Raw genomic sequence first — 57671 nt, forward strand, 5'->3', positions numbered from 1 at the left:
GGGCTCCAAGGTGGTACGCAGGGTCAGGGCCTCGGTGAGCAGGGAACTGAAGGGCGTGTTCAGGTACTGGCTGCTGGTCGTGTACCAGTCGTTGTTGTAGGCTTTCTGGTAGAGAGCATCCAAATCGTACTGGCGCCCCAGCAGGAAGGGGATGCCCGGCGCGTCAAAGTCGTTGTTCAGCCCGAAGAAGCGGGTGCCAGGCAGGTAGCCGGGCAGCAGCGTACCGTTGGAGCGGGTGTAGGTGAAGTTGAGGGAGCGGGCCGTCATCAGGGAGCGGAGCACGGCCTTTAGCAGACGCAGCTCCGGACCCTTCGCCGAGTCGGCGGGGGTAGCTGCATCGGTGGCACCCGGCTGCAGTCGGCGGGCCAGCCCGTCGCGGGGGTTGGCCGGAGCCTGGGCCCGGGGCTGGGGCGGCGGGGCGTTGTTGATGATGTTGAGGAAGCGCACCTTGTTGTAGAGCTTCACCAGATCAATGCGGCCATTGGCGCTTAGCTCCCCGTTGTTCTGCACCGTGTTGCCCAGGTTAAGGGGCACAGTTTCGCTGTTGGGGTCGGTGGGGTCCAGGGGCGCAGTCAGGGCCGTAGAGGCCGCCTGCCAGGTATAGTTAGCCGCGTATCGCGCATCGGCCGAAAGCCAGTCGGTGAGCGGAAACTTATCCAGGGGCAGGCGGTAGGTGAAGGCCACCGTCTGGTTGAAATTGGTGGTGCGGCCCCCGCGCAGCAGGTTGCGGCGCAGCAGCTCCCGGTTCTGGCGGGCTACCGGGTCGTCGCCGATGCTGCGGCCGGGGTTTTCGTCCACCACGGCCCGGTTGGTAGCCGTGTAGTCAATGGCCAGGGCCTTGGTCAGGTCCCAGCGCAAGTCATAGATGCGGTTAAAGAAGAAGGCCTTCTGGAAAATGCCCGGGATGCCGGCCGTAACGGGTACCTGGCCGGGCTCCAGGGTGCGCTGCAGAAACCGCTCGTTGTAGCGGCGGTCCAGGTCGGCGCGGAACGAGAAGCGGGAGGGCAGAGGCGTGAAGTTCACTTCCTGCAGCATCTTCAGGTAGGGCGAGTCGAAGGCCTTCACCTTGGCCAGGGGGGTGTAGTTGCGCGGGGTAGCTTGGTACACGTAGGCCAGGGCCCCCGTGTAGGTGCGGGTGTAGTCCCGGTCGGTGCGGATATCGGTGTGCAGGCGCTCGGTGAGCGAGTAGCTCAGGGCGAAGTTCTCCACATCGTAGGGCCGCACTTTTTTGTCGGGGTTGGTGCGCTCCTTGCGCACGTTCAGCACCGAAATGCTCCGCTGGCTGGTCTGGTCCACTACTTCCTTGCGGTAAGCCGCCTTTTCCTCCGAGGTCTTGAATTTCTCCAGCGACTGAGTCAACTTGGTGTCGGGGTCCAGGGGGTCGTACTTGGGAGCGCGGCTTTCCACGCCGGCCTGTACCAGCACCGGCACCCGCAGGCCCAGCTTTTCAGGGAAGAATTTCTCGGCGGCCACGGTGGCATTCACGTCGCCGCGGGCAATGTTGTCGAGGGAGCGTTGCTGGGCGCGGTCCTGCAGGCCTCCGAACCCGGTGGTTACGTAGCTACCCGTAGCCGTGATGTTGGCAATATCGGCCAGCTTGGCGTTGAAGCGGGCGGTAGCGGCCCAGCCATTCTCCGTCTCAAACTCCGATACCCGCAGCTCATCGGCCCACAGCGTGAGGTTCTTGCTGGCGTTGTCGTCGCGCGGGTTCAGAATCCCAATCATCACGCCCTGCACCGCCGACAAATCGGGGTTGCCGACTACGGTAATAGTGGAGTTATCGGGCAGGGTTACTACGAAGGGCTTGCTGTAGTCGGCGCTGGAGCCAGCCTGCTGGTTGCGGCGGGCCTTGGCATCAATAAAGTCCTGCAGCTTCAGGTCGATGCGGTTGGCCTCGGGCCATACTTCCTCCACCTTGCTCTGGCCACGCTTGGTCAGAATCAGCGGCTTGGAGTACTCGTAGTAGTTCTGGGTATAGTCGGTGCCGAGGCGCACAAAGCCGCGCAGCTGCCCGTCGCGGGTAGTACCGTCTTCGTTTTCAGCGTGCAGGAACAGCTTCAGGCGCTTGTAGCGCAGCAGGCTCAGGTTGATGTTCTTGTACGCGGCCTTGGCGAAACCGTCGCGCAGGCCTTCCACCACCAGGCGCAGGCTCTGCTCGTTTTGCTGGCGGTTTACGGTGCTGGAGCCATACTCCCGGTCGCGCCGGATGTTGGGGGGTAGCACGTAGGGAATGGCATCGGTACCCACCACGGCGGCCGGTCCGTTTTCCTCGATGCTGACAGTTGAGATATTGAAGGCGTCGGCGTCGGTATCGGGGCTAACGATAACCTGGGTCGGGTCGGCGATTTTGGTGAGGTAGCGGCGCCACTGGTTGGCCACAAACTGGGGCTGCACCAGGCGCAGCACCACCGGTTGCTGCCACTCGGTGAGGTACATGCGCAGAAACCGGATGGACTTGAAGCCGAAGTCCTGGGTAGTCTGGCCCTGTAGCGGGTCCACGATGCCCGTGGGCTGGCGCACCGGAATCCGGAACTGGTACCAGGTTACTTCCTCGTTGCCGGTATCGGAGTTCTTGTTCGTGACTTTATCCACGATAAAGTTCTGACCCACCTGCATCTGGCCGGGGCGCAGCTGCATGCGGTACTCATAGTAGCGCTCCGTGTCGGTCAGTACGTTGTCGCGGTTCAGGTCTTCCTTGTCGGGGAAGGCCGTAGAGCTAAGCTGGCTGCCCTCGGGCGAGTTGCCCTGCATGCCGTTGAAGTCTTTGTAGCGGGCCAGCACCTTGGCATCCTGCTGGTCGTAGCTGGGGTCGAGGTGGTGGCGGAAGTTGTCGGCGGCGGGGTCGGGCACCGTGCGGTACACCGGGTCCGCCTCGGGCAGGGCCTGCTCTTCCTCGTCGTTTACCCCATCAAGCCCCACATCCTGGCGGGCGCGGGCTCCGGGGGTAGCGTTGAAGGCATCGGTCAGGAAGGGTTGGCGCGACACGCGGCCGTAGGGCGTGGGATTGGTGTCCTGGGTCAGGTTGGCCGGGTCCACGGGCAGGCCGTTCTCAAACTCGTAGCGGTTGTTATCCTTCAGTACGTCCTCGGAAATCGTGCCCAGGTTAATGTACAGGTCCCCGCCGGTGGTGTTGTTGTCATCCTGCCCGTCCTGGTCCTTCACCTTGCCGTTTTCGCCGCCCAGGAAGGGGTCCATCATCCAGAACTCCAGGTACTCCACGTTGGCGTTATCGAAGTCGGTATCGAAGGTGATTTCGCGCGCGATGCCGCCGTAGCGGGACCGGTTGGCTGTGGCATCGGTAGCAGAAAACCGGCGCGGCTGGCTGGGGTTTACGGCCGGGTTGTAGTTGTACTGGCCCCGCTCGTCGGGGAAATAAGCCAGGTCGAAGGTGGTTTCGAACGAGTTGCCGGTGGTGCCTACGTCGCGGTTCGGGAAAACCTCCGTGCGCTTGATGCCGCGCACGTAGTGGTTTTTCAGGTCGTTCACCCCAATGTTCTGGGGTTTGCTCTGGCCGTTGGTGTAGTAGGTCTGGTCGATGGTGTACCAGGCCAGCTTAGCGCGGCGGAAGCCAGCGGCCAGGCCCTGCACGTTGCCGCCCAGCGGAGTGGGGGTAGCCGCCAGCCGCCAGGTAACCGCCGAGTTGATGCCGCCCAGGGTGTAGGGGGTGCGGGCATTCTCAAAGTCATCGAGGTAGGAAACGCCGTTTTCGCCCCCGCTTCCGCCCGAGCCCAGCCGCGACTGGCCCGGCAGCAGCTGAGCAAACTCGCCGCTAAACGCCACCGACGACACCTCCTTGGTGGAAATCAGCGGGAGCATGTCCAGGTACTTAGTCAGGGCCCGCGACTCGCGGCGCATGTTCACGTCGAAGCCGTAGATGGTGTTGTTGCCCGGCTCGTCGCCCACGTTCACGCGGTTGATGCCTGGGGCCTGGTTTTCGCGCAGGTGCAGCACGGTAGCACCAAAGTTCAGGTCCGGCGACACCCGGTAGTCGAAGCGGGCGCCCAGCAGCTTGCGGGGCTGCACCTGCACTAGGGCATTCTTCTCGAACTCCACGCGCAGCTCGTTGGCCGAGTTGAGGTAGCTAGGGTTCAGGATTTTTACCTTAGCCTGGTCGTAGAATACCTGGTAGTCCACCCCTTCCTGCAGCAGGGTGCTACCCGCCCGCACCCGCACCGAGCCCTCAGCAATGCCGATGCCCGGCAGGTTAATCTCGTCGGTGGAAGTAGCCTGGAAGCGGCCGCGCAGGAAAAACTTATCTTTTTCCTGGCGCTGCTGAGCGTCGCTCTGCACTTGGGTGTACAACTCGCGGTACACGTACTTGCGCGCCAGGTCGCGCTCGGTGGTGGAAGTAGCCGTATCGAACTGAGCCGCGAGGTAGCTGCCAAAGGGCTGCACCTCGGGGAAGATGATGCGGCCCTGCTCGGTATCAATGGTGATGCCGGGGAAAAAGTCGAAGTTGCCGTCGGGGTTCCGGTCGTTGTTCGGGTTTACGTTATCGAGGTTGAGCACCTCAATCAGGGGGCGGTTGGCAATGCGCTGGCCTTCCTTCAACGAAATCAGGTCCACCCCCGTCACGTCGTCTTTATAAACGATCTGGAGCTGGAAGTTGTCGCGGTTGAGCTGGGAGGCGTTCAGGGGATAGATGTTTTTCATCATCAGATCCCAGGTCGGCAGGTTGCGCGTCAGCAGGTTCTCATTGCTGGGGTTCTGGCTGGGGTCAGCCAGGCCCACGGCGGGGTTGGTAGCTTTCAGCAGCTTCAGGTAAATAACCTCATCCTGTCCCCTTGAGCCATAATCATTGGTGATTTCGCCCACTTGGTTGGGGCGGTTCTGGCCCCGGCCGCTGGTGTTGCTGATGTACTGATACGACACGGCCAGCACCTGCTCCGGCAGCAGCTGTGTGTTCAGGGAGATGTAGCCCAGTTGCGCGTTGTAGGTGTATTCGCGCGGGTCCAGCTTGCGGGCCCGTACGTGCTCATAGTCCACGTTGCGCTGGAGCTGCAGCGGCCCGGCCAGGTATTCGTCAACTCTCTGCTCGCTGCGGGCGTCGGTGCCACCAGCCAGCACCTGGCTCAGCAGGGTGTTGGCATTGTTGTCGGCCAGGGCGTTGGGGCCGGCGGGCTTCTGAAACCGGCCCCGGTACAGGCGCTGGGGCTCGCCCAAATCCTGGAGGGCCACCACGTTGCGCAGGTTGTCGCTTTGGCGGTTGTCGTTCGTGACGTACACCTCCAGGTTGTTGATTTCAACCCCGCTCTGCACGGTGGGCAGGTTGCGCAGGGCGGCATCATACCGGTCGCGGAAGGCCTGGGACAGGAAGTAGTGCCGGTCCCGCTCGTACTGGCTGGCTTTCAGCTCAAACTGCCGGCTCTGGCCCCCGTTCTGAATCCGCACCTCATCGGCCTGCCCGCGCAAGGTACTGGCGACGGTGGTAATGCCCAGGCGCCCAAACTGAAACTGCGCCTTCACCCCAAACAGGTTCTGGCCACCCTGAATCAGGGAGTTGTTGAGGGGCAAAGACACGTTGCCCAGCTCTATTTTGCGGATGATATCGGTTTCGTAGCCCGTGTAATCGAGCTTCATGTTGTTCTCGAAATCGAAGGCCGCGCGGGTGTCGTAGTTAAAGGTGAGCCGGAGCTTCTCGCCAATCTGTCCGGTCAGGTTCAGGTTGAGGTTCTGGTCGTACTGAAAGTCGCCGACCCGTTGCTGACGCAGCGTGAGGGTAGGGTTTTCGTTGCGGTTGAAGCGGGCACCCAGGCGCAGCGTCACGGCTCCCTGGGGCCGGATATCCACGTAGCTACCCCCAAAAATCCGGTCGGCCATGGGGCCCAGGTAAATCTTCGGAATCAGGCGCTGGGAGGCGGGCGTATTGGGGCTGCCGGCTACCCCCCCGGCCGAGCGCTGCCGGAAATAGTTGCGCACGGCCTGCTGCTGCTGCCAGCGCGAGTACTCCTCAAACGTCATGCGGCTCGGGTCACGGTAGTCGAGGTCCGTGCCCAGCTTCTCGCGCACATCAAAATTTTTCAGGCTGTCGTCGGCCTGTACATCGAGTTCTACGTTAGAGGGGAGGGGCAGCACCAGCGGGGAGCGGCGGCGCTGCGGCGAAAACGGCGTACCCAGCCGGTCCTGCGGGGCCACGCGGGGGCGGCGGCTGGGCCGGTAGCGGGCCGTATCAATGCGCGGCGTATCAGGAGAAAAGCCCAGCGGCAGCCGCAGCTTTGGTGAGCCGGCCGGTAGCCAGTCGGACCAGAGCTGCTGCATGGTAAACGAGGTGCCTGGGCCCCCCACCGGCTTAGCCTGCGACCACCAGGTCACCAACGATACAACGGCCGCCAGGGAGGCGGCCAAGGACTTCTTACCGGTATTCAAGCGTCAATAATCGTCGGGAAGGGCGAAGGAAAGGAAGCAGTAGTCGGTTTCGCCGTTTGCTTTCTGTTTTCCCGAAGGGCCACGTACTCTCTGCCATCAGCCCGTACCAGACCCGGCCGGGCAGCAAAAAGCAGAGAGTGGAAAGCAAAAAACAAACCTGACCTAATGAGACTTAAGAGCGAATTTAATTAATTCCTCCACGCTCAGGTCGTTGCCGTGCTTGTTCTGGATCTGGTCGAGGGTTTTCTCGGCCGCAGCCCGGGCAAAGCCTAGCGTTACCAGAGCCGCTAACGCTTCGCTGCGGTTGGTATTGTGCGCTTTAGCCAGCGGTACGGTATCAATACCGGCTTTAGCCAGCAGCTCGTCTTTACGCAGTTTGTCCTTCAGCTCCAGCACCACGCGCTGGGCCGTTTTGGGCCCTACCCCCTTAATGGCCTGAATGGCCCGGACATCCTCACTGACAATGGCTTGGCGGATTTCGCCTACCGACATAGACGATACCATCACGATGCCCGTGCCCGGCCCAATGCCCGATACCGAAATCAGCTGCATGAACAGGGCTTTCTCGTTGGGGTCCAGGAAGCCGTAGAGCGCCTGCCCGTCTTCCTTAATGTGCTGATACGTATAGAGCTTGGCCTTCTCTCCGTCGGCGGGCAGCTTGGAGTAGGTAGCCAGGGAAATCCGGATTTCGTAGCCAATGCCATTTACATCCAGAATGGCCTGGGTTGGGTCTTTATAAGCGAGTTTACCGTCAACGTAGGCAATCATGCGGGGTGATTAAAGTAGAGGTTGTCAGAACGGGCAGAACAACCCGCGGCAGGGTTTCGTGCCAAATAACTTAGGCGTTCTAATCAGATTAGCCAGCTCAGGGTGCGCCGGCCTGTGATACAAGCAAGTTGGCGCGAATTTGCCCGGAATCAAAGGAAGTAGCCGTGATGGGGTAAATGGTAATGAGGTGATGAGGTAGGAAGGTAATGAAGTAAATGGTGACAGGTAAGGGTGTGAGGTAACGAGGTGAAAGGGCGGGCGGGGTTAAAGGCGATGCTATGGGGTAGGAAGAAAGCGGTGAGGAAACCAGAAGAATGCAGAAGCCCGGCCGCTTAGTAAGCGGCCGGGCTTCTGACACTTTGGGGAGGCAGGAAAGGCGTTCTGTCGTCACCTCTCACCCTTTACCTATTACCTCATCACCTGCTTACAACCCTTTGCCTTCCGGGTGTTGTGCATCTACCACGGCAATGGCGGCCATGTTCACGATTTCGCGGACCGAAGCACCCAGCTGCAGAATGTGCACGGGCTTGCGCATACCCATCAGGATGGGCCCGATTACTTCGGCCCCGCCAATTTCCTGGATGACTTTGTAGGCAATGTTGCCGCTAATCACGTTCGGGAAGATGAGCGTGTTGGCGCCGCCCTTGTCGGCCAGGGGCGAGAAGGGGTACTGCTCGCGCAGCAGCTCCGGGTTCAGGGCCGTGTTGGCCTGCATTTCCCCGTCCAGAATCAGGTCGGGGTAGCGCTGCTTGGCCAGCTCGGTAGCACGGCGGGCTTTGTCGGGCAGCTCGCCGGGGTTCGAGCCGAAGTTGGAGTAGCTGATAACACCAACCCGCGGCTCGGTGTCAAAGAACTTCACGGCCCGCGACGTGAGACCAATGATTTCCACCATTTCCTCGGCCGATGGGTCGATGTTCACGGTGGTATCGGCGAAGAAGTATGGGCCTTTCTTGTGCTGGATGATGTACATGGAAGCCACACGCTTCACGCTCTCAGCCACCCCAATCACCTGCAGGGAAGGCACAATGCTCTTGCCGTAGTCCTTGCTCAGACCGGTAATGAAGGCATCGGCTTCGCCGGTTTCCAGCATCATGCTCCCGAAATAGTTTCGCTCGCGCAGCAGGCGGCGACCTTCGTAGAGGGTAATACCACGGCGCTGACGCTTTTCGTACAGCTTCTGGGCGTACTCCTCGCGCTTGGCTTCGTCCTGCAGAATGTCGATGATCTGGCAGCCTTCCAGGTCCAGGCTGTTTTCGGCGGCAATACGCGCAATCTTGTTGCGGTTGCCGAGCAGGATGGGCTGGGCAATGCCCTCGTCGTGCAGAATCTGGGCGGCCTTGAGAATTTTGTAGGTGTCACCTTCGGCAAATACCACGCGCTTGGGGTTGCTGCGGGCCGCCTGGGTAATGCGGTTCATCAGCTTCTGGTTTACGCCGAGGCGGGCGCGCAGCTCATCTTCGTAAGCAAACCAGTCGTCAATCTGGGTGCGGGCTACCCCGCTTTCCATGGCGGCCTTGGCTACGGCCGGGCTGACGGTAGTAATCAGGCGGGGGTCCAGAGGCTTAGGAATCAGGTAGGTGCGGCCGAAGGACAGGGTGTTGTCGCCGTAGGCCTTGTTTACCATGTCGGGCACGGGCTCCTTGGCCAGCTCGGCCAGGGCGTGCACGGCGGCCAGCTTCATGGCCTCGTTGATTTCCGTAGCCCGCACGTCTAGCGCGCCCCGGAAAATGTAAGGGAAGCCCAGTACGTTATTCACCTGGTTGGGATGGTCGGAGCGGCCGGTAGCCATAATGATGTCCTGGCGGGTAGCCAGGGCCAGCTCGTAGGCAATTTCCGGGTCGGGGTTGGCCAGGGCAAACACAATGGGGTTGGCGGCCATCTTCAGGAGCAGCTCCGGGGCTAGCACGTTAGCCGCCGAAAGACCTAGGAAAAAGTCGGCGCCTTCCATGGCCTGGGCCAGGCTGGTGATGTCGCGCTGGGTAGCGAATTGCATCTGCAGGGCCGCCAGATCGGTACGCTGGGGGTTAATGATGCCGTCTTTGTCGAACACCACCACGTTTTCGCGCTTCAGGCCCAGCTCCAGATACAGGCGCAGGCAGCTGATGGCGGCAGCACCGGCCCCACTCACGACCACCTGAATTTCGTCGATTTTCTTACCGACTACCTCCAGGGCGTTCAGCAAGGCCGCCGACGAAATAATAGCCGTGCCGTGCTGGTCGTCGTGCATAAGCGGAATGTTCATCTGCTCACGCAGGGCAGTCTCAATGGGGAAGCACTCGGGGGCTTTAATGTCCTCCAGGTTGATGCCGCCGAACGTGGGCTCCAGCGACTTCACGATGCGGATAAACTCCTCGGGGTCGGTGGCGTCGATTTCAATATCGAAGCAATCGATGCCCGCGAACTTCTTGAACAGTACGCCTTTGCCTTCCATAACCGGCTTGGAGGCATCGGGGCCGATGTTGCCCAGTCCCAGCACGGCGGTACCGTTGCTGATAACGCCTACCAAGTTGCCCTTGGCCGTGTATTTATATACGTCGTCCTTGTTGGCGGCAATGGCTTTGCAGGGCTCGGCTACCCCCGGCGAGTAGGCCAGGGCCAAATCCAGCTGGGTGCTGACGGGCTTGGTCGGAATGACTTCAATTTTACCGGCGGGACTTTGCGAGTGGTAATTGAGCGCGTCCTGTTTGTTTATCTTCAGCATGCTACAATGCGAGGGGTGGAGCTTCCTTTAAACGGCAAGAAAGCAGGATGGGGCAAAATCAACCCAGGGCAAAGGTACAAGCCCCCGCCCGGATAAGAAAAACACCCCAAACCCAGCAGTAGGGTTTGGGGCGGGCAAGGGGGTAGGGAGGCGAGGCGCAGCCTAGAGCAGCGGAATTTCCTCAAACGTACCGTAGCCTTTAATCTCACAGCTGCTGCGGCCATCTGAGCTGGAGCCGATGGCCAGGTAGGTGTAGGGGTCTTTGGCCTGCTTCACCGTGAACGTAAAAGAGCCGCTGATAAGCTGGCGGGCGGCGTCGTATTTGGTAATGACCAGGGAGCCCTCCATGGGGTGCGAGTTGCCGGAATACTGGTTCAGGTACACACCCGTATTGAAGGTCGGGCGCTCGTAGGTAGCTACTACCTCGCCCTGGCCGGGGTCGGGCTGCGAGGCCAAGGTGTAGGAGCCTACCAGGCCGCTTTTCTGTTTGCTGCGGGGAAGTACAAACCCTATGCGCTCCTCCGTGAGCATACCCACGGCGCGTGGGGCTTTTTCAAAGCTGAGGGTAAGCTTATCGGACGCCAGCTTGCCGGTTGGTTCCTGGGCCAGAAATGTCTGGCCTCGGTTGGCGGAAGCCGTTGGGTAGGTGTAGGTTAAGCTAACGTTGGCCTCTTGCACCGGCGGCGTAACCGTTGGCTCGGGCATTTCGGTGTCTTTCTGGCAAGCCGTAGTAAGCACTAGCAAGGTAACGCCGGACAGAAATGGGATACGTACTGATTTCAACATAGTAAGGAAAGGATAGGAAGGAGGACGCGGAATACCGGTGCTTAGCCAAGCGCCGTGCCAACTTCAGCCGAAATAGTTCCCTGCCTTGAATTTACTGCTGCATTTTTTGTGCAGGGTGTTGGTAGTCAAAAACAAAAAAAGTGCAGAGCGTTAGCCCTGCACTTTCTGAAACAGCGGAAGTAAGCCGTTATCCAGGCACTCTTAATCGCCCAGGAAGGTGGTGAGCTCCCCGGAGTACGTGAGGGTGAGCTGGTGCATAGCTCGGGTGCAGGCCACGTAGAGCATGCTGCGGTCCACCTCCGTTTTGTAGGTGCGCGTCGAGGCGAAGGGCACGATGACGGCATCAAATTCCAGTCCTTTCGCCAAATGGGCCGTCGTGATGATAACACCGTCTTTGAAGGTCGTGGACTCCTCCGTGAGCAGGGCTACGCCGGGGCCCTGCAGCACCTCATACGCCCGCTCGGCTTGCCGAAGCGTTTTACAGATGACGCCCAATGACTGACTGCCGGAGCCCGGAAACGCGGTGACAAGCGCCCGCACCGCTTCCAGCTCCGCTTCGGGGCTGGGGTAGCGCAGTACGGCAGGCTCCTGCCCGTGCCGCTCCAACGGAATAATGTGAGGGTTGGGGCTGATGCGCTGGGCAAAAGCGGTAATCTCCAGGGTAGAGCGGTAGCTGCGGTACAGCTTCACCACATCGGCCTGCGGGAACACGCGCTCAATGGCTTCGGCCGAAGAGGCACTGTAGGGATTCACCGTCTGGCTGACATCGCCCAGAATGGTTTTGCGGCACGGAAACAGCCTCGATAACACGGCGTACTGCACCGGGGTATAGTCCTGCATTTCATCCACCAGCAGGTGCTTCACGTGGTCGTAGGCCGTGAGACCCTCCAGGCGCAGGCGCAGGTAAATCAGCGGGAAAACATCGGCGTACTCCAGGTGCAAGCGGTGTTGGTCGAGCTTGAGCAACTCTGGCCGGCCGAGCCAGCGGTAAAAATCCCGGTAGAATTCCAGCACGTTGCCGTAGCGGAACATGCGCGGAATACCTTCCCCGATGGCGGCCTTTTCGCCCCCCGTGAGCTTGCGGTCAGCCTTGTCGCGCACGTAGGCCCGCACATCATTGGCTACCTGCCCGAAACGCTTGAGCAGCGGCACCCGGTGGTAGGCCTTAAACTTCTGCTGTATAAACGCGCCGGGTACCACCGTGCGCCCTACGCGTAGGTCGGCCACGCTGAAGTAATTATTCTCAACGTGCAGCAGGTACTGGTTGAGCTGGCTCAGAAACTCAAACGAGGACTTGAACCGGATGCGCTCAATGAAGGCCGCGTCGTGGCGCTCCAGCAGCGCCGATACCTGCTCGAAAAAGGTCTGGAAGGTGTAGCGGTTATCGAGCAGGTCGGCGGCCACCTCGTCCATGCCCAGTTCCGGAATGTGCTCCTCGCCCAGCTCAGGCAGCACGTTGGAGATATAGTCGGCAAATACCTTGTTAGGCGAAATGATGAGCACATCCTTAGCCGCCAGCGTGTCGCGGTAGCGGTACAGCAGGAAGGCAATGCGGTGCAGGGCAATGGAAGTTTTGCCCGAGCCCGCCACGCCCTGAATAATCATCACCGGCGCGGTTTCGTTGCGGATTACGGCGTTCTGGTCCCGCTGAATCGTGGCAACGATGTTCTTCATCTTATCGTCGGAGGACTTGGCCAGCTCCTGCTGCAGCACGTCGTCGTGAATGTTCACGTCGCTGTCGAGCAGGTACTCCAGCCGCCCGTCCCGGATCTTGTACTGGCGCTTCAGCTCAATGGTGCCCTTTACCGTGCCGGAGGGGGTAGGGTAGGAGGCCTCACCCAGCTCGAAATCGTAGAACAGGGAAGAAATAGGCGCCCGCCAGTCGTAAATCAGATTTTGGCGCTGGGTTTCATCCAGGAAGGAATACACCCCGATGTACACCGGGTTGGCTGCCTTGCCGGGGGTAGCGAAATCGATGCGCCCAAAGTACGGCGACTGGCCCAGCTTGAGCAGGCGGCGCTTGCGGGCCACGGCGCCCTCGCCTGTGTAGGCCATGCGATTGATAGACTGCTCAGCAGAAACCATATCGGCCTCATCCATGCCCGACTGGTGCTCGTGGATGTACTGCTTTTTCTCCCGCAGCTCGTTGGAATACCGCCGCATGGCGTCATCAATGCGCCGGATGGCCAGGGTCAGCTTCTCCTTGATTTCTTCCAGGTACTCTCGTTCTTCTTGCGGCGTGGCGTTCATCCCCGGTAGCTAGTGAAAAATTGGACCTCAAAGGTGCCAGCAAATTCCGGTTAGGAGAAGGGTTTACCGTATTTTATTAACCGGGTAGCCGGTAAGTAGCTCAGCCGGGCAAGGGCGCTGACAGCCGTTGCCTGACCACGATTTCGGTAGCTGCCTCCTTGCCACCCCGAGCACAAAAAAGGGCAGAGCGTGCGCTCTGCCCTTTCCGGGAGTAAGTGGGGTAGGGCTTTAACTCTTAACAATGAGCTTCTGCCCGGGCTTTACCTCATCCGACTGTAGGTTGTTCAGCTCCCGCAGCTTTTCTACGGTGAGGCCCTGGTAGCGGCGCGAAATATTGTAGAGCGTGTCGCCGGGCTGCACCAGGTGCACCTGAGGAGCGGGTAGGGCGGGGCGGCTGGTGGGCCGGGTAGCCCGCCGGGCCGGCTCCTGGGCGGCAACCGCCGTCTGACGGGTAGCAGCGGCTACTTCAGCGGCCGTATCCTCTATTTCCCGCAGGTTCAGCTTCTGGCCGGGCGTCAGAGTTTCGGAGGTGAGCTTGTTGCGCGCCATCAGCTGGCTGACTGTCAGGCCGTGCGTGCGGGCAACTTTTTCCAGAAAGTCGCCGCGGCGTACTACGTAGGTAGCCGGCACCGAATCGTCAGGCTCTACCTGAGCAGCCGTTTCAGATTCTACCCGCGCCGTGCGTGCGGACGGAGCTGACCGGGCAGAAGAAGGCCGGGCCGGGGCAGCTGCCTCAGAGGCCGGCTCGGGCGCCTCCGCTACCGGCTGGAGCCTCGCGGAGGGCTTTACCACGGCAACATCATTTCTCCGGATTTCCGTAGCGGCCACCCGCACTTCAGGAGCAGACTCCGGAGCAGGAGCCACCGGCACAAACACTACCAGCTGGCGGCGCGGCGTGAGGGCGTTGGTTTTGCCCAGCGTGTTCCAGCGGCGCAGCTGGGCCGGACTTACCGCGTAGCGCTCGGCTACTGCGGCTACCGTTTCGCCCCGCTTTACCGTGTGGCGCACGCGCCGGAACCGGGGCTGGGCGGGCTGGGTCTTTTCACGCGGCCCCCCTTCGGCTACTGACCGGGTCGGGAAAGCCTCCACGCCGGTCAGGGCCACCGCGCGAAACGGCAGCAACTGGGGCAGCTCGGCCAGGGGCCGGCAGTAATCAAACAGCGTTGCCCGATCTACCACCGCCAGCGCCGGCCGGACCGCTGCCGGCAGCTGCACGGCGTAGGGCCGGTAGCCCTGGGGTAGCCAGGGTTTGCGCAGCTCCGGATTCAGGCGCGCCAGAGCCATGGAGTCGGAGTAGCCGCAGGCGCGGGCCAGGCGGGTCAGGTCGAAGGCCCGGCCGGCCAGCTGAAGCGTATCCATGGGCTCGGGGTACTGGTAGCGCAGGGTGGGGGAGTGCAGCTGGTGCTGTTGGGCGTACTTCAGGGTGTACATGATGGCCGTGAAGGTGGGCACGTAGTTGCGCGTTTCGGCCGGCAGGTGGGGGTGCACTTCCCAGTAGGTTTTCTTGCCGGTCCGCCGCACTACCTTCTGCATGTTGCCCGCGCCCCAGTTATACGCGGCCAGCACCATTTCCCAGTCATGAAACACTCCGTAGAGGTAGCGCAAGTGTTTGCAGGCAGCTTCAGTAGCCTTTTCCGGGTCCATGCGCTCATCCACCCATTCGTCACGGCGTAGGCGCAGGTCGTTGGCCGTGGGGCCCATGAACTGCCAGAGCCCGGTGGCACCCACCCGCGACTTGGCCGTCGGAATCAGGGCCGACTCCACCACGGCCAGGTATTTCAGGTCGGTGGGCAGGTTATACTTGGCCAGATACTTTTCGAAAAGCGGAAAGTATAGGTTCTCGCGTTCCAGCACCCGCTGGGTGTAGCCGCGCTGCCGCTCCGTGAACAGTCGCACAAACGCCATAACGTGCGAGTTGAAGACGTGAGGCACGTCTGTTTCAAAGCAGCTGATTCGGTCCCCTACCAGGTCGCGCAGCTCGGGCGGCGTCCGGAGCCAGGCCAGCTTCACGGAGTCGAGGGGGGTAGGGGCCGCTACCAGTGAGTCGGGCAGCAGCTTTAGGTTTACCTGTAAGGAGTCGTCCGCCGCCGATGGGGTAGCCGGCGCGGAAGGGAGGGTGGGCTGCACCTGGGCCGCCGCCGGCAGTGCTGCCGAGGCAGCAAACAATACGGGAACAGCAGCACGCAGCAACAACTTCTTCATACGTACATGTAAACGGGCAGGTAAGCCGAACGCTCAAAATGCTGTGCCTCAGAGCGGCACATCTTCAAAAATAGCACGAAACCGGTACAATGCCAGCCCGGGCCGGGAATAAGAACCCCGAAGCCCCACGTAGGTCCCGCATCAGCAACCAGCTTACCGCCGGTTGTCGGCCAAGACCGGAGTGGAACTCCGGGGTATCGAAGATCAGGTGCCGCCTTAGGCTTCTACCGAAGCCAGCGTTTCGGTAACCGAGTTGGCAAAGGCCAGCAGGTGCTCCTCGCGGAACGCTCCGCTCAGAATCTGCAGGCCGATGGGCAGGCCCTGCGAATCGGTGCCGGCCGGTACCGAAATAGCCGGTACGCCCGCCAGGGAAGCCTGCACCGTGAAGATATCGGCCAGGTACATGGCCAGCGTATCCTTGTTCACGTCGCCGATGCGGAAGGCCGTGGTAGGAGTGGTCGGAAGCACCAGGAAGTCGTACTCGCGCAGCAGCTCATCGGTTTTTTCCTTGATGAGACGGCGCACGCGCTGAGCCTTGGTGTAGTAGGCATCGTAGTAGCTGGCGCTCAGTACAAAAGTGCCCAGCAGAATCCGGCGCTGCACCTCGGGGCCGAAGCCCTGGGAACGGGTTTTCTTGTACAGCGACTCCAGGTCGGTGGCGTCCGGAGCGCGGTAGCCGAACTTCACGCCGTCATAGCGGCTCAGGTTAGAGCTGGCTTCGGCCGTAGTGAGGATGTAATACGTGGGCACGATATAATCGAGGTAGGGAAAGTCCACTCCCTCCACTACGTGGCCCTGCCCGCGGAACCGGTCCAGGGCCTGCTCCGTGGCGGCCTTGATTTCCGCGTTCAACCCGGGCCGCTCCAGACAGTCTTTGATGTAACCGATGCGGTAGTGCGGGGCCGGGGCTAGCTGCTGGCTGTAGGCAGGCACCTCACGCTGGCTGGCCGTGCTGTCAAAACGGTCGGAGCCGGCCATCACTTCCAGCAGCAGAGCGGCGTCTTCTACTGAGCGGGTAAGGGTGCCGATCTGGTCAAAGGACGACGCGTAAGCTACCAGGCCGTAGCGCGAAATGCGCGAATAGGTAGGCTTAAAGCCCACAATGCCGCAAAACGCCGCCGGCTGCCGTACCGAACCTCCCGTATCGGAGCCGATGGAAGCCAAACACAAATCTGCCTGCACGGCCACTGCCGAGCCGCCCGAGGACCCCCCGGGCACCCGCTTGGGGTCCACTTCGTTGCGGGCCGGCCCAAAAAAGGACGTTTCGTTGGAAGCGCCCATGGCAAACTCGTCGCAGTTCTGGCGACCAATCAGGATGGCGTCTTCGTCGAGCAGACGCTGCACGGCCGTTCCCGTGAACAGGGACGTGAAGCCGTCGAGGATGTGGCTGCTGCTTTGCAGAGCGTGGCCTTTGTAAGCCAGCACATCTTTCAAACCGATAACCATGCCCGCCAGCTTACCGGACGTGCCGGCCGCCAGCTTGGCGTCCACGGCATCGGCCTGGGCCAGCGCCTCTTCGGGCCACACCTCCAGAAATGCATTGAGGTGCTGTTTGCGGCGGATGTTATCCAGATAATACTCCACGAGCTGACGGCAGGACGTGGTGCCTGCCGTCAGCTCGTGGCGAACTTCCGTGAGGGAGTTGAAGCGTCTCAAGACGAAAAGGGTTTGGAGTAGGTAGTGCGTACTAACCCAAGCAGGAAGGAGCCGGCCCTAAGGACAAGGCCAGCCGCCTGGTACCAGTTGCTTAGGCCGTTTGGTCGAGGCGGGGGCGCTCCTCGGGGGCGGGCGTAACCGGAGGGGTTATGCCGCCATCCATGGGCGGGGCCACCGGCGTTACGGCCGGGGCTACTGGGGCTTCGGCCACCGGAGCGGGGGTAGGCGCCGGGTAGGGCTGCTGGTTGAATTGCTGCTGGTAGGGCTGCTGGGGTTGCGGCGTCTGCCCGGCGTTTTCAATTTCGCTGCGGATTTCGCGGGAGGCATCCTTAAACTCCCGGATGCCTTTGCCCAGACCGCGGGCTAGTTCCGGGATTTTGTTGGCCCCGAAGAAAATCAGGATAAACAGGACGATGACCATCAGCTCACCGCCGCCGATACCCTCCAGAAACAGAAAGAGAGGAGCGTTCATTGGGTAGGCAGCTTAGTGGCGCGGAGCCGTCGTATCGTTGGGATTGGCCGGCTGGTCGCGGAACTCGGGCTTGGTCTCCTTGGAAGCATCCTTAAACTCGCGGATGCCTTGGCCCATGCCCCGGAACAGCTCCGGGATGCGCTTGGCACCGAACAGCAGAATAATAGCAAGTCCGATTAGAAGAAACTCAGTACCGCCGAAGTTACCGATTCCGAGCAGGAGTGTGGCAAAGTTCATAAGGGGAAGCCGTTAGGCCGAATTTAGAGTGGCAAAGCTACGTGTACGCAGTTTTGTACGCATCAGGATTGTAAAGGTACCGCATAATTTCAAAATCAGTTCCGTTACCTTCCACCTCGGTAAAGGCGGGCCTGCCCGCGCCTACCGCGAGCCGCCCCCGCCAAGCGGGCGGCCTCACCCAGCAAATTGGGCTGTTAGCCCCGCAATTTTGGCTGCTCAGCAAGTCAATAGGAAGAAATTAAGGCTATATACGCTATTTAGAAGGAAATTTATGCTTCGCTATCCGGATAGTATGTCTCAACACCTGCGTTTACTCTAATGTCGTTTACCTCATTTACTCCCAACCAAACGGCCGCGGCCCCGGCCCGGCGCCTCTCCGACGCGGCGCGGTTGGAAGCATTACGCAAATACCAGATCCTGGACACCCCGCCTGAAGCGGTATTTGACGATTTGGTGCGGCTGGCGGCTTACATCTGCGGCACGCCCATTTCTCTGGTATCCCTGCTCGATGCCGAGCGGCAGTGGTTTAAGGCCCGGGTCGGGCTGGAGGTGCCGAGCACGCCCCTTAACCTGGCCTTCTGCCGGCATGCCATCCTCACGGATAAAGTGTACGAAGTAGAGGACGCCACGCTTGATCCTTTGTTCCAGCGAAACGACCTGGTAACCGGAGAGCCCAACATCCGATTTTATGCCGGCGCCCCCCTGATTACCCCCGAGGGGCAAATGCTGGGCACCATCTGCACCATTGATACGGTGCCCCGCCGCCTGACGGAGGAACAGCGGGATGCCCTGCGTATTCTGGCGCGGGAAGTAGTATCGCACCTGGAGCTGCGGCGGGCCCGCATCCAGCTGGAAGAAGAAAAACATAAGCTGGAAGGACTATTGCGAATGGCCAACGACACGGCTGAATCATTTTACCTGCACGGAGGTCAAAACGAAATCTTTATTAAGCAGGATCATAAGCTGCTGCGCGTTAATACAACCGATATTCGCTACGTAGAGGCCCTGGGCGACTACGTAAATATTTACTCGGGCCGGGAGCGGTACACCGTGTACAGCACCATGAAGGAACTGGAAGCCAAGCTGCCCGTTCGTGACTTTGCCCGGGTGCACCGCAAGTACATCGTGCGGCTAGACCGCATCATTGCCATTGAGAATGATGCGGTGATTGTGGAAGCTGGCCGCAACGCTGAGCAGGCTACCAGCGTGTTGCCCGTGCCCATCGGCAGCTCTTATAAAGCCGCCCTGCTGAGCCGCCTGAACCTGGTGTAAGCTCAACTGGTAGCCGCGTGGTTCAGATTGCGGCAGTTCACCGAGGGAATAAAGAGATTCAGCGAATTTGCCGGTATCAGCTCTGATCCTCCCTTTATCTTACATCATGTTATCGGGAATGACCCCGGCCCGCGGCAGTTTCACGGCTGCCCGCTGGCAGGGGGAGGGATTCTGATAGCTAAGTTTGTTTTCATAGCTCAGAAAGACACCGCATCCTGTGCGGTGTTTTTTTTTGTGCCTACATCCGCAGTCGGCTACCCCCTGCCGCGCCAGAGGAGGGTTTGGCGGCCCGGCAGGGGTAGCAACAGGGGTAGGCTGATACCGGATTTTACTTGTGGCCCAGCCAGTTCTCGGGGTTGAGGTTGGAGCTGTTGTGCCAAACCTGAAACTGCACCTCGGAAGTGCCTTCTGCGTCAGTGGACACAGTGCCAATGGTTTGGCGGGCACTAATGGTCTGGCCTTCACTGACGCTCACGCTCCGCAACTTGGCATACACCGTGAAGTAGTCGCCGTGCTGCACCATCACAATGGTGTTCATGCCCGGTACGCTGGCAACGGTCAGCACTTTGCCTCCGAAAACCGCCCGTACCGGCTCTCCAGCGTTGGTTTGAATATCAACGCCCCGGTTTTCTACTACCACGTTTTTCAGTACCGGGTGGTTGTGCCGCCCGAAGTGCTGGCTAATAAACCCCCGGCCCACGGGCCAAGGCAGGCGCCCCCGGTTTTCGCGGAAGGACGATGCCAGCTCCGCGCTTTCCGGCGTCAGGGTTACGCGGTCCACGCGCTCGGCTTCCGCTTCGGCCGCTGCCTCAGCCGCTGCGGTGCTATTGGTGCGGGAGGTAGCACCGGGGCTGCGGGAAGGAGCCGTAGCCGCCGAGGCAGTGCGCGCCGCAGCGGCCTTGGCGGCGGCCCGGCGGGCGGCCAGCCGGGCCGCACGGGCAATTTCTTCGCGCACGCGCTGGGCAATCAGGTTGTCGAGGCGGCTTACGGCCTGCTGCCGGGCGGCCAGCTCCTGACGCAGCGTTTGCTCCTGCTGGGTTAGTTTGGTTACCACCTGGTCCTGCTGCGTTTTCAGGGTCAGCAGGTTTTTCTTTTCGGAAAGCTGGCTGTTGAGCAGGGTGCCTTTCTCTTCCTGCTTTTCCTTCAGGCCGTTGAGCTGGCTATTAAGCCGCTGCTGGGTATTGCTGATCTGGGCGGCCTGGGCCTTACGCACTTCGGTGTACTGCCGTATGTAGCGCAGGCGCAGCATAAACTGGTTGAACGACTCCGAAGCAAACAGAAACATGACCCGGTTGTAGCCGTTGGCCGTTTTGGAGCCCGTGTAAATCAGGCGGGCATACTCAGCCTTCAGCTGCTCCAGGCTCTGGCGGGTCTGCTGCACCTGGGTTTCGGTCTGGCGCACATCGGTTTCGAGGTAGCGTAGCTCACTGCTGATGTTCTTGATGATGCCCTGCTGCACCGTCAGCTTTTCCTTCAGGGCATTGAGCTGGCCCACTGAGGCCTGCTTCTGCTGCTGGGTCTGCTCCAGAATGCGGCTGGTTTCCTTGATGCGGCTCAGGGTCAGGCGCCGCTCGCGCTCTAGTTGGGCCTTGGTTTTGCGGCCGCCCGCGCTGGTGCGTTGGGCCCAGGTGGCATCCGAGAAACTCAGCACCAGCAGCCCGCTTATCAGAAGCAGCCGCCAGGCCTTACTTTTTCCGCGCATAGCCCTTGGGTACTGAGAACGGAAACTGCAGCCGCTCTTTGTCGATGTCCACGGAGCGGTAGGTGATGGTAAGGGTGGTAGGGGGCGTCTGGCCTTGTTGAATCTGGACGAGGCTGCTGTAGGCAAACGGCTGGGGCGTACGCTCCAGGGGGCGGAAATCGGTGTAATCCACCGTGAGCTTGTTTTGGTTGGCCGGCGCCTGTACCTGCAGTTGCTGCGTGCGGCCGCGTTCCAGGCTGATGAGCTGCTGTACCAGCAGGCCGGCCTCCTCAAAGTTTACCCGTTGCAGAGGGCCCTCGGTTACCACAGTCGGCTGAGTAGAAGCATTCTGGGGCGCGAGGTAGTTGCCCAGCAGCAGGGCCTGCACCATATCAAAGGTAACGGGCACGTTCAGGCGCTGGCTCAGATAAGCAAAGTCGCCGGCATAGTACTCGCGGTGCAGTTTGTCGAGTACCTGCACTGAGTCGCGGGTGATGTAAATGCGGCCGCCTTCTACCCCAATCAGCGAGGCCGAAATCCAGATAACGCTGTCCTTGCGGATGCGCACGTTGATGTTGCCGCTCTGCTGATCAAACTGAGCCTTGCCCTTGGCAGCCAGAAAGCGGAAGTCAACGTTGACCGCCTTCACTGCTTCTGGTATTGCCGCCGTGGGCTTGGGAGTTTTCGTGCCCGGGGAAAGCAAATTGCGGTTGCAGCTGCCTAGCAGTAGGGGGGCGCTTAGCAGTACCAGCAGAAGGCGGTTACTCATATAGTTTCTTGTCTTTGATCTTCCGGTCGATGAGCGGGGAAGCACCGCCTGTTTTCTGGGCTCTTTGCCACTGTGCCAAGGCCTTGTCGGTTTCGCCAAGTTGGAAAAGCACATCGCCGTAGTGCTCTATCACGGTGCCATCGGCGGAGGTTTTAAGGGCTTTTTCCAGCTGCTGGCGGGCTCCGGCGTAATCCTTCAGGCGGTAGAGCACCCAGCCGTAGGTATCCAGGTACGTATCATTGTCGGGAAACTGCTTTACCAGCTTGCCCGCCATTTCCTTGGCCTTGTCCAGCTTCTCGCCGCGCAGGGAGAGGTAGTAGCTGTAGTTGTTCAGAGCTTGGGCGTTGTTGGCATCAAAAGTCAGCGCGGCCTCGTAGGCAGCATCCGACTTGGCGTAGTCTTTCAGCTCGTGGTAAGAATCGCCGAGCTGGGTATCGAACTGGGCCAGCAGCTCCGGGTTATCGGTGGCCAGCTTGCGCCCGTATTCTAGTGATTTGATGGCTTTGGTCGGCTGCTTTTTCAGCTGATGGCCTACCCCATTGTAAAACCACAGCGGGGCTTGGTTCGGGAAGAGCTCCAGGGCCTGCTCCGTGTGGGTCAGCAGCGAATCAACCTGGTTCAGCTCAGCATCAATAAGCACTACCTGCTGCCAGATCTGGTAGCGGGAGTTGTCGAGGCGGATGGCTTTCTGGTAGTTGGCCCGCGCCGCCGCCCGGTTGCCGGTTACGGTCTGGATGTCGCCGGCAATGGAAAAGGCCTTGGCCTCGCGCGGGTGCACACGGGTAGTAATGGCGGCCAGGTCCTGGGCCGTTTGGTTTAGGGCCGGGTTGGGCAGCTGCTTGATGTAGTCAATCAGGATGCGGACCTTATCGTCAATGTCGAGGGCCGGGCTTTCAAAAGCCAGCTTGATCTGCTTTTCCGATTCGGGCTGGTTGTTCTGCTGCCGGTACACGTCGGCCAGAATCATGCGGGCCCGGGGGTTGTCGGGGTCCTGCTTCAGGGCCTGCTGGGCTACCCGGATAGCATCGGGGAACCGGTTGTTGGCCGCGTACATCTGGGCCTGGGCCAGCACGTAGCGCACCTGGTCGGGGTTGCTGGCAATCAGTGCTTCGCCTTCCTGCAGAGCCTTGTCCAGGTTGTTCTGCTTCAGGTAGATCTGCTGCTTCTTAAAGGAAACCTCGTCCAGGGGGCCAAACTCTTTCTCAGCTTGATCAAAGGTGGCCAAGGCCTCATTCAGCTTGCCCTGGGCCATGTACAGGTCGGCCAGATTAAAGAGGTAGTACCCCGAGTTGGGTACCTGCTTAATCAGGGTAGTGTAAACCTGGGCGGCCTGGTCGTACTGCTTTTGCGAGGTATGAACCTGGGCCAGCAACAGGTAGTAGTATGCGTTTTGAGGGTCGAGCTTTACCGCTGCCTGCGCAAAGTTGGTGGCATCCTGCAGGTTGCCGCTGAGCAGGTTGGTTTCGGCAATCTTGTAGTTGACGGCCGCGTTGGTCGGGTTTAGGGCGTAGGCTTTCAGCAGCCGCTCCAGGGCCTTGTTGTAGTCCTCGAGCAGCACAAACCGCACCCCATCCACGAAATAGGCCTCGCTCATCTCGCGGTCCTTCTCCGAGAGGGGACGTTTTTGCTGGGCGGCCGCATCCAGGGCAGCCCGGCGGGCCAGTTCTTTGCGCTCCTTGCGCGTGAGCTTGCGGGGCTTTTTTTCCGGGGCCGAGGTGGCCGCGGCCGGCTTTGCCTGTTGGGCATAGGTAGGCCCGGCCACCAGCAGGCCCAGCAGAAGCACGGAAACAATGCCAAATCGACTCATAGGAGGGTAGTAAGTACGGGGTAGCTGGTAGTGGCTCGCGGGAGAGCATCCCACCACCAGCTACCTTCGACCAACTACTGAAACGTCAGAAGACGCAAAAATATCACACGCGCAGCGTGTTGTAGTCACCCAGGCTCAGATCATTGGGCGTGCTGGCTACGGTGGCGTGGCTGCCGACCATGGAGTTGGTCAGGTTGGCATGCACTACCGTGGCCGACTGCTGCACAATGGAGTTTGAAACGATGGACGCGCGCACGTTGGTATGGTTGCCTAAGGATACGTGGGGGCCTACTACCGAATCGGTAATGATAACGCCCTCGCCAATATACACCGGCGGAATCAGGACCGAGTTCGTCACTTTAGCCGATTCAGCTACCAGGTTTTCGCCCCGCTCCTGCAGGTACTCCAGGTAGCGCTGGTTGGTATAAACAGTAGCGTCCTTATTGCCGCAGTCGAGCCACTCGGTTACGCGGCCGGGCACGAACTTCGTGCCTTTGTTTTTCATGTTCTCCAGGGCATTGGTGAGCTGGTACTCGCCTTTGTCCTTGATGTCGTTATCGAGCAGGTACTGCAGCTCGCTGCGCAGGTACTCGCCATCCTTGAAGTAATAGATGCCGATGATGGCCAGGTCCGAAACAAAGGTTTCGGGCTTCTCCACGAAGTCAGTAATCTGGCCTTCCTCGTTAAGCTTTACTACGCCAAACGGCTTGGGGTCATCCACGCGCTGCACCCAGATGGTGCCTTCGGCGGAAGAGTCCAGAATGAAATCAGCTTTGAACAGGGTATCAGCAAAGGCTACCACCACCGGGCCATCGAGGGCCGACTGCGCGCACAGAATGGCGTGGGCCGTACCCAGGGGCTCGTCCTGGTAGTGAATGGTACCCTTGGCACCTACCGATTCGGCAATCTTTACGAGGCTCTTTTCTACCTCTGCCCCGAAGCGCCCGATAATAAAAGCTACCTCCTCTACCTGCTCGCCGCATACCTGGGCAATGTCTTCCACCAGACGCTGCACAATGGGCTTGCCGGCAATCGGAATCAGGGGTTTAGGAACGGTAAGCGTGTGGGGGCGCATGCGCTTGCCCATGCCAGCCATCGGGACGATGATTTTCATACGGATGTCGAGAAAGGAGATGTTGAGGTAAGAAAGGAGGGTGGCACGAGGCCGGTTGGTACGTACTGAAATAGCCTGATAATGCAACGGGCAACGAAGGCGCCGGTTACTGCACGCCTGTGCTGCCGTAGCCGCCGGCGCCGCGCATGGTTTCGCTTAGCACCGCTACTGGCTGCCACTCCACCGTTTCGTGGCGGGCCACTACCAGCTGCGCGATACGCTCCCCATCCTGCACCACAAACTCCTGATCCGACAAATTCACGAGCAGAACTTTCAGCTCGCCGCGGTAGTCAGCGTCAATGGTGCCCGGGCTGTTTACCAGGCCAATGCCATGCTTGTAAGCCAGCCCGCTGCGGGGGCGCACCTGCATTTCGTAGCCCACCGGAATTTCAAGAAACAGGCCGGTCGGAATCAGGGCGCGTTGCAGGGGCTTCAACGTAACCGGCTCGGGGAGGTTGGCGCGCACATCCATCCCGGCCGCGTGAGCGGTTTGGTACTCCGGCAGCGGGTGGCTGGATGTGTTGATAATGGAAATCAGCATGAAGAAAAGGGCCACAGGCAGTTGCCGGTAGCAAAGGTTAAAAGGAGAAAAACGCCGGCCGATGATAAGTTGGCCGATTACGGGGAATTACTGGATGATTCCGATGTGAAATTTTTCGGTCAGCGGCCGAAGCTAACGTTATTTCACGGTTCCCGCTAACGGGCCCCAAATCAAATCGTCCGGAGGCGGCGACCTTCCACTACCCCCACCAGGCCCACGAAGCCCAACGTAAGAAAGGCCTGCAAGCCGTAGTGGGGCCAGCCCTCGGCCACCGGCAGCCACCAGCTCAGGGCCACTACCCCCACGGCCAGCGCCAGCCAGGTGAGCAGCCGGGCTACGGGGTAGGGCACCGGGAAGTGCCGCTCACCCAGCCACCAGCACAGGGCCGCCATCAGGAAGTAGCAGGCCAGCGTAGCCACGGCCGAGCCCATGTAGCCCAGCAACGGAATCAGCAGGAAGTTGAGGATGATGGTAAGGATGGCCCCGGCAAACCCGATGTAGGTGCCGTAGTACGTTTTATCCGTCAGCTTAAACCACACTGCGAGGTTCCAGTACACCCCCAAAAACAGGTTTGCCAGCAGCAATACCGGCACCACTGCCAGCCCCTGCAGGTACTCGGGCCGCTGCAGAAATATCTTGGCCACCAGGTTCACGTTCACGCTCACCCCCACAAACAGCATGGCGCAGCACAGGGTAAACCACTTCAGCACCAGGGCAAAGGTGCGGGGCGAGTTCTGCTCGTTGCTCTGGGCGAAAAAGAACGGCTCGGCCGCGTACTTAAAAGCCTGAATTACGAGGCTCATCAGAATACTGAGCTTGTAGCAGGCCCCGTAAATGCCCACCGCCGCTAGGTTGCTCTGGCCGGGGTAGAAGTCTTTGGGTAGCCACTTGGGCAACAGAATCCGGTCAAGGGTTTCGTTTACCATGCCGGCCAAGCCCATGAACATGATGGGGTAGGCGTACTTCAGCAGGGGCTGCAGGGGCGCCAGCTGCAGGCGGAAGCGAAAATCAAACAGCTCCCGCCCCAGCAGCAACAGCGTGAAGGCACTGGCCGCCAGGTTCGACAGGAATACGTACCCTACCCCAATGGTGGGGCTGTACACCATTTCTACCAGGGGCCGTAATCCGGTCAGGTACTTACCGGCCAGCACATCGGGGCACAACACAATGAAAAACAGGTTTAGCCCCACGTTCAGCAGGATGTTGGCCAGCCGGATGCCGGCAAACTTGCGGGCTTTGTTTTCCAGCCGCAGCCGGGCAAACGGAATGGCCGCCAAGGCGTCCAGACCCAGAATAACGGCAATCCAGATGGCATACTGCTCGTGGCCGGGCGGCAGACTCAGCAGACTCATCAGGGGGCGGGCCAGCAGTGCCAGCCCGGCCGTAAGCAAAATGCTGGACACGAGCAGCAGGCTCATTACCCGGTCGTACAGCTCCCGGCGGTCAGTGCCAGGTCGGTTGGCAAAGCGGAAGTAGGTAGTTTCCATGCCGTAGGTGAACAGCACGTTAAAAAACGACACGTAGGCGTACAGGCCGGTTACAATGCCGTACTCAGCCGCTGCGAACCGCCCGGTGTACACCCGCACCAGCAGGAAGGTGAGCACGCGGCCCAGAATACTGCTGATGCCGTACACGGCCGTTTGGGAAGCCAGACGCTTGGCTATACTCATGAAGAATAGTTCTCAGGAATGATAAAAGAAGCCCGGAGTGAACAGCAGAACGTCATGCCGCAGTGGTGCGCAGCATGACGTTCTGGCTTCTGGTGCCGGGGGTTACTTGCCCGAAAATACGGCCGGGCGCTTTTCCAGGAAAGCAGAGGTGCCCTCCCGGAAATCTTCTGAGCTAAAGCACCGCCCAAACGATTCGGCTTCGGTCTGGTAGCCGTGGCGGTCTTTGTCGTAATAAGCGTTTACACAGTCCAGGCACAGACCCAGGGCCAGGGGAGCCTTGGTCAGGATGCGGGTCAGGAGCTGCTTGCAGAAGCTCAGCAGCTCGGCCTGGGGCACCACGTGGTTTACTAGGCCCAGGCGCAGAGCCTCGTCGGCCTTCACCATATCGGCGGTGAGCAGCAGCTCAATAGCTTTTCCTTTACCGATAAGCTGGGTGAGACGCTGGGTACCGCCGTAGCCCGGAATCAGGCCCAGGTTTACTTCCGGTTGCCCGAAGCGGGCATTTTCGGCAGCTACTCGCATGTGGCAGGCCATGGCCAGTTCGCAGCCCCCGCCCAACGCAAAGCCATTGACGGCGGCAATAACAGGCTTGGAGCTTTTCTCCAGCAGGGCAAACGCCTCCTGGCCGCGCTCAGCCGCCCGGCGGGCCGAAACCTCATCCAGCTTGGTCAGCTCGGCAATGTCGGCCCCCGCCACAAACGACTTTTCCCCGCTACCCGTCAGGATGATGCCGCGCACGGCCGGGTCTTCGAGGGCCTGCTGGGCCGCCGCCCGGATTTCCTCAATCGTGGCCGCGTTCAGCGCGTTCAGCTTATCGGGGCGGTTGATAGTAATGGTCAGAATGCCGGTTTCGGCTTCCAGCTGGTAGAGCAGGTTGGTAAATATCATGGTACGAAGGGCAAGGGGCCAGGAAACAAAGCAAAGATAGAACGAATTGCTCCGCCTGCGGGCTGGGCAGAGCTGCTCACCGGACCAGCCGTGCATTGGGCGAGTAGGGGGCCGGCTTGAACGAAATGTGGCAACGGCCGCAGGGCAGGGGCTCTACTTTTATCGGACGGGTAAAGCAGTAGCTTCATATAAGTAAATGTATATATTTACCCGGATCAGCCTTTCACCTTCATTCTCAATCACTTTCTGTCTATGGGCTTTGTGTCGGAGTTCAAGGAATTCATTTCAAAAGGCAACGTTCTTGATCTGGCGGTCGGGGTAATTATTGGGGGGGCCTTCAACAACATTGTCAAGTCGCTGACCGATGACGTGCTGATGCCGATGCTCAGCAAGCTCACGGGCGGCATGGACTTCAAGGACTGGTTTATTGCCCTGGATGGCAAAACCTACAACGATTTGGCGGCCGCCAAAGCCGCCAGCGCGGCCACACTTAACTATGGCCTGTTCCTGAACGCTGTCATCAACTTCCTGCTGATGGCCTTTGCTATTTTCTGGATTGTAAAGCTGGCTAACCGCTTCAAGAAGCCCCAGGAAGTAGTAGTAACTGACCCCGCGCCGACCCGCGACCAGCTGTTGCTCGCCGAAATCCGGGATGCGCTCCGCTCCCGCACCTAGAAGCGGCCCCAATCAAGCCAGAGCTTCCGGCAGCTGGCCCGCCGCAAGCTCTGCGTAACACGAGGTGCCTGAGGCTCCGGCCACTACTGGGGTTGCCTACCTCGTAGTGGCCGGGGCTGCTACCCCAGTGGCGGCGGTAAACCTCACGCGCTAGTGACTAAACCAGCCGGCCAGGAGGCTGATTTTCGGTGCAGGTTACGTAATAGCTTGTCTTCGTTTTAGCCGACTATTCCGCTGAAATACAAGTTTTAGCATCAGATGAACTAACTTTGTCGGGCACCCGTTGGGCGCAAAGCTGGCCTACACTTTGTATTTAAGCGTAAGCGTTTTACCGCTTGGTTTTCTCTGTTACCTTCCTGCTATGAAGAAGCTGTTTTCCATGGTGTGCATTGCCGTTGCCGGCTGGTTGGCTGCCCCCGCAGCCCAGGCGCAAACTACGGCTAGCGCTACCTATTCAGGGCAAACCCGGCGCGACAATGAGCAAGGACAGCGGAAAAAGCGTAAGGCCTCGGCTACGGATATTGCCCGAATGCAGCAGCGCATGAGCATGAACCCCGATGAGGCCAAACGCGACCAGCAAATGGAAATTCTGGAGGCTCGCTCGGGCATGAGTACGGCCAATACCAGCTTTGGTCGCTCAGCAGGTCCGTCCCGGCAGTTCGAGAAGGGCTCGGGAGGCTTCACGGTGCGCAAGTTCAAAGATAACCGCATCGGTACTGCCCGCCAGAAGCGTGGACAGACCCGGGCCGCCGGTTTCGTTGACCCCAAAGGCAAGCCCCTTTCCCACAAAAAGAAAAAGCACTTTTTGTTCTTCTAGAACTAGCTCCTGCCAGAGCACAACAAAAAGCCGCGGTGCCCTGCATCGTGGCTTTTTGTTGTCCTACGGGTGTCAGTGCCTCGAACGAATAAAGGAAGGCCAGTACCACGCCACCGGCGTAGGAGCTGGCCTTGCCAGGGTTACCTCGCCGGCCGGGGGTAGGGCACCAGGAACAAGGCGGGCCTCCGGCTCACCGGGCCGGAAGGGCACCGCGGTAACCGACGAAGCATGTTGAATCCGCTGGCCTGTTTCAGGCAAGAGCGCACACGACGACAAAATCAAGCCAGTTAGCAGGGTAGAAAGGAGTAGCATCTTCTTCATACAGACTGCATCAGGTGGTTTGCTTGCCTCTGGCTTGGGCAAGCCAATACATCAGCCTGCGCTGCTAAAAGCATCGCATCGTGATAATTCACGGGCGAGGGGCCCCTGTTTATTTTCTCCATCTCACAAAGCCGTCTGGGTTGTTTAGAGCAGTATTACTATGTCATTCTACCACTTTTCGCCAGGTAGTAATAGCTGCTCCAGTTCTAAAGTAGGAATTATTCAGCAATTCACCGTAGAATTCAAAAAGCAGAGGTAGCAGGGCTTACCCCAGAGAAAGCCGCGAAACCCTCCCATCAGGCTTTTCAGAGCGCTACAGAATAACTAGGATCTTCACAGGCCTGGAAGGTGCAGAAAGCAAACCCTATAGCAAAAAAGCCCCGGCTGTGCGGCCGGGGCTTTTTTGTTTGTATCGGACAAGGAATTAGAGAGTCCGCTTTACTTCTTTCTCTTCGAAGCCTTCGATGTTGTCACCTTCGCGGAGGTCATTGTAGCCCTTCAGCGAGATACCGCACTCGTAGCCCTGGCGTACTTCCGACACGTCGTCTTTGTAACGCTTGAGGTCCTGGATTTCGCCCGAGTACACCACAATACCGTCGCGCACGAGGCGGACTTTGGTTTTGCGGGTGAAGGTACCGTCCGTTACCATACAGCCGGCAATAGTGCCCACCTTGGTAATGTTGAACACCTGACGAACCTCGGCGTTGGCTACTACTACTTCCTGCACCGTCGGGGCGAGCATGCCTTCCATGGCGTCCTTCACCTCGTTGATGGCGTTGTAGATGATCGAGTAAAGGCGGATATCGATCTGCTCCTGCTCGGCCAGCTTGCGGGCGCTTTGCGAAGGACGAACCTGGAAGCCGATGATGATGGCATCGGAGGCCGAAGCCAGCAATACGTCGGATTCCGAAATGGCGCCCACACCCTTGCTGAGAATGTTCACGGCCACTTCTGGCGTGCTCAGTTTCAGCAGGGAGTCGGCCAGAGCTTCTACCGAACCGTCCACGTCGCCCTTCACAATAACGTTGAGCTCCTTGAACGAACCGATAGCCAGACGGCGACCAATCTCATCGAGGGTGATGTGCTTCTTGGTGCGCAGGCTCTGCTCGCGGGCCAGCTGCTGGCGCTGGGTGGCCAGCTCGCGGGCTTCGCGCTCGGTTTCCATTACCTGAATCTTGTCGCCGGCCTGCGGGGCGCCGGTGAGGCCTAGTACCTGCACGGGGGTAGCCGGGCCGGCTTTCTTCATCTTCTTGCCACGGTGGTCGGTCATGGCCTTCACGCGGCCAAAGTGCGGACCAGCCAGCACGATGTCGCCGACCTCCATGGTACCGGTCTGCACCAGCACGGTAGTTACGTAGCCACGGCCTTTGTCCAGCGAAGCTTCGATAACGGTACCAATGGCCTTCCGGTCAGGATTGGCCGTCAGCTCCAGAATTTCGGCTTCCAGCAGCACCTTCTCCAGCAGGTCGTCGATACCCAGACCAGTTTTGGCCGACACCTCCTGCGACTGGTACTTACCGCCCCATTCTTCCACCAGAATATTGATGGCCGACAGCTCTTCCCGAACTTTATCGGGGTTGGCGCCAGGCTTATCAATTTTGTTCAGCGCAATAACAATCGGTACCCCGGCTGCCTGCGCGTGGTTGATGGCCTCTTTGGTTTGCGGCATCACCGAGTCGTCGGCGGCTACCACGATGATGGCAATGTCCGTGACTTTGGCACCACGGGCACGCATGGCGGTAAACGCTTCGTGACCCGGTGTATCAAGGAAGGTAACGCGCTTGCCCGACTTGGTCATTACGTCGTAGGCACCAATGTGCTGCGTAATACCACCGGCTTCGCCTTTGGCCACACTCGCGTTGCGGATGTAGTCAAGCAGCGAGGTTTTACCGTGGTCAACGTGGCCCATGATGGTAACGATGGGAGCCCGCGGCTGCAGGTCTTCCTCGTTGTCCTCAATTTCGATGGTCGTTTCCTCTTCCTCGGCGCTCAGGAATTCTACGTCGTAACCAAACTCATCCGCAATAACGGTAATGGCTTCGGCGTCGAGGCGCTGGTTGATAGAAACGAACATGCCCATGTTGAGGCAGACCTTGATAACCTCGTTGACCGACACGTCCATGAACGACGCGAGGTCGTTGGCGGAAATGAATTCGGTTACCTTGAGGGTCTTAGCATCCAGCTCGTTCTGAGCACGCAGGGCCTCGCGGTCCTCAGCGGCCATGTTCCGCTTGTCGCGGCGGTACTTGGCGCGGTTCTGCTGCTGACCACCACGACCACCGCTGAGCTTGGCCAGCGTGGCCTTGATCTGCTCCTGAATCTGCTTGTCGTTTTGCTCGGGCGTGAGGGCCGGAGCCGGCTGACGGTTACCGCCACCCTGCTGACCACCCGGACGGTTGCCGCCCTGCTGGCCGGGGCGATTACCACCCTGCTGACCACCTGGGCGGTTGCCGCCCTGCTGACCAGGACCACCCGGACGGTTGCCACCGCCCTGCTGACCTGTACCGGTCTGGCCTCCCTGCTGACCCGGCTGACCAGGACCACCCATGGGAATGCGTTGGCGCTTTTTCTTGTCGGGGCTGATGCCGCTCTTGCGTACGTCAGAAGAAGCCACCGGACGAGCCCCGCGGCCACCCCGCCGTGACGAATCAAGCGGAAGTTCAATCTTGCCCAGTACGGTCAGGCCTTTCAGCTGATCGGCCTTGGCCACGATGGTGCCTTCTTCCGTAGCTGCTGCTTCGGGAGCCGGAGTAGCAGCTACCGGAGCAGCTGGGGCTACCGGCGCTGCGGCGGGCTTGGGAGCCTCGGCAGCGGGTGCAGGAGCCGGAGCCGCTGCCGCAGGTTGTGGCGCTGCTGGCTTGGGGGCTTCGGCTACCGGAGCGGGCTGCGGAGCCGGCGCGGGAGCTGCCGGCTTCGGCGTTTCAGGTGCGGGAGCCGGCTTGGGGGCTTCGGCAACCGGAGCCGGGGTAGGCTTCGGAGCTTCGGCCGCAGGCTTGGGCTGCGGAGCCGGGGCAGGCTGGGCCGGAGCGGCCGGACGAGGGGGCACGGGGCGACCCTTCGAGTCCAGCTCAATTTTGCCCAGAACCTTCAGGCCCGGAACCCGGGAGGGTTCTTCGGCCGGAGCCGGTTTGGGGGCTTCGGCTACCGGAGCCGGGGTAGGGGCTTGCGGAGCAGCCGGCTTGGTAGCCGGGGCGGCGGGAGCAGCGGGCTTAGACGCGGCAGCCTCAGCGGCGCGCGCCTGAGCAGCCTGGGCCGCTGAGGCTTCCAGCTCGCTCTGGCGCTTAGCCTGGCTAAGCTTGGCAGCCTCCATCTTGTCCTGCGCCGACGATGCAAACGCCTTTTCGAGCAGGGATACCTGCTCCGACGTCAGCTTGGTCGTCGGCTTGTTTTCGATGTTATGCCCTTTTCCCGCCAGAAAATCCACAATCGTGGAAAGTCCAACGTTCAGGTCTTTGGCTGCCTGATTCAGCCGTTTGGTTGCTGCTTCCGCCATTCTATGCTCGCGAACGATACTCTTATTCAGTTGCAAAGGTACTACATTAAATCTTGCCGGGCGGGGTCAAAATCAAGCCACCCGGCCTGATGTTAACGCCCTTGCCGTACCGGCCGCCGCGCACTCATTGCGCGGCGCCGGAATTTTGTGCTTCCTCGCCTTCCGGCTCGTCGCTCTCGTTATCCTCGAACTCGTTGCGGATGACGCGGAAGAGCTCCTCTACGGTTTCCTCTTCCAGCTCCGTCCGCCGAACAATATCCTCCTTGCTGACCGCCAATACGGCGCGGCCGGTGTCGAGGCCGATTTTCTTGAGCTCGTCCAGGATCCAACCTTCGATTTCGTCCTGGAATTCGTCCAGAGCAATATCTTCCTCGAAGTCGCCGGCATCCCGGAATACGTCGATTTCCATGCCTACCAGACGGGAAGCCAGCTTGATGTTGGCGCCACCCCGGCCAATGGCCAGGGAAACCTGGTCAGGCTTTAAGAACACCGAAACCCGTCCGGTTTGTTCGTTTATCTTCATCGACGTCAGTTTCGCAGGCGACAAGGCCCGGGCGATGTACAGCTCCAGGTTGTCGGTGTAGTTGATGATGTCGATGTTTTCGTTTTCCAGCTCGCGCACCACGGCGTGAATACGGGAACCTTTCATGCCCACGCAGGCCCCTACGGGGTCAATGCGGTCATCGTAGCTTTCTACGGCTACTTTGGCCCGCTCGCCGGGCTCACGCACAATATTCTTGATGGTGATGAGGCCATCGAAGATTTCGGGTACTTCCTGCTCCATTAGACGCTCCAGGAAAGCCGGCGCGGCGCGGGACAGGATGATTTTGGGCGTGCCGTTCAGCACATCTACGCGGTGCACTACGGCCCGGATGGTGTCGCCCTTGCGGTAGCGGTCCTTGGGGATTTGCTCGCCCTTGGGCAGCACCAGCTCGTTTTCGTCTTTGTCGAGGATGAGGGCTTCGCGGCCCCACACCTGGTACACCTCGCCCACCACAATTTCGCCTACCTGGTCTTTGTAAGCCTGGTAGAGGTTGTCGCGCTCCAGGTCCTTTACGCGCTGAATGAGCGTCTGGCGGGCCATGAGCACGGCGCGGCGACCGAAATCTTCCAGCTTAATTTCCTCGGCTACCGATTCCCCTACCTCGTAGTCGGGCTCGATTTTCTGGGCCTCGGCCAGCGGAATTTTGTCCAGGTCCCAGATATCCTCGGAGTTGTCGTCCACGATTTCGCGGTTCCGGTAGATTTCCAGGTCGCCTTTGTCCACGTTCAGGATAACGTCGAAGTTCGAGTCGTCATCATACTTCTTGCGAATCATCGTGCGGAACACTTCCTCCAGGATGCTCATCATCGTGGGGCGGTCGATGTTCTTCGACCGGGCGAATTCGGCAAACGATTCAATCAGGACGTTGCTGTTCATAAAACGCTGATTTTAAGCTTGTTTTTCTGGTTTCGCTGTTTTTGCCACTTCTTTTTGCATTTGCTCCGGCAGGAGGGAAAGCTTCCCGTTTCGCAGTGAAGTGCAAAAAGGAAGGCTAAGGCAGCGATGCTTACTTAAAGGAAATGACCACTTTCGCTTCCTGAATGCTGGTGAACGGCACCAGGGCAGCGGGCAAGGTTTTCTTTTTGCTTTTCTCTTTTACTACCTCCGCCAGCTGAATGCCTTCGGACTCTACGGCTTCGAGGGCACCTGTCTTCTCGGTGCCATCGGTGAGCTTGAGGCTAAGGCTGCGGCCTACGTGGCGGGCGTACTGGCGCGGGTCGCGCAGGGGCTGGTCGGCACCCGGCGAGGTTACTTCCAGTGTGTAGCTGGCATCTTCGCCGTATTCCTCATCAACGCGGCGGGCTAAGCGGCGGCTTACCTGGGCGCACTCATCAATGCCCACGCCCTGCTCCCCATCGAGGGTAACGGTTACTTTGGGCCGAATGGCGTCGGAGACGGTCAGATCCACCACGAACAGGCTACCGTCGGTAGGCAGGCTGTCCTGCAGCAGTTCCGCGAGGCGGGCACGGTCAAGTTTCATAGGCGAGGCACCGGGTGATAAAAGAAAGAGGGGACTGTCCGTCCCCTCTCCTTGCGTTGTAGTTTTCAGGTGCAAAGATACTATACTTCTGCCCTGAAAACAAGCCCTTCCGGTAGGTTTGCGCTGGGCCGTAAGCGGCTCGGTTATCGGGTGAGTCCGGGTACCGGGCAGAGGGTCGGAGCAGTGGAGCGGAGGTCAGCAGTAGTGGGGACGCCAGCACCTACCTGCCAGGGGGGCGCTGCAGCCTAGCTCCGGTTATGGGCCTGCGGTAATGGCTGCTAAACCGGAACGGCTACCTTTGCGCCTGATCCTGTTGCTGGAAAAAGGTTGCCCGTGCGTCGTTCGTTTGCCTTCAAGTGTACCGTGTTGCTGATGCTGTGGGTGCTGGCGGCCATTGCCTGCGCCCAGGTTCCGGCCTACACCTTCTGGCCCGCCATTTTCGGCGCCCTTACCCTACCCCTAGCTCTGGGCCTGAACCTGCTGGCGGGCGTGTACTGGCTGCTGCGGCGCTGGCTGGTGGCCCTGCTGCCGTTAGGGCTGGCCGTACTTACCTGGCCGCATTTCCAGCGGGGGCTGGCTTTGCACCCGCTCCCTATTGCTACCCCCGCCGATGAGGCAAAGGCCGGCGGGCCGGTGGTGAAGCTGCTGTCGGCCAACGTACGCATCTTCAACGTGTACCCACAGCTGCGCGACGCCGATTTAAACTCCTCGCGGGAGATGGTGCGCTGGCTGGCCGAAAGCCCCGCTGACATCCTCTGCCTCCAGGAGTTCTATAACGAGCCTGTGGGCACCCGCTCCCGCGACGGTAACGTGTTCCGGACGGTGGACCAGATTGGGCGGCAGTCGAACCGGGAGGTGTTTTTGTCGAAGACGTTGACCAATGGCGCTGGCGCTGAGTTTGGCATGGCTATTTTCAGCCGGTTCCCGATTGTGGCGAAGGGTACCGTCAGCTTTGGCAAACTCACTCAGAACCACGCCATGTGGGCCGATATCCGCTTGCCCTCCCAGGATACCATTCGGGTTTATAGCTTCCACCTGCAGAGCATGAGCATGGAAGAAAAGGACATCGTGGACAGCTACTCCAGCAAGGCTGGCCTCAAGCAGAAGGGGCTGGGCCTGATGCGTCGCTTTAAGCGCGGGGCCGTGGCCCGGCACTGGCAGGTAGATACCCTGGTCCGCCGCTTCGAGCGCAGTCCCTACCCCCTGCTGCTGTGCGCCGACCTCAACGACGTGCCCTACAGCTATAGCTACGACCAGCTGGCCGACCATTTTCAGAATGCCTGGGCCACCGTGGGCAACGGTGTAGGCAGCACTTACAACGGCCGCCTACCCTTCGTGCGCATCGATAACCAGTTTGCCGGCCCCCAGTGGCGGGTGGCGGATTTTCAGGTTCACTACGAAATTCCGTATTCCGACCATTTCCCCAGCACTGGCACTTATCAACTTCGGGGCAGGAAAACAGTTGAGTAGTTTTATACTACTAACTCGGCTTCATAAACCAGCCAGGGAACTTTATAGACTGGCCACTTTCAGTTTTGTGCTGTTTGGGGTGGAGTTTGTACTTAGTTGCGGGAAATGAAGGATCAGATGTAGCCATTTCGCGTTGTTTTCTGTTAGTATTCGCCGCAACCAAGATAGGTGGTAGCGCAGGTTACAAAATCTGTGCAATCCGCTTACTCTGCAAAAACTGCGGTTACTTTTGTATTCATGCAGCCTACCCTCTCGCTCTACAATACCCTCACCCGCCGCAAAGCTCCGTTTCAGCCTCTTAATGCGCCTTTTGTAGGCGTGTACCTCTGCGGACCTACCGTTTACAGCGAGGCCCACGTAGGCAACGCCCGCGGTCCGGTGGTGTTTGATGTGCTCACGCGCTACCTCCGTTACCTGGGTTACACGGTCCGCTACGTGCGCAACATCACGGATGTAGGCCACCTGGAAGGCGACGCCGACGAGGGCGAGGACAAGATCAGCAAGCGGGCCAAAGCGCAAAAGCTGGAGCCCATGCAGGTAGCCGAGCAGTACGCTAACCTTTACCAAGGCCACATGGAGGCGCTGGGCTGCCTGCCCCCCGACATTACGCCTCGGGCCAGTGGCCACATCATCGAGCAGATTGAGATGATTCAGCAGATCATCGACAACGGCTTTGGCTACGAAATCAACGGCTCGGTGTACTTTGATGTGCCGGCCTACAATGCGGCGGGCCGGGGCTACGGCAAGCTCTCGAACCGGGTGGTGGAAGAGCTGCTGGCCGGCTCCCGCGACAACCTAGCGGGCCAGGACGAGAAACGCAGCCCTCTGGACTTTGCCCTCTGGAAGCGAGCCGATGAGCGCCACCTCATGCGCTGGGCCTCGCCCTGGAGCGACGGATTTCCGGGCTGGCACCTAGAGTGCTCGGCTATGAGCCGCAAGTACTTGGGCGCGGAGTTCGACATTCATGGCGGTGGGCTGGACTTAATGTTCCCGCATCACGAGTGCGAAATTGCCCAGAGCCAGGCCTGCGACCACCCCACCAACGAGGCCCAGGTGTGGATGCACAACAACATGATTACGGTGAACGGCCAGAAGATGAGCAAGGCGCTCGGTAATTTCATCACAATGAGCCAGCTCTTTGAAGGAACTAACCCCACGCTCAGCCAGGCCTACTCGCCCATGACGGTGCGCTTCTTCCTGTTGCAGGCGCACTACCGCAGCACCATCGATATTACCGATGATGCCCTGCAGGCGGCCCGCAAAGGCTACCGCAAACTCATGAACGGCCTGCGCCTGCTGGATAAGCTGGCGCTACCCCAGGGAACCGAGCAAAGCGCCGACACAGCCGCCGCCGACGCGGAGTTGCGCAAGCTTTCGGCCGACTGCTTCACGGGTATTAACGATGACCTGAACACGGCCCGCACCATTGCGAGCCTGTTCAATCTGCTGCGCAAGCTCAACGCCTACGCCGCCAACCTGGCCACGCTGGCCCAGGTAAGCACCGAGGCACTGACCGAAGCTACCGCTACGTTCCGGACGCTGGTGCAGGACGTGCTGGGCCTGCAGGATGAGCCCCGCGCCAACGTAGAAGACCTGCTGGGCCTGACCCTCGACTTCTACAAAATTGCCAAGCAAAGCGCCACTCAGGCCCGCGAAGAAGGCAACATGGAAGAGGCCACCAAGCACTATGGTGAAATTGACCGCATCCGGGCCGCCCTCAAAGACCAGGGTATTGTGGTAAAGGACACCAAAGCCGGCGTAGATTGGGCCTATAGCGAAGAATAAGCAGTAGCGCGAAGCTCCAGCTTCGCGGCGTGCCCGCGCTGAGTGCGGGCGGCAGTAACCCCGACTGTTCAACGAGGTACAAAGCTGGAGCTTTGTGCCGCTGGTAACGCTCCCCGAATGAACCTTCTTTCTCGTCTTGCTCCGGCCGCAATGGTAGCCTTGCTGCTGCTCACGGCCTGCCCCTCTAAAAAGGAAACCACCGAAGCCGAAACCTCCGCGGCCAGTCAGCCTACCTTACCTAAAGCACCGGACTTCAATTCGGACTCGGCCTATGCGTACACGGCCAAGCAGGTTGCCTTTGGTCCGCGCGTGCCTAACACCAAGGCCCACGTGCAGACCGGCGACTGGATTATCGGCAAGTTCAAAGAAGCTGGCCTGACGGTAAAGGAGCAGCCATTTGAGGCTATGGCGTTTGATGGGAAAATGCTGAAATCACGCAATATCATTGCCCAGTACATGCCGCAGGCGCCTCGCCGCATTGCCATCTTCACCCATTGGGATACCCGCCCCTTCGCCGATAAAGACAAGGAGCACAAAAACCAACCCCTCGATGGAGCTTCTGATGGCGCCAGCGGGGTAGGCATTGCTCTGGAAATGGCTCGGATTCTCTCCCTGCAGAAGGATGCCGCCGCCCCAGGCGTAGGGGTTGATTTTATCCTCTTTGACTCGGAGGACTACGGCTACGACGGCAGCACGCAAGGCGAGAAAAAGAACCTGCTGGGCCAGCAGGAATCGTGGTGCCTGGGCTCACAGTATTGGGCCAAAAACATGGTACCGGCTAACTATAAGCCCAATTATGGCATTCTGCTGGACATGGTAGGCGCCAAGAATGCCAAGTTTACCCGCGAGCAGCTTTCCCGCGAAAAAGCCCCCGACGTGGTAGAGAAAGTGTGGAACAACGCCGCCCAGCTCGGCTTCTCCGACTACTTCCTGTTCACGGATGGCTACGGCCTCACCGACGACCACGTGTTCACGAACCAGGCCGGCGTACGCACGATTGACGTTATTGACTTCCTGCCTAACGGTGAGTTTCAGCCCTACCACCACACCACCCAGGACAACATGAGCATCATTGATAAACGGACGCTCAAGGCCGTGGGCCAAACCCTCCTGACGACTATTTACGCCGAGTAGCCTACCCCTACCAGAACGCAAAAGCCCTGACAATGCATATTGTCAGGGCTTTTGCGTTCTGGTAGGGGTAGGCACTTAGTAGCTCAACAGCTTATAGTAATACACAGTGGCAAGCTGTTCGCCTTTCTCATTATACACAAAGTTGGGAATGGCGCCTACTGGTACGTAGCCGAGGCCCTGGTACAGTTGCTCCGAGGGGGCGCCCTGTAAGGTGTCCAACACCAGCGTAGTGCGGTGGTGTTGCCGTGCTACGCGCTCCACCTCCTGCATAAGCTGGCGGCCAATGCCTTGGCGCTGGGCTTTGCTATGCACCAGTAACTTGGCTACCTCGGCGCGGTGTAGCCCATTAGCTTTCCGAACTAGGTGCAGTTGTACGGTGCCAACCAGCTCTCCATCCTGTACTGCCACAATCAGCAGTACGTTGCCCGACGGCAGCATCGCTTCAATCTCCTGCCAATACTCCCGGGCCTCAGCAGCAGCCAGGGGCAGCAGAAACCCTACCGAGGCGCCTGCATCAACGGCGTCCTGCAGCAGTTCGGTTAGGCCAGGGAGGTAGGGCGGAAACTCAGCGGCTGATAAAAGACGAAGGACGATAGACATACCAGACAGGGGTAGGGATTACAGATATTCCAGGCGGGCGCCGGCCTTATCAACCGACAAGCGAGCCTGCCGCCCCACGATTAGGGCCATGTTCTGGGGCTCGTGGCCGACGGGGAAGCCGTGCGCAATCGGGAAGCCGTACTTGCCGGCGTAGTGCTGAATAATTTCGTTGGGTGTCTGGCCGTAGGGCACGGCGTTGTCCTGGGGGTTGGTGAAATGCCCTACCAGCAGGCCCGTTAAGTTGCGCAGCTTGCCGGTGCGGTCCAGGTGCAGCATCATCCGGTCGATGGCGTAGAGGTATTCGTCGATGTCCTCCAGGAATAGGATGCGACCGTCGGTGGGGCAGTCGGAGGCGGTGCCAGTGAGGGTTTGTAGCAGGCTCAGGTTGCCGCCAATGAGCTCTCCGGTAGCGGTGCCAAGCTGGTTGAGCGGATGGGCTGGCAACGTGTAGCGAAGCGCTTCCCCAAACAATGTCTTCCGCAGGCTTTCTACTGATTCAGCTCCTTCTTCCTGATGAAACAGCAGCGGCATTACGCCGTGAATACTTTGGTGCCCGAGCTTCAGCAAATGGCAATGCAGAGTGGTAATGTCGGAGAAGCCGATAACCCATTTGGGGTCCTGCGCGAAGCGTGAAAAGTCGAGGCCATCGATGATGCGTGGGGTGCCATAGCCGCCGCGGGCGCACAGAATAGCCCGGATGTTGGGGTTGTCGAGCTGCTGCTGAAAGTCTTTGCGGCGCACCTCATCGTCGCCGCCAAACTGGTGATGAGCCACGTTGGTGCTGGCTCCTAATACGACTCGCAGCCCCCAGCTTTCCAGGGTGGCAACGGCCGCCGCCAGCTCCTCGTGCGAGGCTTTGCGGGCGGGGCAGACAATAGCAACCTGGTCGCCGGGGCGGAGGGGAGCGGGGGCAGTGGTAGGCATAAGGCAGGTAGGGAATTCAGACGCCACAAACCTAAATAAACCCAGCGCCAAAAACGCTACCTCAACGCAAGGGCGGGGGTAGGGCGGGTGGTATCTTTGTGGTGGCGGGCGTAGCTCGTGCCCTCTTATCTATGAAGTATTGCCTTTTCCTGCTCCTTCTGAGCCTAAGCCTGTGGCCTGCCTACCTACAGGCCCAGGTAGCCCCCGATACCACCCGGGGCCGCTACCATCGGCCCGTGTTCCGGCAGGTAAACGTGCGGCGCAACGTGGAGTTCGGGCAGGCTACTACCTTGCTCGGCCTCTCGCAAACCTTGTACATGGATGTGTATGAGCCAGCCGGCGACACCGTGCGCCGCCGGCCGCTGGTGGTGCTGGCCCACGAAGGCGGCTTCCTGACCGGCACCCGCGACGATGCTGTCATGACGGCCCTCTGCAACCGGCTGGCGCGGCTGGGCTACGTGGCGGCTACCATTGATTATCGCCTGTACTTCTTTCCGTTTGATACCGTGGGTATTGGGCGTGCGGCCATTCGCGCCACGCAGGACATGCGGGCGGCGGTGCGGTTTTTCCGGCACGATGCGGCCACGGCTAAGAAATTTCGGGTGCATCCGGGCTACGTGTTCGTAGGCGGCTCCTCTGCCGGAGGCTTCATGGCCCTGCAAACCGGCTACCTCAACAAAGCGGCTGAAGTGCCCGCCTACCTTGATCTGAAAGCCCTGGGTGGGCTGGAAGGCAGTGGCGGCCACCCCGGCTACAGCAGCAAGCCCCGCGGGGTTATTAACCTGTGTGGCGCTTTGGCCCGGGCCTCCTGGCTGGAAACCGGCGACGTGCCCCTCTGCAGCGTGCACGGCACCCGCGACGGGTTAGTGCCATACGGGCGGGGCAATGTAGGCTCGGCCCTACCCCCGCAGCTGGTCTATGGCAGCGGCGCCCTTCGTGTTCGGGCCAATGCCGTGGGCGTGCCCAATGTGCTGCGCCGACTGCGCGGGGCGGGCCATGTGCCGTACTCATTCGAGCCGACTTATATTGACTCCGCCTTCTTTGCTATGCGCGACTTCCTGCGGCCCTTGCTGGGGATAGGGGCTCCCGGCCCCCTGCTGGCCGCCGCCCTCAGCCCGCGCCGGGTGGCGCAGGTAACGGCCTTGCTGCTCCCTCGCCGCATTGGTTTACAAGGCTTGCCCACGCCCGCCGAAATAACCTGGCAGCCGGATCTGTTGAAAGCCGTACCCGATTCAACCCAGCGCCCCACTGAGCCAGCTCCCTCTTTACCGGCTGCTGATGCAGTCCCGGCGGTTTCAACTCCTGAGGGGGGTAGGAAACAGGAGCCTGAACGGTAGGAATAGGGTAGGGGAAAGCAGAATTGTCCTTCCTCCTGCGTCAGAATCACAGCCCTATCATCCTGAAGCAAAAGCCCCGCCCAGGTGTGTCCAGGCGGGGCTTTTTGCTTCAATCATATCTGTTTAAGCCGAAACTTCCTCGGCCAGAGAGGCTACGCTGATGGGGCGCAGGCGGCCGGTACGGACGATGAAGGCGCCGTATTTGCGCAGGGTGTCACGGTGGCGGATGAGGTTCTCCAGGGCCACGTAGCCTACTACGTACTCGTCCTCGTCGGCTTCTTCGGAAATCTCGCTGAAATCCAGCAGGTCAATGAGGCGGTCTTCGTCGGTGCGAAGGTAGATTTCCACTTCCAGGTCGGAGGCATAGGTAGGCGGGTTCGCCGTTTTGGAATACTGGTACGTGAAGCCTTGCCGCAGCGCCGCCAAATCCGCCAGCACAGCCGAGCCGGTGGGGTGCCCGCCAGCCCCGCGACCGCGCAAAAACTGCTCGCCGGCAAAATCGGCTTCAATTACTACTCCGTTAAACTCGTGGTCCACGGCGTAGAGCGGCGACTCAGGGCCGACGAGCTGGGGCGTTACCAGCACCGTTACGCGGCCATCGGGGAGGCGCTGCAGGCCGGCTACTACCTTTATTTTCTGGCCCTGGCTGGCAGCAAAGGCAATATCAACGGCGCTGATTCCCTCGATACCCAGGTTAAGTACCTGCTCCGGCTGCAGAAATGCCCCGTAGGCGTGCGCGGCCAGCAACACGGCCTTGGAGCGCGGGTCGAAAGCACCCATGTCCAGGCTGGGGTCCGTTTCGGCAAAACCTCGCTCCTGAGCTTCGGCCAAGGCTGATGCGTACTCCGAGCCTTCCTCGCCCATGCGCGTGAGCACGTAGTTGGAGGAACCATTGAGGATGCCCGTCAGGCGGCTGAGTGGCTCTGCGCTGAAATAGGCGTCCAGAGTCCGGATGATGGGAATGCTGCCGCACACAGCTGCCTCATATAATAAGGTGCCCTGACCTTCACGCTGCAGCTGCACCAGCTCTGGGAGGTGGCGGGCCAGCATGGCTTTGTTGGCCGTTACTACCCGGCGGCCCCGGCGCAAGGCTTCGGCCACCAGCCGGAACGCTGCGTCGGCATCGTCGATTACCTCTACCAGCACGTCCAGCGTTTCGTCGTTCAGTAGGGCGTCCGCATCGAACTCAAACCGCTCGGCTGGCAGCGGCCGAACCTTATGCGGCGTTTTCACCACAATGCGGGCAATGTAGAAACCAGCGTCGGGCTGCTGATCCAGGATATCGTAGAGGCCCTGGCCTACACAGCCAAACCCAATCAGACCCACCCGCCAGGGCCGGGCAACAAAGGAAGCAGAAATAGGGGCAGTGTTAGTGGGCATAGCTCTGAACGTAGAATCGGTCGAGGAAATGAGTAATCTGGGCAGTTTCAATAAGGAAGCCGTCGTGGCCGTAGTGCGAGTCCATTTCAGCGTACATGGCTCCCCGGATGTGGCGGGCTAGCAGTTGTTGCTCGGAGGTCGGGAACAACACATCGGAGGTAATACCAATAACCAGCGTGCGGGCCCGGATGCGGTCCAGAGCGGCTTTCACGCTTCCCCGGTCCCGGCCCACATGGTGGCTATCCATGGCCCTTGACAGCGTGACGTAGCTGTAGGCATTGAAGCGATTTACCAGCTTATCGCCTTGGTAGCGCTGGTAAGAGCTGGCGAGGTAGTCCGTCAGCTTCGTGTCGTCGGTGTCCGTCTGGGTTTGGCCGTAGGCTTGGTAGCTGCGGTAGCTGAGCAGGGCCAGGGCCCGGGCTGCCCGCAGGCCCGCCGCACCACCTTCGGGCGTGGCGGTGGGGTAGGAGGGGTCGGCGAAGATGGCCAGCCGCTGGGCCTCGTTGAAGGCAATACCCCAGGCCGAGTGCCGGGCGTTGGTAGCCAATAGCACTAAGTTCTCGAACAATTCGGGCCGTTGCACTGCCCATTCCACGGCCTGCTGCCCCCCCAGAGAGCCCCCAATCAAGGTATGAATAGAGGTCAGGGCCAGGTGCTCGCGCAGAGCTTCGTGAGCCGCTACCATGTCGCGGATGGTGAGCAGCGGAAACTCGTGGTAGGCTACCTGTTCGGTCAGCGGGTCGGGGGTGAGCGGGCCGGTAGTGCCGTAGCAGGAGCCCAGCACATTGGCACACACAATAAACCAGTCGGCCGGATCGAAATGGCAGGCGGGGCCAACTAGGCCGGGCCACCAGCTTAGTACATCAGCATTAGCCGTAAGGGCATGGCACACCCACACCACATTGTCGCGGGCGGCATTGAGGCGGCCGTAGGTATGATAGGTAACTTCTACCCGGGGCAGCGTGGCCCCGCTTTCCAGTCGCAGAGGCCGGGGTAGGCGGAACAGGTGTGGTTCGTCGGGCTCAGGCATACTAGGAGCAGCCGGCAGCTGAAGCGGCGCCAGGGAGCTTCTCACGGGAGCCGTAGGAGTATCAGTCGTCTTCACAGGAGAAAATCCTTGCCGCGTCATCCTGACGCATAGTGGTGGTAATGCGCGAAAACCTAGCCCGCGGGCGGAGCCGATTCTGCCCGGCTCCGCCCCGGCTAAGCGCGGGCGGCTGTCTGCTGAAGATTCCTCTCTCACAAAAAACTTCAGCGCCTACCCGCTTACCGCGGTGCTGGAAGAAGCTACCTGGCGGCTCTCTCACCTGCCGCCAGGAATCAACCCCTCTCAAGTGCTAGACTTCCAGCGTAGCGGCATGTTCTACTTCCGGCTCGGGTAGCAGGGTGCTACCGGCTTCCTCAGAAGAAACCGAGGCTGCGTTGCGCACGGCGTCAAAGGCTTGCGCCAGATCGGCCCGGATGTCTTCAAAGTGCTCAATGCCTACCGAGAGGCGCAGCAGGGTAGGCGTTACGCCGGCCGCGCGCTGCTCCTCGTCGGAGAGTTGCTGATGGGTAGTGGCCGAGGGCTGAATGATCAGCGTCTTGGCGTCGCCTACGTTTGCCAGGTGGCTCACCAGCTTCAGGTTGTCAATAAACTGCGTAGCGGTTTCCTTGCTGCCTTTGATGGCGAAGGTGAGAACCCCGCCGTAGCCGCGCTTCAGGTATTTCTGGGCCAGGGTGTGGTAGGGGCTGCTCTTAAGGCCGGGGTAGTTCACGGCCTCTACCTGCGGATGCTGTTCCAGCCAGGTAGCCACGCGCAGGGCGTTTTCCACAGTGCGGTCTACGCGCAGGCTCAGCGTTTCCAAACCCTGAATCAGCTGCCAGGCGTTGAATGGGCTCTGGGATGGGCCAAAGTCGCGCAGGCCCTCTACCCGTGCCCGGATGATAAAGGCAATGTTGCCAAATGGTCCGCCCTTCCCGAACACATCATTAAACACCAGCCCGTGGTAACCTTCCGAGGGCTCCGTGAACTGCGGGAACTTGCCGTTGCCAAAGTCATAGGTGCCGCCATCCACAATCACGCCCCCAATACTAGTGCCGTGGCCACCAATCCACTTCGTAGCCGATTCTACCACAATGTGCGCGCCGTGCTCCAAGGGGCGGAAAAGGTAGCCCCCGGCCCCAAAGGTATTGTCTACAATCAGGGGAAGGTCGTGCTTGTTGGCAATGGCGGCAATGCGCTCAAAGTCCGGAATGCTGAAGCTGGGGTTACCAATGGTTTCCAGGTAAAGAGCCTTGGTGTTCTCATCAATCAGGGCCTCAAACTTCTCCGGCTGGTCGCCGTCGGCGAAGCGCACCTCAATGCCCAGGCGCTTGAATGCCACCTTGAACTGGTTGTAAGTGCCGCCATACAGGTGGGTGGTGCTCACAAAATTGTCGCCGGCCTGCAGAATGTTGTTCAGGGCAATGAACTGCGCGGCCTGCCCCGAGGAAACGGCCAAGGCCGCTACGCCACCTTCCAGCGCCGCTACCCGCTGCTCGAACACGTCAGTAGTCGGGTTCATGAGGCGGGTGTAGATGTTGCCAAACTCCTTCAGCGCAAACAGATTAGCACCGTGCTCGGCGTTCTTGAACACATAGCTGGTGGTCTGGTACAGCGGCACGGCGCGGGAACCGGTTACGGGGTCGGGCTGCTGGCCAGCGTGGAGTTGGAGGGTCTCGAAGTGGAGGTTCTGCGTGGACATGGCAGGGCAGGGTTAAAGGCCGTTTGGGTATGGAAGAGGGAGCGAAAACGCTGGAAGAGAGCCACGACAAGGCGTAGCGAGGGCCGCACCCGAACCAGCATGGAGTTGCTCCGAAAGCCAGTTGCGATGCGCAGAACCTGAGTGCCGCTGCGGGTCACCGAGGGTTCAGGCCGGAAAAAGGGGTAGGGATGTTGGGTAGCCGCTCAGGGCTAGCAACAGCAACAACAGGCGCTACAGCAGCGCATTCGCATTCGCCGGTTTGCGGCAGTGGCTGGAGCAGCTACCGAAACGCAGAAAGCCCACGGCGAGGCGATACGCGACAAAGCGACCGGGGCGTTGGGGGTGAAGGGGGCGAAAGCGAAGGTGTTTTCCATGGTACTCCTGAGTTATATGCCCCGCCAGCAAAAGCTTGGTCGGGCAGGAATTGGCACCTTTCGCGCGGTCGAAGGTTGCCAGCGGGTCACGGAGCCTGTTCTCTCGCCGCTTCTGTATAAATCTTATGAAAACTATCCCGCCGCGAGCGGGAGAGTACCGGGTTGGTATTGCAAAGGTATAGTGCTGTTTTTGATATATGCAATAGGTGGTTGAAAAATATTATTTCCGCTTGCTATTGTTACTGTGGAGTTTGAGGATAATTATTTTTTGTATTTAATAGGTTGATTTTCAATGGATAAATCCTGTGAAAAATCAGCAGGGTTTAAGCTTGAGCGAAGGGGTAGGTCCTTGCCCATTGATGAAAATAATTGCCCTCGGTACTCAATCTGAGTACTCGGTGTTTGCAAAAAGGGACTGCTAAAAAGCAAAAAAGCCACTCATGGCAGAGTGGCTTTTTTAGGATATTTCGAAGCTGAGGTTAAGGTTTATAGCTTGGGCAGCGTCAGCACCTGGCCTACTTCGATGTGGTCGGGGTTAGAGCCGATGATGCTTTTGTTGGCATCATAAATCTGATGCCATTTGGCAGCATCGCCGTAATGATGCTTAGCGATTTTGGAAAGCGAGTCGCCGCTCACTACCGTGTAGGTTTCGCCTTGGGCAGCAACCGGAGCAGCGGCGGGCTGGTTGGCGTTGCCAAAGAAATCGGTAGCGCCGCCGGCAGCGGGTTTAGCAGCGGGTTGAACAGGCTTTTTTTCGCCGTCGTTAGAGAGAAAATCAAACAGTCCCATGGTCGTAAAGTCAGGTAAGGGTGGAGAAATCAACCGACTACCAAGTGCATAAACGGGGTCGGTAGGGAGTATTACGCCAAGGCCCGCAATAAGTTATGGGCATGAAGCTCAAGCACGGACGGGCTGAACATCTTGCGCAACTGCCCCGTAAGAAGCGCAAAGTCAGGCGCTGCGTCTGATGGTATTTCTCCCTCTTATTTACTCTTTCCCCTACCCCCATGAAAAATCAAGCTGCACCGTTGCGCTACCTCGCCAGCCTCCTTCTGTTTGTGACCCTGTTTGCCGCCTCCTGCGGCAGCAAAGAAGGCAAAGTGGAAGGTGTGAACATGCTGTATGGCACCGAAAGCAAAATCTGGAAAACCGATAAGGAGCTGGACTCCACGGGTGATAAAGTAAAGCAGACCGATGCCCAGGAAGATGAGCGCATTACCTTCTTCGCCAACAAGCAGTACAACATGACCTCGCCTGCTGGCTCCGTGAACGGCAAGTACGATTTCGACCAGGCCAACAAGAAAATCACGATGACCCCCGACGGCGCTTCCCAGAGCAACACCTTCGATGTGGTAACCCTCACCGACGACAAGCTCACGCTCCGCAGCCCTCAGGGTGCTGAGCTGCGCCTGGAAAAAGAATAATCTGGCTTAATGTCAGATTCTCAAAAAAGCCCTTTCACGTACGTGTGGAAGGGCTTTTTTGGCTTCAGGCGTGGAGCCGCTCCGGTAAGCAGGAGGAGAAGCTACCCGCCGGCTGCTAGGCAGGCACAGCTGCCGCCCGGTCCGGCATTTCTGGTCCTGTGGATTGCTTATCCTGTGACTGTACGTATTTTTGGTTGAGCCTGAGAGATATGGGCTCTATTGTTAGGATTCATAGTTCGTGCATATGTTCATATTTCAGGCAGCCCGCCGAGTGGCTTTGCTTTGCCGTTTCCTCGTGTTTCTGCTGGTACCATTAGCCAGCCAGGGCCAAACTACCAGCACCATTGTCGCTTTCGACTTTAACTCCGGCACCAGCTACGAAACCCTACTGCCGACTACGGCCCCAGGCATTGGGGCCGCCGCTTCCTCCACCGAGGCCTTTGTTACCTTTACCGGTACCCCTGCCGGAACAAATGCCTTTAGTGCTGCTCCGGCCGGACTGGCGTTAGGTATGAATAACTCCAGCGGTACCAACAGCCGCTATTTCCAGTTCACGCTTGCCGGACCCAGTTTAAGCAACTATTCGTCCTACAAGCTATACTTTCAGTCACTGCATCCCTCTTCAGGTGCGCCTACCATCACGGTAGCTTATAGTACCGATGGGGGCACGAGCTTCACTACCGCCGCCTCGATTAACAACCCCGCAATAAGCACTTTTGCGGAACACGTAGTAGATCTGTCGGGCTTCACCGCTCTGAACAACAAGTCCTCCCTGATTCTGCGGCTGTTGGCCAGCGGAGCTACGGGCTCAGGGCCGTTGCGCATCGATAATTTTCAGGTGCAGGCTACTTCCGCCCTGAACCCTACCCCCGTCCTGACGGCCGTAAGCCCGACCAGCATTGCCGCTGGCAGCAACGGCTTTACCCTCACCGTAACGGGCTCGGGGTTTATTGCGGGCAGCGTGGTGCGCTTCAATGGCGTTGATCGGCCTACCGTATTCGGGAGTGCTACCCAACTCACGGCTACTATTCCGGCTTCAGACGTGGTGCTGGCGGGAACCTACCCCATAACCGTAGCTAACCCCGCGCCGGGTGGTGGTGCCTCAGGCAGCATCAGTTTCGTGGTGACGCCCGTGGTGCGCTGGGATGGCGGCGCGGGAACCAGCAGTTGGTTTGACGCCCGCAACTGGGACACCGACGCCGTGCCGACGACTACCGACGATGTGCTGCTTGACCACGCGGCTCTTCCCGGCCGTTATACGGTGGTGCTCGATGCGGGCGGGGCCGTAGCGCCGGCCCTTACGCCCACGGCTGAAGTTCGCTCCCTGACCATCAATCCGGGCGCCGGGGACTCTATCCTAGCAGAAATTTCGGCGTTGAATACGGCCACCATCCCGCTGCGGCTGAACCGCACGGGCGCCACCGAAACCGCATTGGCCGTGTATAACAAAGGCGTGCTGACAAACACGAGCGACAGGGGCGTGATTGACATTGCGGGCGACAACCCGAATTTCTTTCTCTACAACGGCGGAACCTACCGGCACTACACTGAGCAAGCACACGCAGGGCTGGTCGAGAACCTGGCTACTGTGGCCGGAACCGAAGCCGGAACGTGGGAATTCCGGCGCAAAACGGGGGGTAGCACCACGTTGTCCTTCTCGGGGCGCAGCTATCCGAACGTCGTATTCAGGAAGCTGAGCAGTATTACAAATGCCTCGTACGCCGCAAGTGGCAGCAGTCCAATAACCATACGAGGTAGCTTGATAGTGGGCCCAGGCGCCGTATTCACGGCTTCCGCCAGCAACGAGTTGCGGGTAGCCGGCGACATCGTGGTGCAGGGCTCCTTCCGGTTCCAGCCCCAAGTTGCCGGAACTACTACCGCGCGGCTGGTGCTCAACGGCACCCGGCCCCAGCGCGTGAGTGGGGCGGCCTGGGGTAGTCAGGTAACTGCGGCGTCGGCTAGCTTTCTTGGTAACGACGTGCCCCTGCAAATCAACAATACCAGCCCGGAGGGCGTCACGCTGGCTACCCCCGTCACAGTGAACAACGTGCTGCAGCTCACGGCGGGACAGCTCAATACGGATGCCGTTAACGTGCTGACCCTGCTTAACCAGCCCAGCGGCGGCTCTGATAACAGCTTCGTGAATGGTCCCGTAGCCCGCCCGGCCAGTGGGGCCGCTACCCTTACGTTTCCGCTGGGCCGCCTCGACGCGCAGGGCCCCGCCTACCGCCCCCTCACGCTCAACATCAACAGCCTCAGCCGGGCTACTACCTTTACGGCTACCCAAACCGAGGGCGGCTTCGCCACGAAAGACCTGACCGGCGACCTGCGCCGCCTGAACGCTACTCGTTACTTCACGGTAACTCCCACGCCTGCGGTTACCGCCGCCGATGGTTTCAACGGCACCATCACGCTCAGCTTTGGCCCCGATGACCTAGTTGCGGACCCTGGCGCCAGCACCCTGGTAGTAGCCAAAAACGATGGTAACGGTTGGGTGAACATCGGCCGGAGCGCCAGCACTGGTACCGCAACCGGCCGGAGCTTCGTGGCCGGCACCCTCACGTCGGGCACGTTTACATCCTTCAGCCAGTTCACGCTGGCCAGCACCAGCGCGGCCGCTACCCCCAATCCGCTGCCCGTAACGCTGCTTCACTTCCGGGCCGAAAGTAAGTCCGAAGGCGTGCGCCTGAGTTGGGCCACCGCCACCGAGCTGAATAACGCCCGGTTTGAAATTCAGCGCAGCCTCAATGGGCATGCGTTTACTACCGTAGCCACCCTGCCGGGCCAGGGTACCAGCGCCACTGCGCACGCCTACACCTGGCTGGACGCTACCCCGCCCTCTGGCACCCTGTACTACCGCTTGCGGCAGGTAGATGCCGATGGCTTCAGCCAGCTTTCAGGGGTAGTGGTGGTGCAGGGCCCGGCAACGACTACGCTCTTTCCCAATCCTGTTCAGGAGGAGCTTACCCTCCGGGCCGCGGCCGGGCTGCGCTACCAGGTCCTGACGCCGCTGGGGCAGGTGCTGCTAAGTGGCCAGACCACAGCCGGCACTACCCACCTGGATGTGCGGCAGTTGAAACCAGGCGTGTACTACCTGCGGCTGGAAGGCAGCGGGAAAACCGAAGGAACAACCTTCTATAAGCAGTAGCAGAAGCAAGCCTGCTGAACATAGAGCTGGCGCGATGTAAGCGGTAATCGGTAGCTTGGACCTGGTTTTACTCGCAGCCTTATTCCTGGTGATATGCCGTCTGGGTTATTTCGCGTAGCAGCTGGTTTGCTGCTGTTCCTTTGGCCGGTGGGCAGTTTGATGGCCCAAACCGCGCTTTCCGGGCTGAGGGTACACCCCATCCGCAGCATCACGGCCACGGATACCAGCTTTCAGGATCTGGAGTTTTTGCGGCAGGAAATAGGGCTGGCGCGAGTGGTGATGCTGGGTGAGCCTAGCCACGGGGAAGGCAACGTGTTTGAGGCCAAAGTGCGGCTGATGCGCTTTCTGCAGCAGCGCATGGGCTTTACCACGGTGGCGTTTGAAAGCGGCTTCTACGAGCTTAACAAAGCCCAGCGCCAGATAGAGGCCGGGGTGCCAGCGCGCGAAGCCATTGCCAATAGTGTGTTTCCGGTCTGGACCAGCACCCAGGAGTTTCAGGCCGTGCTGCCGCTGCTGGGCAAAGGCCGCCTGCGCGTGGCTGGCTTCGATAGTCAGCTGAGTGGGGCTTACCAGGAAGAGTTGGTGGAGGAGCTGGAAGCGTTTCTGAAGCCCGAAAAAGGAGCCGACGGCATTGCCTACGACTACCTGGAGGAGTGCCTGAGCATTATGGGTGAAAGTTTCATCTTTCCGCCTACTCATCAGGTGCTGCTTTTCAATACTCAAATAGGAAAAGCGCGCCGCCTACTGGAAAAAGTAGCCGTCGGCCCCAGCCCACGGCGGCGGGAGCAGGCTGCTTTCTGGCTCCAGAACCTGCGCAGCCTGCAGGCTCTGGCTCACGACTACGCCACCAACGACTCCGGCGCTAAAGGCGAAGCGGAGTTCAAGGCTGCCGACAGCAACCCCCGCGACGCTCAAATGGCCGACAACCTGCTATGGTACCTGCGCCAGCACCCGCAGGAAAAAGTGATTTGCTGGGGCGCTCTGCCGCATCTGTCCAATAAGGTGGAGGTGCTGGCAGATGCTGAAATCAATACCTACCAACCCATGGGCCGAACTGTGAAAGCCGCTTTAGGCCCCGATGCGGTGTACGTGCTGGGCACGCTGGCTGGAGGCGGTACCCACGGCTTCCTCGGCATGGGTGGCTATAAAGCAGTGCCAGCTCCTGCGGCCGGTACCCTGGAAGCGGAGTTGCTGGCCCAAGGGCAGGAATACAGCTTCGTGAGCCTGAAACATGATGCCCCGAGCCGTGTGCTGACTACCTACGCGTTCGAATACACCCCTCATACCGGCCCCTGGAGCGAGGTAGTAGATGGCTTCTTGTTTCTGCAATCCGTGAACCCTCCGCACGGGGCTTCGCTCGAAACCAATAGCGTAGGGTCCGCCGCTGCTGCCGTGGCCGCTGCTCCTGAGCCAGCAGCACCGGTGCGTCGGCTGAGTCCTGCGGCAGGCGCGGGAAGCAGGCCTGCTGGCCCTGCCTTCGCCCTGGCCGGTACCGTACTTGACCGCAAAAGCGGGCGGCCGGTACCGTTTGCCTCAGTCGCCGTGGCTGCCCGTGGCGCCGGCACTATCGCCGATGCCCAGGGCCGCTTCCGGCTGGAAGTTTGGCGGGGCGAGGTAGTGCAGGTGAGCAGCATCGGCTATGACCCCGCCACGGTGCCTGCCGTGCCGGCTCCGATCCTGACGATACCGCTGATGCCTGCCGCCTTTGTCCTGAGCAATGTACGCGTCAGTGCCCAGTCGCAGGACACCCGGCGCATTATGAAGCAGGTCATTAAGGCCCTCGAAAAAAACTATGAGCGGCAGGATTATCAGCAGCAGTCTTATAGCCGTCGGCAGGTTATCAGCTTCGACACACTGCGGCACGAGGTAGAATATGTAAGCCGGGAGATAGTGCCCGCCGGGTACCACCACTGGGCCGGCGGATTTCTGATGCTGGAAGACCGGCCTTTGAGCCAAGTGCAGCAGAAGCGGGTGGTAGCGCCCCCCCTGGAACCCAACGACTACCGGGTGTACGCCGAAGGGGGCCACGGCTTTGCAGGCGGCTTCGATCCGGTGCGTATTTCGCCCTTGTTCAAAGCTGGTACCGTAGGCAAGTACACGCTGCGCCTGGATACCATAGCGCCAATCGGCGGCGAACCTTGTTACGTTATTGCCTTTGCCGCCAAGCGGGCCAGTCACCGCGCCACCGGCATGTACCAGGCCAGCGGGTACTCCGGAAGGGCATACGTTCGGCAAACCGATTACGCCGTGGTGCGCTATGAGGCCCTTTGGCAGAGCGACACAGCTTATTACAATGCTGTGGCCCATAAATACTATGGGCGGGGCAATCAGATTGCCAACATCTACCGCCAGGTGTACACCGACCACCGCGCTGCCCACGTGGTAACGTACCAGCAAGCCGCCAACGGGAAGTACTATGCGGCCACCAGTGTAGCTCAGGCACTGAGCGTGGGGCGGGTTCTGAATGGTAAACCGTTTTACAGCCAGAAAACATGCGAGGTGTATTTCAGCCCGCCTACCCCCCTGGCTGCTACCAACCTGCCTGACCCGAGGAAGACCGGCGAAACGTGGGGTGGTGCATTTTGGCAGTTGCCGAAAGTGCCCTACCGCCCCGAGTTCTGGCAAACCTACCAGCGCCCGGCGCCTGCCGAACCAGCCCCGCAGCTGCAGGTTGCTAAGCCATAGCGAGCGAAATCAAAACGCCTTTCTGAGCATCAGAAAGGCGTTTTGATTTAGGGATAGGTGCAGATCAGGATTGCATGACCTCTTCTACCTTGCGCTTGCCGAAGATGCGGGCCACCCAGCGGGGTAGGAACACCGCGCCCAGCACTAGGTAGAGGTAGTAGGTTACGACACGGTAGAGCAACACCATGAAGTTGGTCATGGTGGGCGTGCCGATGAATTTGCCGAAGAAGGTAGGGAAGGCGCCTTCCGCTATGCCCGCGCCGCCCGGCGTAATAGCAATCAGCAGAATGACCTTATAGGTAAGATTGCGCCCGAAAATCAGCCAGAACTCCGGCCAAGTCACGTCGATAAACGCCGCAATCAGGCACCCAATCACCAGGTAGCGGGCCGTCCAGACGAAGGCTGTGCTCAGGGAGGCCCGCAGCCAATAGGCCAGGCCGTTGCCTCGCAGCTCCGCTGAGGCCAGCACCATTTCGTTGCCCATTTTGTAGGCCTTGCCGCGGAAGCGCCGGATGCCGCGCACCGAAAACAGGCGCACCAGCAGCCGCTTCACGGCCTTCGGGTTGATGAAAATGGCATACATCATCAGCAGAGCATACACCGTCACGAACACGTAGCTCAGGATAAACCCTACCCTTAGCGTGGCCACCAACCCACCCTGCAAAGCCTCGTGGGGGTAGAGGGCGTCGCCGCCGATAAGCACTACCAGGGGCACGGCCAGCACGTAGTACAGGTTGTCGAGCATGGCTGTGGCCATAATATAGGCCACCGATTTACCCAGCGGAATGCCCTCCTTATGCAGCAGCACCGGCGCCACCGCCGTTCCGCCCACCGCCGAGGGTAGCACGCACGATGAGAATTCCCAGAGCATAATCACGTCCAGGGCAGCCCGCCAGCTTAACACCTTCTGGGTGAGGTAGCGGATGCGGTACACGTACCCGGCGTCGCGAGCCACCAGCACCACCAGCATCACTAGCAGCCATAGGGGCTTGGCATCGGCCAGTGGGGCCAGGTCGCCGGGCTGGTAGCTGCGCCAGAACATAAAGCCCACCACGCCCAACCCAATCAGCACCGGCAGAATAATCCGCGAGGGACGGAGCTTATCCAGCAGCTGCTGGTCTTCGGTCTGGGCTTCGGTGAGGTGAGACATGTGGCGGAAAGGGTGGTCGGAACGCTAAAGGTACGGATTCGGGTAGGGGAAGGGTAATGAGGTGGTGAGGTGACAGGCCAGACGTCTGCCGCCAGTACGCGCACAACCTGTCACCTGCCACCTCATCACCATTTACCTCATCACTTCCCCACCCCTGAATTTCGTAACTCGACAGTTCAACCGCCCGACTGGAAAACCCGTAACTTTGTTCACTGTCCGCACGGGTCACCCGAAACAAGCTTAACCTTTTGCCCTGGGTCCCTGTTGCCTTGCTACTTATCCTCTTTTTCTACCCCGCACATGATTGTTGAACCTGGTGCCCTGCTGGCGGAAATTAATTCCCCCGACGACCTGAAGAAGCTCAGCCCGGACCAGTTGGTTCAGGTGAGTCAGGAGTTGCGGCAGTTTATCATTGATTCCGTATCGATTTACGGCGGACACTTCGGGGCTTCCTTGGGGGTAGTAGAGCTGACGGTAGCCCTGCACTACGTCTTCAACACGCCCCACGACCAGCTGGTGTGGGACGTGGGGCACCAGGCCTACGGCCACAAAATCCTCACCGGCCGCCGCGACCGGTTCCCGACCAACCGCCGCTATAAAGGCATGTCGGGCTTTCCGAAGCGCAGCGAAAGTGAGTACGACGCTTTCGGGGTAGGCCACAGCTCCACCAGCATTGGGGCCGCCCTGGGTATGGCCGTGGCCTCGGACTACAAAAAGGAGTTCGACCGCCAGCACATTGCCGTGATTGGCGACGGAGCCATGACGGCCGGTATGGCCTTCGAGGCCCTCAACCACGCTGGCGTCGAGAAGTCTAACCTGCTGGTTATCCTCAACGACAACTGCATGAGCATCGACCCTAACGTGGGCGCGCTCAAGGAATACCTCACCGATATTACCACCTCCCGCACCTACAACAAGGTGCGCGACGAACTGTGGAATGTGCTGGGCAAGCTCAGCAAGTTCGGCCCCAACCCCCAGCAGATTGCCCGCAAGGTGGAGTCGGCCATGAAGGCTACCCTGCTCAAGCAAAGCAACCTGTTCGAGGCCCTGAACTTCCGCTATTTCGGCCCCGTGGACGGCCACGATGTGCAGCATCTGGCCACCATTCTCAACGACCTGAAGAGCATTCCCGGCCCGAAAATCCTGCACTGCGTAACGGTGAAGGGCAAAGGCTATGCCCTGGCCGAAAAGGATCAGACCCTGTGGCATGCCCCCGGCCTGTTTGATAAGGTGACGGGCGAAATCCACAAGAAAGCCTACGAGAAGCCCCAGCCGCCCAAGTACCAGGATGTATTCGGAGAAACCATCGTGGAGCTGGCTGAGCAGAACGACAAAATCATGGGCGTGACGCCGGCTATGCCTTCGGGCTGCTCGCTCAACATCATGATGAAGCAAATGCCCACCCGCGCCTTCGACGTGGGCATTGCCGAGCAGCACGCCGTAACCTTCTCGGCGGGCCTGGCCACGCAAGGGCTGGTGCCGTTCTGCAACATTTACTCCTCGTTCATGCAGCGCGCCTACGACCAGGTAGTGCACGACGTGGCCCTGCAGAACCTGCACGTAGTATTCTGCCTAGACCGCGCCGGTTTCGCCGGCGCCGACGGCCCTACCCACCACGGCTGCTACGACCTGGCCTACATGCGCTGCATCCCGAACATGGTGGTTTCGGCGCCCATGAACGAGGAAGAGCTGCGCAACCTTATGTACACGGCCACGCTGCCCGAAAACGCCGGTCCGTTCAGCATCCGCTACCCCCGCGGCGAAGGCGTCATGCCCGAGTGGCGCAAGCCCCTGAAGAAGCTCACCATTGGCACGGGCCGGGTGGTGCGCGAAGGTGAAGGCGTGGCAGTACTAAGCATCGGGCACATCGGCAACTACGCCGTGAAGGCTACCGACAAGTTGCTCGCCGAAGGCCTCAACCCCGGTCACTACGACATGCGCTTCTGCAAGCCCCTGGACGAGGAAATGCTGCACCGCATTGCCCGCCAGTACAAGGCCATTGTAACTGTAGAAGATGGTTGCCTGCAGGGTGGCTTTGGTGCCGCCGTGCTGGAGTTCCTCGCCGACCACGGTTACGCCCTACCTGTGCGCCGCCTTGGCATCCCGGACCGCATCGTGGAGCACGGCACCCAGGACGAACTCTACAAAGAATGCGGCTTCGACGCCGACGGTATTGCCGCCGCCCTCCGCGAAATGGCCGGCAAAGTAGCCGCCCAAGCCCCGGTAGAAACGGTACTGCTGTAAGCTGGAGCTGATGGTATAGAAAAGCCCCGCTGGATGATTTCGGCGGGGCTTTTTACTTTCTTGGTGGTAAGGCAATACCTACAACTGATGCGGGTTGAACGCACCCACAGCCGAAGTAGCCACCGCTGCTTCGGCTTTGCGCTTCTGGGGAAATATGGGAACGAAAAAATATTTATTCGTGTAGGTACATCAATTGAAAAATGTCTCTACATTTGTTCCGGATTCAGCGGGGCAGGTGCTCCCGAGTCTTTCAGTGTCACTAACCGCAACGCCTACCACCATGGCTACTACCACTTGGGCAATTGACCCTACCCACTCCGAAGTACAGTTCAAAATCAAGCACCTCGTTATTTCGACTGTTACCGGCTCGTTCAAGAAGTTTGAAGGCCAGGCCGTGACCGAGAACGACAGCTTCGAGAATGCTCAAATCACGTTTGCGCTGGACGTAAACAGCATCGATACCAACCAGGAGCAGCGCGACGAGCACCTGCGCAACAACGACTTCTTCGACGCCGCTACCTACCCCCAAATCACCTTCACCTCCACCTCGCTGACGGCCAAAGGCGACAACGAGTACAAGCTGACGGGCAACATGACCATCAAGGACGTAACCAAGCCCGTAACCCTCGACGTGGAGTTTGGCGGCGTGGCCACCGACTTCTACGGCAACGAAAAGGCCGGCTTTGAAATCAGCGGCAAAATCAACCGCAAAGAGTTTGGTCTGACGTTCCACGCCGTAACCGAAGCCGGCTCCATCGTCCTCGGCGACGACGTGAAGCT

At 59.8% G+C, this 57671-nt stretch carries 39 protein-coding genes and 1 riboswitch (2 of these 40 running past the window's edge); of the genes, 12 read left to right on the plus strand and 27 right to left on the minus strand.

Going from position 1 to position 57671, the window contains the following annotated elements:
- The 9 genes from sprA to FGZ14_RS17830 form a co-directional block, all read right to left on the minus strand.
- Window positions 1-6366 carry the 5' portion of a cell surface protein SprA gene (gene sprA / locus FGZ14_RS17790; protein ID WP_257883269.1) on the minus strand. 1158 nt of this gene lie to the left of the window's left edge, so only the first 6366 of its 7524 coding nucleotides appear in the window; it begins with the start codon at window positions 6364-6366; its stop codon lies beyond the left edge, outside the window.
- A gap of 162 nt (window positions 6367-6528) precedes the next feature.
- Window positions 6529-7134 (minus strand): Holliday junction branch migration protein RuvA, encoded by a 606-nt coding sequence (gene ruvA / locus FGZ14_RS17795; RefSeq protein ID WP_139925532.1) that lies wholly within the window; start codon window positions 7132-7134, stop codon window positions 6529-6531.
- A 424-nt stretch (window positions 7135-7558) separates the two neighbouring features.
- Complete coding sequence (locus FGZ14_RS17800) at window positions 7559-9835, minus strand: NADP-dependent malic enzyme (protein WP_180754400.1); 2277 nt, start codon at window positions 9833-9835, stop codon at window positions 7559-7561.
- A gap of 162 nt (window positions 9836-9997) precedes the next feature.
- The gene (locus tag FGZ14_RS17805) at window positions 9998-10621 is read right to left on the minus strand and encodes a hypothetical protein (protein ID WP_139925533.1); all 624 of its coding nucleotides are present in this window, start codon (window positions 10619-10621) and stop codon (window positions 9998-10000) included.
- A 201-nt stretch (window positions 10622-10822) separates the two neighbouring features.
- On the minus strand, window positions 10823-12871 hold the full coding sequence (locus tag FGZ14_RS17810; RefSeq protein ID WP_139925534.1) for an ATP-binding domain-containing protein: 2049 nt from the start codon (window positions 12869-12871) through the stop codon (window positions 10823-10825).
- 228 nt (window positions 12872-13099) lie between these two features.
- A complete protein-coding gene (locus tag FGZ14_RS17815; protein WP_139925535.1) occupies window positions 13100-15073 on the minus strand; it encodes a lytic transglycosylase domain-containing protein in 1974 nt (657 codons plus the stop codon).
- Between the two features lie 216 nt (window positions 15074-15289).
- The gene (gatA, locus tag FGZ14_RS17820; RefSeq protein ID WP_139925536.1) at window positions 15290-16729 is read right to left on the minus strand and encodes an Asp-tRNA(Asn)/Glu-tRNA(Gln) amidotransferase subunit GatA; all 1440 of its coding nucleotides are present in this window, start codon (window positions 16727-16729) and stop codon (window positions 15290-15292) included.
- Window positions 16730-16820: 91 nt separating this feature from the next.
- A complete protein-coding gene (locus FGZ14_RS22270; protein WP_139925537.1) occupies window positions 16821-17201 on the minus strand; it encodes a twin-arginine translocase TatA/TatE family subunit in 381 nt (126 codons plus the stop codon).
- 12 nt (window positions 17202-17213) lie between these two features.
- Window positions 17214-17438, minus strand: a complete 225-nt coding sequence (locus FGZ14_RS17830) for a twin-arginine translocase TatA/TatE family subunit (protein WP_139925538.1) — start codon at window positions 17436-17438, stop codon at window positions 17214-17216.
- 318 nt (window positions 17439-17756) lie between these two features.
- Between FGZ14_RS17830 and FGZ14_RS21815 the strand changes: the two genes are divergently transcribed.
- Window positions 17757-18710 carry a GAF domain-containing DNA-binding protein gene (locus FGZ14_RS21815; RefSeq protein WP_180754401.1) on the plus strand — a complete coding sequence of 318 codons (954 nt, stop codon included), beginning with the start codon at window positions 17757-17759 and terminating at the stop codon, window positions 18708-18710.
- 328 nt (window positions 18711-19038) lie between these two features.
- Here the strand turns inward: FGZ14_RS21815 and FGZ14_RS17840 are convergent, their stop codons facing one another.
- The 7 genes from FGZ14_RS17840 to FGZ14_RS17870 form a co-directional block, all read right to left on the minus strand.
- Entirely contained in the window at window positions 19039-20412 is a 1374-nt protein-coding gene (locus tag FGZ14_RS17840; RefSeq protein WP_139925539.1) for a murein hydrolase activator EnvC, read from the minus strand.
- Window positions 20396-21160 (minus strand): DUF4292 domain-containing protein, encoded by a 765-nt coding sequence (locus tag FGZ14_RS17845; protein WP_180754402.1) that lies wholly within the window; start codon window positions 21158-21160, stop codon window positions 20396-20398. Before FGZ14_RS17845 ends, FGZ14_RS17840 begins: the two co-directional genes overlap by 17 nt.
- Entirely contained in the window at window positions 21153-22967 is a 1815-nt protein-coding gene (locus FGZ14_RS17850; RefSeq protein WP_139925541.1) for a tetratricopeptide repeat protein, read from the minus strand. Before FGZ14_RS17850 ends, FGZ14_RS17845 begins: the two co-directional genes overlap by 8 nt.
- A gap of 103 nt (window positions 22968-23070) precedes the next feature.
- Window positions 23071-24081, minus strand: a complete 1011-nt coding sequence (locus FGZ14_RS17855; protein ID WP_139925542.1) for a sugar phosphate nucleotidyltransferase — start codon at window positions 24079-24081, stop codon at window positions 23071-23073.
- A gap of 106 nt (window positions 24082-24187) precedes the next feature.
- The gene (gene dut / locus FGZ14_RS17860) at window positions 24188-24622 is read right to left on the minus strand and encodes a dUTP diphosphatase (RefSeq protein WP_139925543.1); all 435 of its coding nucleotides are present in this window, start codon (window positions 24620-24622) and stop codon (window positions 24188-24190) included.
- A 170-nt stretch (window positions 24623-24792) separates the two neighbouring features.
- Window positions 24793-26292: an oligosaccharide flippase family protein gene (locus tag FGZ14_RS17865; protein ID WP_139925544.1), complete on the minus strand. Its 1500-nt coding sequence runs from the start codon at window positions 26290-26292 to the stop codon at window positions 24793-24795.
- Between the two features lie 102 nt (window positions 26293-26394).
- Window positions 26395-27180: an enoyl-CoA hydratase/isomerase family protein gene (locus FGZ14_RS17870; protein ID WP_139925545.1), complete on the minus strand. Its 786-nt coding sequence runs from the start codon at window positions 27178-27180 to the stop codon at window positions 26395-26397.
- A gap of 252 nt (window positions 27181-27432) precedes the next feature.
- On the opposite strand from FGZ14_RS17870, the gene mscL reads away from it, so the two are divergent.
- Window positions 27433-27855 carry a large conductance mechanosensitive channel protein MscL gene (gene mscL / locus FGZ14_RS17875; RefSeq protein ID WP_139925546.1) on the plus strand — a complete coding sequence of 141 codons (423 nt, stop codon included), beginning with the start codon at window positions 27433-27435 and terminating at the stop codon, window positions 27853-27855.
- 361 nt (window positions 27856-28216) lie between these two features.
- Window positions 28217-28672: a hypothetical protein gene (locus tag FGZ14_RS17880; RefSeq protein ID WP_139925547.1), complete on the plus strand. Its 456-nt coding sequence runs from the start codon at window positions 28217-28219 to the stop codon at window positions 28670-28672.
- Window positions 28673-28744: 72 nt separating this feature from the next.
- On the opposite strand, the gene FGZ14_RS17885 is transcribed toward FGZ14_RS17880, so the two are convergent.
- From FGZ14_RS17885 to rimP, 4 genes are all read right to left on the minus strand, one after another.
- Window positions 28745-28993 carry a hypothetical protein gene (locus tag FGZ14_RS17885; RefSeq protein WP_139925548.1) on the minus strand — a complete coding sequence of 83 codons (249 nt, stop codon included), beginning with the start codon at window positions 28991-28993 and terminating at the stop codon, window positions 28745-28747.
- A gap of 424 nt (window positions 28994-29417) precedes the next feature.
- Window positions 29418-32486, minus strand: coding sequence for a translation initiation factor IF-2 (infB, locus tag FGZ14_RS17890; protein ID WP_139925549.1), 3069 nt, complete (start codon window positions 32484-32486; stop codon window positions 29418-29420).
- A gap of 124 nt (window positions 32487-32610) precedes the next feature.
- On the minus strand, window positions 32611-33906 hold the full coding sequence (nusA, locus tag FGZ14_RS17895; protein WP_139925550.1) for a transcription termination factor NusA: 1296 nt from the start codon (window positions 33904-33906) through the stop codon (window positions 32611-32613).
- A gap of 130 nt (window positions 33907-34036) precedes the next feature.
- On the minus strand, window positions 34037-34510 hold the full coding sequence (gene rimP / locus FGZ14_RS17900) for a ribosome maturation factor RimP (RefSeq protein ID WP_180754403.1): 474 nt from the start codon (window positions 34508-34510) through the stop codon (window positions 34037-34039).
- 333 nt (window positions 34511-34843) lie between these two features.
- Here rimP and FGZ14_RS17905 point away from each other — a divergent pair, with 333 nt between their 5' ends.
- From FGZ14_RS17905 to FGZ14_RS17915, 3 genes are all read left to right on the plus strand, one after another.
- Entirely contained in the window at window positions 34844-35980 is a 1137-nt protein-coding gene (locus FGZ14_RS17905; protein ID WP_139925551.1) for an endonuclease/exonuclease/phosphatase family protein, read from the plus strand.
- 237 nt (window positions 35981-36217) lie between these two features.
- A complete protein-coding gene (gene cysS, locus FGZ14_RS17910; protein WP_139925552.1) occupies window positions 36218-37765 on the plus strand; it encodes a cysteine--tRNA ligase in 1548 nt (515 codons plus the stop codon).
- Window positions 37766-37882: 117 nt separating this feature from the next.
- Entirely contained in the window at window positions 37883-38899 is a 1017-nt protein-coding gene (locus tag FGZ14_RS17915) for a M28 family peptidase (RefSeq protein WP_139925553.1), read from the plus strand.
- Between the two features lie 75 nt (window positions 38900-38974).
- Here the strand turns inward: FGZ14_RS17915 and FGZ14_RS17920 are convergent, their stop codons facing one another.
- Window positions 38975-39499 carry a GNAT family N-acetyltransferase gene (locus FGZ14_RS17920; RefSeq protein ID WP_139925554.1) on the minus strand — a complete coding sequence of 175 codons (525 nt, stop codon included), beginning with the start codon at window positions 39497-39499 and terminating at the stop codon, window positions 38975-38977.
- An 18-nt stretch (window positions 39500-39517) separates the two neighbouring features.
- On the minus strand, window positions 39518-40423 hold the full coding sequence (locus FGZ14_RS17925; RefSeq protein ID WP_139925555.1) for an LD-carboxypeptidase: 906 nt from the start codon (window positions 40421-40423) through the stop codon (window positions 39518-39520).
- A gap of 131 nt (window positions 40424-40554) precedes the next feature.
- Between FGZ14_RS17925 and FGZ14_RS17930 the strand changes: the two genes are divergently transcribed.
- A complete protein-coding gene (locus tag FGZ14_RS17930; RefSeq protein ID WP_139925556.1) occupies window positions 40555-41760 on the plus strand; it encodes an alpha/beta hydrolase in 1206 nt (401 codons plus the stop codon).
- A 123-nt stretch (window positions 41761-41883) separates the two neighbouring features.
- Here FGZ14_RS17930 and FGZ14_RS17935 read toward each other — a convergent pair whose 3' ends face one another.
- The 4 genes from FGZ14_RS17935 to FGZ14_RS17950 all read right to left on the minus strand — a co-directional run bounded on the left by FGZ14_RS17935 (window position 41884) and on the right by FGZ14_RS17950 (window position 47029).
- Window positions 41884-43140: a homoserine dehydrogenase gene (locus FGZ14_RS17935; protein WP_139925557.1), complete on the minus strand. Its 1257-nt coding sequence runs from the start codon at window positions 43138-43140 to the stop codon at window positions 41884-41886.
- Window positions 43130-44245, minus strand: coding sequence for a homoserine O-acetyltransferase (gene metX, locus FGZ14_RS17940; RefSeq protein ID WP_308217159.1), 1116 nt, complete (start codon window positions 44243-44245; stop codon window positions 43130-43132). Before metX ends, FGZ14_RS17935 begins: the two co-directional genes overlap by 11 nt.
- Before the next feature lie 232 nt (window positions 44246-44477).
- On the minus strand, window positions 44478-45866 hold the full coding sequence (locus FGZ14_RS17945) for an O-acetylhomoserine aminocarboxypropyltransferase/cysteine synthase family protein (RefSeq protein WP_257883270.1): 1389 nt from the start codon (window positions 45864-45866) through the stop codon (window positions 44478-44480).
- 383 nt (window positions 45867-46249) lie between these two features.
- Window positions 46250-46363, minus strand: a riboswitch (SAM riboswitch).
- 363 nt (window positions 46364-46726) lie between these two features.
- Entirely contained in the window at window positions 46727-47029 is a 303-nt protein-coding gene (locus FGZ14_RS17950) for a LysM peptidoglycan-binding domain-containing protein (protein WP_139925559.1), read from the minus strand.
- A gap of 218 nt (window positions 47030-47247) precedes the next feature.
- Here FGZ14_RS17950 and FGZ14_RS17955 point away from each other — a divergent pair, with 218 nt between their 5' ends.
- From FGZ14_RS17955 to FGZ14_RS17965, 3 genes are all read left to right on the plus strand, one after another.
- The gene (locus FGZ14_RS17955; RefSeq protein WP_139925560.1) at window positions 47248-47664 is read left to right on the plus strand and encodes a hypothetical protein; all 417 of its coding nucleotides are present in this window, start codon (window positions 47248-47250) and stop codon (window positions 47662-47664) included.
- Window positions 47665-47908: 244 nt separating this feature from the next.
- The gene (locus FGZ14_RS17960; RefSeq protein WP_139925561.1) at window positions 47909-50812 is read left to right on the plus strand and encodes an IPT/TIG domain-containing protein; all 2904 of its coding nucleotides are present in this window, start codon (window positions 47909-47911) and stop codon (window positions 50810-50812) included.
- 126 nt (window positions 50813-50938) lie between these two features.
- Window positions 50939-53497: an erythromycin esterase family protein gene (locus tag FGZ14_RS17965; RefSeq protein ID WP_219601034.1), complete on the plus strand. Its 2559-nt coding sequence runs from the start codon at window positions 50939-50941 to the stop codon at window positions 53495-53497.
- Between the two features lie 64 nt (window positions 53498-53561).
- Here FGZ14_RS17965 and FGZ14_RS17970 read toward each other — a convergent pair whose 3' ends face one another.
- On the minus strand, window positions 53562-54647 hold the full coding sequence (locus FGZ14_RS17970) for a lysylphosphatidylglycerol synthase transmembrane domain-containing protein (RefSeq protein ID WP_139925563.1): 1086 nt from the start codon (window positions 54645-54647) through the stop codon (window positions 53562-53564).
- Window positions 54648-54947: 300 nt separating this feature from the next.
- Here FGZ14_RS17970 and dxs point away from each other — a divergent pair, with 300 nt between their 5' ends.
- Both dxs and FGZ14_RS17980 read left to right on the plus strand, forming a co-directional pair.
- A complete protein-coding gene (gene dxs, locus FGZ14_RS17975) occupies window positions 54948-56891 on the plus strand; it encodes a 1-deoxy-D-xylulose-5-phosphate synthase (protein WP_139925564.1) in 1944 nt (647 codons plus the stop codon).
- Between the two features lie 280 nt (window positions 56892-57171).
- Window positions 57172-57671 carry the 5' portion of a YceI family protein gene (locus FGZ14_RS17980; protein WP_139925565.1) on the plus strand. Its footprint extends 49 nt past the window's final position, so only the first 500 of its 549 coding nucleotides appear in the window; it begins with the start codon at window positions 57172-57174; its stop codon lies beyond the right edge, outside the window.

Source organism: Hymenobacter sp. DG01 (assembly GCF_006352025.1).
GTDB lineage: Bacteria > Bacteroidota > Bacteroidia > Cytophagales > Hymenobacteraceae > Hymenobacter.

Bases quoted from the DNA above. Each gene is read 5' to 3' on its own strand.
- FGZ14_RS17945 (WP_257883270.1), bottom strand. From the start codon at position 45,866: ATGTCCACGCAGAACCTCCACTTCGAGACCCTCCAACTCCACGCTGGC.
- FGZ14_RS17845 (WP_180754402.1), bottom strand. From the start codon at position 21,160: ATGAGTAACCGCCTTCTGCTGGTACTGCTAAGCGCCCCCCTACTGCTA.
- FGZ14_RS17865 (WP_139925544.1), bottom strand. From the start codon at position 26,292: ATGAGTATAGCCAAGCGTCTGGCTTCCCAAACGGCCGTGTACGGCATC.
- FGZ14_RS17935 (WP_139925557.1), bottom strand. From the start codon at position 43,140: ATGCCCACTAACACTGCCCCTATTTCTGCTTCCTTTGTTGCCCGGCCC.
- FGZ14_RS17850 (WP_139925541.1), bottom strand. From the start codon at position 22,967: ATGAGTCGATTTGGCATTGTTTCCGTGCTTCTGCTGGGCCTGCTGGTG.
- FGZ14_RS21815 (WP_180754401.1), top strand. From the start codon at position 17,757: ATGTCGTTTACCTCATTTACTCCCAACCAAACGGCCGCGGCCCCGGCC.
- FGZ14_RS17950 (WP_139925559.1), bottom strand. From the start codon at position 47,029: ATGGGACTGTTTGATTTTCTCTCTAACGACGGCGAAAAAAAGCCTGTT.
- FGZ14_RS17800 (WP_180754400.1), bottom strand. From the start codon at position 9,835: ATGCTGAAGATAAACAAACAGGACGCGCTCAATTACCACTCGCAAAGT.
- ruvA (WP_139925532.1), bottom strand. From the start codon at position 7,134: ATGATTGCCTACGTTGACGGTAAACTCGCTTATAAAGACCCAACCCAG.
- dut (WP_139925543.1), bottom strand. From the start codon at position 24,622: ATGCTGATTTCCATTATCAACACATCCAGCCACCCGCTGCCGGAGTAC.
- mscL (WP_139925546.1), top strand. From the start codon at position 27,433: ATGGGCTTTGTGTCGGAGTTCAAGGAATTCATTTCAAAAGGCAACGTT.
- FGZ14_RS17930 (WP_139925556.1), top strand. From the start codon at position 40,555: ATGAAGTATTGCCTTTTCCTGCTCCTTCTGAGCCTAAGCCTGTGGCCT.
- FGZ14_RS17880 (WP_139925547.1), top strand. From the start codon at position 28,217: ATGAAGAAGCTGTTTTCCATGGTGTGCATTGCCGTTGCCGGCTGGTTG.
- FGZ14_RS17810 (WP_139925534.1), bottom strand. From the start codon at position 12,871: ATGAACGCCACGCCGCAAGAAGAACGAGAGTACCTGGAAGAAATCAAG.
- FGZ14_RS17830 (WP_139925538.1), bottom strand. From the start codon at position 17,438: ATGAACTTTGCCACACTCCTGCTCGGAATCGGTAACTTCGGCGGTACT.
- FGZ14_RS17805 (WP_139925533.1), bottom strand. From the start codon at position 10,621: ATGTTGAAATCAGTACGTATCCCATTTCTGTCCGGCGTTACCTTGCTA.
- FGZ14_RS17915 (WP_139925553.1), top strand. From the start codon at position 37,883: ATGAACCTTCTTTCTCGTCTTGCTCCGGCCGCAATGGTAGCCTTGCTG.
- FGZ14_RS17925 (WP_139925555.1), bottom strand. From the start codon at position 40,423: ATGCCTACCACTGCCCCCGCTCCCCTCCGCCCCGGCGACCAGGTTGCT.
- FGZ14_RS17885 (WP_139925548.1), bottom strand. From the start codon at position 28,993: ATGAAGAAGATGCTACTCCTTTCTACCCTGCTAACTGGCTTGATTTTG.
- FGZ14_RS17960 (WP_139925561.1), top strand. From the start codon at position 47,909: ATGTTCATATTTCAGGCAGCCCGCCGAGTGGCTTTGCTTTGCCGTTTC.
- FGZ14_RS17855 (WP_139925542.1), bottom strand. From the start codon at position 24,081: ATGAAAATCATCGTCCCGATGGCTGGCATGGGCAAGCGCATGCGCCCC.
- cysS (WP_139925552.1), top strand. From the start codon at position 36,218: ATGCAGCCTACCCTCTCGCTCTACAATACCCTCACCCGCCGCAAAGCT.
- FGZ14_RS17870 (WP_139925545.1), bottom strand. From the start codon at position 27,180: ATGATATTTACCAACCTGCTCTACCAGCTGGAAGCCGAAACCGGCATT.
- nusA (WP_139925550.1), bottom strand. From the start codon at position 33,906: ATGAACAGCAACGTCCTGATTGAATCGTTTGCCGAATTCGCCCGGTCG.
- infB (WP_139925549.1), bottom strand. From the start codon at position 32,486: ATGGCGGAAGCAGCAACCAAACGGCTGAATCAGGCAGCCAAAGACCTG.
- FGZ14_RS17840 (WP_139925539.1), bottom strand. From the start codon at position 20,412: ATGCGCGGAAAAAGTAAGGCCTGGCGGCTGCTTCTGATAAGCGGGCTG.
- rimP (WP_180754403.1), bottom strand. From the start codon at position 34,510: ATGAAACTTGACCGTGCCCGCCTCGCGGAACTGCTGCAGGACAGCCTG.
- FGZ14_RS17815 (WP_139925535.1), bottom strand. From the start codon at position 15,073: ATGAAGAAGTTGTTGCTGCGTGCTGCTGTTCCCGTATTGTTTGCTGCC.
- dxs (WP_139925564.1), top strand. From the start codon at position 54,948: ATGATTGTTGAACCTGGTGCCCTGCTGGCGGAAATTAATTCCCCCGAC.
- FGZ14_RS17970 (WP_139925563.1), bottom strand. From the start codon at position 54,647: ATGTCTCACCTCACCGAAGCCCAGACCGAAGACCAGCAGCTGCTGGAT.
- FGZ14_RS17955 (WP_139925560.1), top strand. From the start codon at position 47,248: ATGAAAAATCAAGCTGCACCGTTGCGCTACCTCGCCAGCCTCCTTCTG.
- FGZ14_RS22270 (WP_139925537.1), bottom strand. From the start codon at position 17,201: ATGAACGCTCCTCTCTTTCTGTTTCTGGAGGGTATCGGCGGCGGTGAG.
- FGZ14_RS17920 (WP_139925554.1), bottom strand. From the start codon at position 39,499: ATGTCTATCGTCCTTCGTCTTTTATCAGCCGCTGAGTTTCCGCCCTAC.